This window comes from Companilactobacillus bobalius, assembly GCF_009764355.1.
In genome coordinates this window covers 1-57,671 of the sequence record NZ_LNUA01000011.1, presented here as the reverse complement: position 1 = coordinate 57,671, position 57,671 = coordinate 1, and the positions used below count along the sequence as shown (strand labels likewise).

The window sequence follows — 57,671 nt, the reverse complement described above, 5'->3', positions numbered from 1 at the left end:
TCATAATTCCAAACAATCACAGAATGGTGGCAGTGTCATTATTGAAGCCGATACTTTTGGCGAACGTGGCGTTATGATGTGGCTGTTGAGTCAGGGACAAAATGTAAAAGTTTTAGCACCAGAAAATTTAGTTACCAACATCAAAAAGGAAGCTCAATCCATACTGCAACGGTATGAATAAGCTTCTTTTTTACTTTTCAATCGGATCAACAATAGTTGAAACTACTGCTTCAATGGAAGAAACTAGTGGACTATCCTTTTGAATACCAGCTTTAACAAAGCGATCTTCCCACCATTGACTACGAATCTTTTGGACTTTTGTTACGATTTTCTTGCCCTCTTCAGTCAAATTGAGAACTTTAGTTTTACCAGCTCCATCTGATTTGGTTAAGTAATTCAATTGATTCATTTTATTGATCTCTCGAGTTGCTAACCCCTTATCAATTACTAAGGAACGGGCCACTTGGTTCTGACTGATGTTTTCATAATCACTTACAGCCAATAAAATACAAGCTGCGGTCGGATTCAAGTTGATTTGATTGAATTCATCCCTCGTATCCTTGTAATATTGACGGTGTAAGATAGAAATATCTTGTGCTAAGTATCCAATATTTTTCATTAACTTTCACTCCATGAAAAGACTCACGTGTTGACAAATCAACACAAATGCTTTATTTTTTTCCTATAAATAATTATAGAACAAATCTACACAAAAAAGAGGTTAGATACAATGACAAAAACTAATGGTGCTCAAGCTTTGATCCAATCGATGATCAATCAAGGCGCTCATTACGTCTTCGGACTCCCTGGTGCTAAGATTGATCGACTCTTTGAATCACTTGAACATAATGATGATCCAAGAACTCCTAAACTAATAATTACTCGTCACGAACAAAATGCAGCTTTCATTGCTGCAGGTATTGGTCGTCTAACTGGTAAGCCTGGTGTTGTGGCTACTACTTCAGGCCCTGGTGTCTCTAATCTAGCTACTGGTCTAATTACCGCTACTTCTGAGGGAGATCCAGTGATTGCTCTAGGTGGTCAAGTGCCTCGAAACGATATTGCCCGTTTAACTCACCAAAGTATTTCTAGCAAGGAACTCCTATCCGCCGCTACTAAGGACAGTGTTGAAGTTCAAGACGCCAACAATTTATCGGAATCATTTGCAAACGCTTACCAAAATGCTGTATCACCTAAAGCTGGGGCAACTTTCATGTCTATTCCTCAAGATGTCTTGAATGATGACGTAACTCGCCCTGTTATCAAACCACTACACAAAGTTGAACAAGGTGGCGTTGATTCAGAAACGCTTAACCAAATTATCGAAAAAATTGAAAAAGCTAAGTTACCCGTAATTTTGGCAGGTATGCGTTCTTCTACCAATGAAGTTACCGACGCTATTCACAAATTTCTGCACAAGTTCTCGATTCCAGTTGTGGAAACCTTCCAGGGTGCTGGTGTCATATCGCGTGATTTGGAAAAAAATTATTACGGTCGTGTCGGCTTGTTCCGTAACCAAATCGGTGACACTATCCTTAAGGAAAGTGATTTGATTATCGCAGTCGGTTACGATCCTATCGAATATGAGGCCCGTAATTGGAATATTGGTCGCACGGGAGAAATAATTAATCTCGATAGTATCAAGCCTGAAATTACTAATGATTATCAACCTGACTTGATTGTGAACGCTGATATTGCTAAGACTCTTAACGAAATCAGCTCTAACTTACCGGATGGTATCGACTTAGGTTCTGATATGCACAAACATCTGGCTGACCAACAAGAGAAATTTACCAAGAAAGACGCTATTCCAGCTAACCATTCCGATGAAAACGGCATCCACCCCCTTGCTATCATCCATGCTTTGCAAAATCAAGTTGATGACGACACAACTGTCACAGTTGATGTTGGTAGTCTCTACATCTGGATGGCTCGTCATTTTAGAAGTTACAAACCTCGTCACTTGTTATTCAGTAATGGTATGCAAACACTTGGTGTCGCACTTCCTTGGGCAATTGCTGCTGCGTTGGAACGTCCTGAAAAGCCAGTTGTTTCCGTTGCTGGTGATGGTGGCTTCCTCTTCTCTGGTCAAGAACTAGAAACAGCTGTCCGCTTACACCTCAATATCGTACAATTGATTTGGGACGACGGTTATTACGATATGGTTCGTTTCCAAGAAATCGCTAAATATGGTCACGATGCCGGAGTTAAATTAGGACCAGTTGACTTTGTTAAATACGCTGAAAGTTTTGGTGCTACTGGTATGCGTGTTGAGAGAGCCGAAGATCTCGAACCAATGCTAGCAAAAGCTTTTGATACTAAGGGACCAGTTATCTTGCACATCCCCGTTGATTATTCAGACAACATTCAATTAGCATCCAAGTTGGTTGACGACGTCTTGAATTAAGATAGAAAGAAGGATTTCATGTCAAACACAAATATTCTTTATCAACACGGAACATTAGCTTTATTAGTCCCAGGGTTACTCGATGGAACTATCACTATGAAGGAATTATTAAGACATGGCGATACAGGAATCGGTACTGGCGAAGGTCTTGACGGTGAGTTAGTCATTTTAGACGGCACGCCTTATCAAGTCGACAGCAACGGTAGTGTTAATATCGTAAAAGATGATTTCACTCTGCCCTTTGCTAACATTCATTTCGGCAGTTATCAGCCATTAACAAGTGTTGATGGTATCAGCCAAAAAGAACTTGAAGAGAAGATTCTATCCTTAACAAGTACCAATACTTTCTTCTCAATTGAGTTACACGGTCAATTTACAAATGTGAAAACTCGTGCGGTGAAGAAATCACACAAACCTTACGATACTCTAGCTAAGACAGCTGAAAGTCAAAGCATTTTTGAAAAAGATACCGTTACAGGTACTTTGTTGAGTTATTACTCACCTGAAATCTTTGATGGAGCTGCTGTTGGTGGTTTCCACCATCACTTCTTATCTGACAATCATGACTTCGGTGGTCACTTGTTATCACTTGGTACAGCAAGTGGAGATGTAAAACTCCAACAATTTGATACCTTGGAACAACATTTGCCCGTCAAAAATCAATCTTACATGGATTTTGATTTTTCCGGTGAAGATATTCTAGGCGATATACATAAATCAGAATAGAGAAAAACAAAAGGACGAATCCAGTTGGACTCGTCCTTTTTTATCCTACTTAAAAATGTCTAATTTGATCGTACTATCTCAAATCTTGCGTAATTTTATTTATATAGTAACAATAGTTATAACATTTTACACACGTATTAAATACGTATATTATAAAAGACGAAGGAATTTGAAATGAATCAAAAAAGATTGCTCAAATTTTTAAGTAAAAAGGGTTGGTACTTATATCGTCATGGTAATAATCATGATATTTGGACAAATGGCATTGAAAAAGAACAGATTCCTAGACATAGAGAAATCAATGAATTATTAGCAAAAAGTATAATAAAAAAACATCGTTTGGATGATGAGGGAGACTAAAAATGAAAACCGTATATCCAATTATAATTTCAAAAACAAGTGATCAAACAGTTCCCTACTTTGTCAGCATTCCTGATATTGAAGGCCTGACTCAAGGCAAAGACATTGATGACGCTATTCAAATGGCTCGTGATTACATCGGTTTGAATATTATTGATAGACAAGATAACAATTTAGACGTGCCGAATTCAAATTACACACTTCCTAGTGCAGAAAATAGCGACGTTGTTACCTTAGTTGATGTCGATATTGATGAATATCGTCGTAAAAATGACTTCAAGACTATCAAGAAGACTTTGACTATCCCCAACTATCTCAACAAGTTGGGAAAAGAGAACAATATTAACTTTTCGGAATTACTAACAACTGCTTTAAAGAAGAAATTACATGTTTAAGCGGTCAAAAAAATCCTATTTCACACGGAATAGGATTTTTTAATACTCATTTTGCAAATCTTATTGAAACCCAAACACTAGTCAAAATCAAAACCGTCCCTGCAGCAAAGCCCCAAGTTAGACCTTCTCCTAAAATTAACCAACCTAATAATGTACCAACGATTGGTTGTAACAAGTAAATCAACCCTGAAACGCTGGGACTGACCATTGTTAAACCCTTATTCCACATGACAAAAGCCATGGCTGTGGATAACGCTCCAACATAGAATAAACAGGCAATGATTTTAGGATTGAAGAAATTAACGTTTGATAATGATGCCAAATCTCCCATCACAAATGGTGTTAAACAAATCATAGCGACTATGGTTGAAACAATCGTTATTTGTAAAGCTGAATAGTCCGACAACAATTTAATCATGACGGACATAAATGACCAACTTAATGCAGCTAATATCAAGAATAAAACGCCAATTAAAATATGTTTTCCGGTCAAATGGATGCCGACTATCATTACTACCCCAAGTGTTGCCATTACCAAAGAAATGACTTTAACGCGATCTAATTTTTCCTTTAAAATTAACCAGGCAAAAATCACCATAAAAGTTGGTGTTGAAGAAGTTACCACGGCTCCTGTTTGGGCGCTGGAAAACCACGTTCCGGTTTCTTGGGCCACTAATGAAAGAGCGTACCCTGTCAAACCTGACAAGATGAACCATTTCAAACCTTTTCTTTTCAAATGCCACTTTTCTCGCTTAATCAATGAGAAACCGACTAAAAAGATTAATGCGACTAAATATCTTAGCCAAACCAATTGGAGTGGATGAATCTGCCCCACTACCATTTTCACTGCAACGAAAGTCCCACCCCAAATGCTGGCAGCGACTCCTAAAAGAATAGAACCTAATACTTTGTTAGAATTCATAATGCTTAGTCCTTTTAGCTATTGGTCTCTCCGGAACGAAATTTATAATTAAATAAATTCTTTTGAAATCTTATTTTTGTAAAAAATTATAGCATTTTCAGACTCTGTTGAAACTGAAAAAATAAAAAAAGCAAATCCATTTTGGATTTACCCCTCTAATTTATGCAATTGCGTATAATTAATTCCTTCTATTACGTAATTTTACAGTTTCATCTTCTAGCAAATGAACCTTTCTATCATCAAACAAAACTAAATCTTTCGTATCATTGTTAATCGTACTTTCATATATAATCCCATCAACATTATCCATATCTTTGATCAAATCACTCATGTACTCCGTTGGTACATAAGCGATTTCAGATCTATTTTTATTACTGATTTCCCTCATAACAATATCAATTTGTTTTAAAATATCGAAATTCATTAAATAAGTAATTTTATCCTCAAAAGAAAATATACTTAACACAGAAATTTGAGACAAATCTACTAATTTTAATTCCTCCAAGGTTTCAAACAAGACAACTGTGCAAATATCATTTAAAGAAGCCTTTATTTCACCCAGTGCCACCTTATAATCTTGACATAAATAAAGGTATCCTATTCCAGAAGCATTCAGTCTTCCTGGGGTCGACAATCCTGACGGTGCGGCTCCCATATTCTCATTAGAAATCGGCTTGCCACTGTCACTAATTCTTGCTCTATAAAATCGTTTACCTTTTCCAATATTTACAATTAAATTATTAAAAAATGCTTCTAATATCTTTTTGTTTGCCATATTAGAATGGAACCTATTAATATATTTAATTCTATTTTCAAAGGCCTTCCATCCTTTTCCACCAAAGATACCGTTATTCTTTTTCAACTTATCATCCAATAAATATTCCGGTATTACAAGACCTTCAAATAACTCATTGTTTTTGTCATAATATTCAGCTAGCAAAGCCTTTAATAATTTAGATATTTTATTTACTTCTAAATTGAAAATATTGGTATTAAAAAATAGTTGTTCACTCAACTTTCTAGCATCATCGGAATACCTTTGATAATCATTCTGTTTTCGATCATATACTGTGTAAAGATCTAATAAATCATTAAAATCTGCAATTATGTTTTTCGAATAGTCATTGTTTTTTAACGCTTTATCAATATCAAGAACGTAGACATCGTTTGATTGACAAAAATCACACTGGCCTTTTTCATTTATGGCTTTAATACGCTCTTTTATATCAACATCTTTAAAACAGTTTTCGCAACATTTCATTAATCTTTATCCAAATACCTTCCCATGATTTCAAAATGATGTTTTATAGATAATTTCTTTATATATCCCAAGCCTGAATACTTATCGATTTTATACAATTCTTCAAACTCCCTTAGAGCTTCAGAATCATTCTTTGTTTTATCAAAACTAGGATTAGAAACAAACTTAATCAATTTTTCCAGAGCTTCATGAGCTTTTAACGCTGGATTTTGTATATTATCATTAGAATCTGAAACAAAGTGATGAACACGTAATTCATCATTCTCATCAAAATACACTAAGTGAATTGCTACCGCCTTGGCTGCAAAACCAGCGCTACTGTAATCACTTCCAATTATTGAATAATCACTAAAACCATAATATCCATCTTCTTTATAGTACAAATGCTCTGTTGAGAATAATTCATCAGTCTTGGATAAATAATCTACATTCCTATCCTGCTTATTGAACTGATCATGCATTTCCACTAAAAGGTCTGTACTGTTTCTCAATTTTCTAACAGCCGATCTATTATTTGGTTCAATCACTAAATACGTATTATCATCAATCAACGATGAATCATTAAAGTCTGATTTTTCACCTACGATAGCCATTTTATTAACATTGGAATAATCAGAAAGAGATTCATTATCTGAACCCTCCAATACTAAAGCCGGAATGAAATTATCCTTTGACTTTATTTCACTTATATCAGCATCCTTGAATCCTTCGTAATCAGCGACTGACGAATTTTGGATAACGGCAATTTTTCTATTATTGTTATAAAAGGACTCCAATAATATCCTAAACGTAGATGAAGGACTTACCGGCTCTATGATTGGCAATATTTTCTTGCTTAAAACGTCGTCATTCAAGAGTTCCCTTAAAGCCAACAATTCATTTTGTTTACCCCTCAGTATAGGAAAATACATAATACACGCTTCCTCTCAATATTTAGTATTCAGGAATTCTTGCAACACATTATATTCCTTGATTTTATAGTCTGAAAAATACACCAGGGCTTTAAGTTCCTTAGGAATGTCTTTGAAGTAACTATAATTTTCTTGGTTAATTGAACTTCTCTTTTTTAACTCATCTAACATAAATTTCTGAGTTTTTTTTACTTCAATAGTCTTAAAGAGTTTAAAACACTCTTGATAATATTTTGACTGACCGACTTTTGGTAAATAACCAAAGTTCTTCTTTATAATATTCTCAAATTCACCTTTTCGAAGTATCCTAAATATTTCCCGGCTATTCAGCTTATCATTGTATTCACTTGGTGACTTCTCAACATGGAGTGTACCACGATTAGTCAAAAGTATTATTCCCGTTGGCGTATCACTAAGTAACTCCTTCAAATCATCCAGATGACTTAAATCAGTAACAACATTACAATAAGAAAATGCCATATAGTAAGCATTAAGTTGATCTTTCAATCGATTTAGATTATCAAGTCCGGTCTTTATTTCATACACCTGTCCAATACCATTTATTATCAATAAATCTAATATATTATTAGATATTGGTAATTCTCTTATAGCTGTTGAAGTTCTCACACTATGTCTACCAAGCAATATCTTATTTATTAATGTATTTTTATAAAAATATTCATTTCTATGAGACTTATACATATACTTGTACATATTCTTAATAGCATCTAAATTTGTTTTAATTTCACCATTATTTATACTTAATGAATTAATAGTTTCTTTATATAAATCACCATTTTTATTATTTACAGCTTTTCTTAAAGAATTAACTGTAAATATCTTGTTTAAAAGGACATCTGCTGTCATTTTTGCACTACCACCAATACTCAACATTAACAAAAGTATAGCATGAGTTTAATCATCATTGTTATTGCTGTATATTTAAAATTACGCATAAAAAAAGGCAAATCCATTTTGGATTTACCCTTCTAATTATTAATTACTCTCAAATTTAACTGAAATCCAGACACTGCCAACAATCAGTATTGTTCCAAGGAAGAATCCTAATGAAACTGATTCTTTCAAAAATAACCAACCTAACAGAGTTCCGACAATTGGCTGCAATAAGAAAAACAGTCCTGAAGAACTTGAATTAACTAAAGTTAATCCTCTATTCCACATAACAAAAGCCAATGCTGTCGAAATAACTCCTAAATATAATAAACTGAGAATTATTTTAGGTTCTAAGAAATCAATATTTACTAGACTTGCTGTATTCATAAAGACTACTGGAGTTAAAGAAATAACTGCGACGATTGTTGACATGATTGTAATTTGCAATGAACTGTAATGATTAACTTTTTGTATCAAGACTGACATTAATGCCCACGTTAAGGCTGCAATAATCAATGATAATACTCCTAGTAAAATATTATTACCTTCCAAATGAATTCCAACAATCATGACCACACCAATCGTTGCCATCACTAAAGATATGATTTTAACCCGCGTTATTTTTTCCTTAAAAATCAGCCAAGCAAAAATCACCATAAATGATGGTGTGGCTGAAGTAATTACTGCTCCGGTTTGAGCACTGGATAACCAGGTACCAGTTTCTTGGGCAACTATTGAGATAGTATTTCCAATCAAACCAATTATGACGATTAGCCCTATATCTCTTTTGTGAATACTCCATTTTTCTCTTTTTAAAATAGAAAATAATATTAAAAATATTATCGCTACTAAATACCTCAACCAAACTAACTGTAATGGATGAACAACACTAACTACATCCTTTACCACAACAAACATTCCACCCCAGATGCAGGCAATATTGATCCTAAAATCTTTTTTGAATTCATAATATTTCCTTCCGCTATTTAATTTCACTCGAAATTAACCAACGGAACTATCCGTTGATTAACGGATAGCTGGAACATCACATTCATTTAATGGTGAATAAATCATTTTTACACCTTCTTTTTTGCAATTCAAATATTATATCACTAAAAAAAGGTAAATCCATTTTGGATTTACCTTATTAATTATTATTCAATTTTAATTTTGCGTTCAATTTTGCAGGTCGTGTTCTCTCTAAACGAGTCTCGTTCGAGGATGAGCCATCGAACTTAACTGAGATCCAAACACTGGCTAAAATCATGGCTGAACCAATGATAAAGCCAACTGAAATCTGTTCACCGAGCAACAACCAACCTAAAAATGAACCTACAATTGGTTGAATCAAGTAGAACAAACCAGATGAACCGGCACTGACGATTTGGAGGCCACGATTCCACATTACATAAGCTACAGCTGTTGAAACCGCACCAATGTAAAGTAAACTAAGAATAATTGTTGGATCAGCAAAGTTAATACTTGTAAGTGATGACATATCACTCAAAATAAATGGTGTCAGAGCAACGACTGCTACTACGGTTGACATAATAGTAATTTGTAAAGAACTGTAAGTTTTAACTTTTTTAACTAAGACTGACATCAAGGCCCAAGCGATTGAATCAAGAACTAGGAGCAAAACTCCTAAAATAACATTAGTTCCTGACATCTTCAATCCAACAATCATTACTACTCCAAGAATAGCAATCACTACGGAAAGAACCTTAACTTTATCCAATTTTTCTTTGAGAATCAACCATCCAAAGATGATCATAAATGCAGGAATAGTTGAGGTGATAACCGAACCTGTTTGGGCATTTGATAAACCTGTACCCATTTCTTGAGCAACTAACGAAATGGTATTTCCAATGATTCCAATCCAAAAAATTAATTTTAAATCTGACCAATTGATGTGCCATTTCTCTTTTTTCATTATTGAAAATCCAATTAAGAATACTAATGCGATTAGATACTCCAACCAAACTAGTTGAATTGGATGTACCTCATTCACAATAATTTTTACAACTACAAACATTGCTCCCCAAATAATTGAAGCAATGGTTAAAAACATGGATCCGAGAACCCTTTTAGACTTCATTAGTAATATTTCCCTTCGCTTTGATTTCCTATGAATTCATTGCTACGCTACCCTCGCGAATAGCCGAAATATTACTGCTGTCAACTAACGATAAATACTCACCTTCCTTATGGTTAACACAATTCAGTATAACAACGCTAAATAATAAAACAACCAATCTAGCGTAGTAAACGTTTCCAGGGTAGAATTAACTTCAGAATGTCCGGAAAACGATTAGTATATATTTATAGGTACAGAAAGGTGACACTTAATGACTACTATTTATGACCTAGCAAAAAAGACCGGGATCTCCAAATCGACTATTTCTCGAGTCGTGAGCGGCAACGGTTACGTAAGTGAAACTAAACGCAAAATCATTCTTGATGCAATGCATGAAATGAATTACATCCCTAATCAAGTTGCCAAGAATTTACGTAAAAAACGAACAAATACGATTGGATTTCTTACTAAAGAGTATTTCCCTTTAGTTGGAGATTTTCTTAATTCATTTACCAAAATTGCTGCTGAACATGGTTATAGTGTCAATGTTTATTTCACCCAAACAGCAGATAACGAATTAAAAACTCTTAGGTTACTGACAACTCACGCTTTAGATGCTGTTTTCATTCTCACTAGAATCAATTCATGGGATACTATTAGCTCCTATGCAAAATTTGGTCCTATATCGACTTGGCATCGAGTCAATCGTCCTAATATTTATTCTAATTTTATCGATCACTATCCTATCTATTATCACGTAATGAACCACCTTTACGATAACGGTCATAAGAATATCGGACACGTCTTATCTAGCTTGAGAAATGCTAATACAAGGGCTCGGACAAGAGCTATTGATGATTTCAAAGCTTCTTACCCCGACAGTAATCAAGACTTTCAACTGTTCTACCATACTCAAACAGGGACTGGTGAAGATGCCGCTCAAAAATGGTTAGCTGCTAAAAATAAACCTTCTGCTGTTATTTTTTATGCCGATTTTGTGGCCGCAGAGTTTATTTCTACTTTGCGGAAAAATGGAAAAAAAGTCCCCGATGACTGCCTGGTAGTCGGAAGTGACAACAGTGAAATTGCCCATATGATGAACATGCCTACCATTGACCTCTGTTTTAGAAATCAAGCACATAATGCCTTTATTTACTTATATAACGAATTAAATTCTGATCGTTTGTCTTATGAAAATCAAAATCCCCATTGGGTCGATGCTAACTAATTCTTTTAAATTTGTGCTTGACCTGGGACCAATCCCACATCGTAGTATATAAATGTACTAAGGAAGAGGTCATGACAAGCCCTAGTTACTAATGATTCAGTGGAATAATCATTGTAGGCGGATGATTGTTGAAATATGACTTCCGATAGTTGCAGACAACCATAAGAATAAATACCCCTTTATTCTAAAAATTCAAAAAGTTACTAAGTAGATTAATACCATCTGCGACTACCAAATCCATTAATATATATATAAATAATCAGGCATTAATGTATACAGCCAATACATTGATGCCTGATTATTTTTGTTGAAGTTTTCTTAGTTAAAATCGTCTATTGAATATTTTATGGACTATTTTTATATAATAGAATTATTAAATTCACTGTTGGAGGTTTTTATGACTGATTTATTTGCAGATGGAACTATCTCTATCCATGGGGCTCAAGAAAACAATTTAAAGGATGTCAGTTTAGATATTCCTAAACATCGAACGACCGTTTTTGCTGGCCTTTCTGGATCTGGTAAATCCTCTTTAGTTTTTGATACATTAGCCGCTGTTTCCCGACGTGAATTGAATGAAACTTTTCCTAGTTTCACCCAACAATATTTGCCTAAATACGGTCAACCTGAAGTGAACCGAATCGACAACTTACCAGTGGCAATTGTGGTTGAACAGAAGCCTATTGGTCGTAATTCTCGATCTACTCTGGCAACCTACACCGGCATCTATTCCGTCTTACGTTTGATGTTTTCTCGAATTGGACAGCCTTGGGTTGGGTATTCTGAATGGTTTTCCTTTAACCTACCTCAGGGAATGTGTCCAAAATGCCAGGGATTAGGATTTGTTGACGACGTAGATGAACGTCAATTAATTGATCCTAATAAGTCACTCAACGAGGGTGCAATGACTTTTGCCGGCTTTCAACCTGGAACTTGGCGTTGGAAGGAATATGGTAACAGTGGCCTATTTGATTTAGATAAGAAGATCAAAGACTATACCGATGAAGAATACGATTTATTTATGCACGCTCCGCAACAAAAATTGAAAAATCCACCAGCAAATTGGGGCCGTACGGCGTTATATGAAGGACTGGTTCCACGTATGCTTCGCTCTGTTATTCATAGTGCCTCAGGTCGTCATCACGAAGCTGCTTTATCAAAGATTGTCACTCGAAAACCTTGCCCAGTATGCCATGGAACACGTCTGAACAAAAAGGCTCTAACTGGTAAAATTGCCGGCAAAAATATTGCAGAAGTCAGCGATATGGATTTAGTAAGTGTCCTAAAATTTTTGGATAATATCCCGGACCCCAAGGCTAAAACAATGGTGCGTGAACTACATAGTAAAATTCAAGCTTTGGTCGACATCGGTTTAGGTTATCTTTCCCTTGGCCGTGGAACTGATACTCTATCTGGTGGAGAAGCTCAACGAATTAAAATTGCCAAATATTTGACGAGTTCCCTATCCGATTTAGTTTACGTACTCGATGAACCAAGTGTAGGACTCCATCCTCACGATATTAAATTAATTACCCAATCCTTAAAAAAGCTCAAGGAACATGGCAATACCATTATCCTAGTTGATCACAACCCTGCCATTATTTCGACAGCAGATTATGTCGTGGAAATGGGACCACAAGCCGGCAAAAATGGTGGTCAAGTAACTTTCACTGGTACCTACGACGAACTATTACAGTCAGATACGATTACGGGTAAAATGTTGCGAGAAAAAATCACTTTCCCAAAGCCTCGTGAACCTCAATCTTGGCTAAATGTTAATCATGTAACTTCTCATAATTTAAAAGACGTATCTGCCAGAATCCCTCAAGGTGTAATGACCGTGATATCTGGACCAGCAGGTTCTGGAAAAAGTACTTTAGTCCAAGCTTTCAAACAACAAGTTTCTGATCAAGACTATATTGATTTGAGTCAGGATTCTGTAGGTTTGAATATTCGTTCTACACCTGCAACTTACTTGAACATTTTAAATCCTCTACGAAAGCTTTTCAGTAAAGCCAACAATGGCGTTTCAACACAACTATTTAGTTATAACGGTAAAGGTGCTTGTCCCCGTTGCAAAGGTAAAGGTGTGATGATCACCGAGATGGCATTCATGGATCCAATCGTTCAAGAATGCGAGTTGTGTCATGGGAAACGTTATAGTCAAGAAGCACTGCAATACACTTATCATGGCAAAGATATTTCTGAGGTTCTAAATCTTTCTATCAACGATACCTTAGAGTTTTTCAAAGATGTGCCAGATATCTACAAAAAGGTTAGTCTACTCCACCAAGTTGGACTTGGTTATTTGAATCTTAGCCAGTCGATGACCACTTTATCTGGTGGTGAAGTGCAACGTGTTAAATTAGCAATGGAATTGAATCATACCGGTCGAATCTATTTCTTAGATGAACCAACAACCGGATTGCATTTACAAGATACTCAACAATTGATTGATTTATTTGAAGGATTGGTTGATAAGGGAAATACATTAATTCTGATTGAACATAATCTAAAATTAATTTCACGAGCCGATTGGTTAGTTGATATGGGACCTGATGCTGGTAAATTCGGCGGTCAAGTTTGTTTTGAAGGCCATCCAAAAGATAGCTTAAACGACAAGAACTCTCGGACCGGTGCTGCATTAGCGGCAATAATTTCTTAGTAGATTCAAAAAGATCACCTCATTTGAAGTGATCTTTTTTATTATCCAAGAAATTTCATCATCTGAAGCCAGTTAAAGGCTAATTCAATCCATTTAGCTGTCCAAGAATTTAAATACTTCTTTTTGCCTGGTTTCTGAGTTACATAGGTTCCAAACGCCAATCCATGAATTCCTGAACCAAAAAGATGATACTCGACTGGAACGTTCAAATCATTCAATCGATCGACATACTTAATTGTATTGACAACTTTTACTAATTCATCAGTCTGCGTCTGCCAAACAAACGCCGGCTTCGATTGTGAACTCACCAGTTCTTGAGCTTTCCACAGATTCTTATCTGCTGTAATTTGATTAAGTACTTTATCATCATCTGGAAAGCTTCCCTTGACGGTCATATCGATGACTGGATAGCCTAAAATAATGGCCGCATGCTGCCCTTGATACTGATCCAAATGATACTTTTGACGCAATTTAGGATTTGTTGCAACGCCGTTATAAGTTGCTACAATGTTCCCTCCTGCTGAAAATCCAGCTAAAATTATTTTGTCTTTATCAATGTGACGTGCTTCCGCCTGCTCAGTAATCCATTCAATAGTCTTAGACATTTCTTCTAAGGCCATTGGATAAACTGGTTCATTACCAATTAATTGATATTCCAAAACTACCGCATGCATACCATACGAATTAAATCTTAGAGCTATTGGTTCTTCCTCTCTTTGAGAATGAAAGGTAAAACCACCACCTGGGCAAATAATCACTATCGGATAATCAACGTCTTGTCCAAAGTCATCAACTTGATCAAGCCAATATCCTTTAACCTTAAAATCGTGATCAGAGATAGTGAGATTGTATTGTTTCGTCTCCATATCTTCACGTTCTTCCTTAACTTATTAAGCCATTTTTACATTCAAATTCATCGGATCGGCTTTCTTTGCCAACATTTTGTCGGTAAAACCAAATAGATAAACTAATACGACTGAGATTACAAGCGTACCATAATGCGAAATCAAATATCCATAAAAATTACTACCGATACCAACACCTGGTGTGATAAAGGCCGGGAATCCGATTAAGGAGCCCGATAAGGCATAGTTATTAACTTTCAAGAATCCAGTCAAAGCGCCACCTAAGGCACTGGCGATACTTGCAACTACAAAGATTCGTTTATATTTCAAATTGACACCATATAGAGCCGGTTCAGTTACACCACAAAATGCTGATATCGCAGCAGCCAAGGAAACTTCCTTGAGTTTCTTATCCTTAGTCTTCAAGAAGACAGCTAGAACAGCTCCCCCTTGAGCAACCATTGTAATTGAAACGATGGCATTGATGTAACTGTGACCATTTGTAGCAATATCGTTGATGATAATAGGAATAAGCCCCCAATGAAGTCCAAAGATAACCATTGTTTGATAGACACCACCCAAAACCAATCCTGAAAGTGTAGGACTGAAACTGTAAATAGCCACTAGTCCATTTGAGAGACCTTTGCTCAAAACAGTGATAATTGGTCCGACACCAATGATAATTACTAAACTTAAAATTAAAGCTTCAATGATTGGAACAAAGACACTTCTAAGATAAAGTGGAATGATTTTCTTCAAAAATTTTTCTACATACTTACCTAACCAAGCAGCCACGATAATTGGGAAAACCGATGAAGTGTAAGAAACTAAGGTTGTTGGAATTCCTAAGAATGTTGTGCTGGCTGTACTGGCCTTTCCCGCCATAGTGACAAGACTAGGATAAATTATAATTCCACCGACAATGGCTAGGACAATTGGATCTGAACCTAACTTTTTAGCTGCTGTAAATCCTAAAACAACTGGCAAAAAATAAAAAGTTGCATCGCCAACTGCATTCAAAATAACATAAGTACCACTAGTCGTAGATAGCACTTTGAATCCTGTTAATGCTGCCAGAATTCCTTTTAGAATACCAGAACCTGCTAGGATTCCAATAATGGGAATCATTGATGCTGTTAAGACGCCAATGAAATTACTGATCCCACTTTTAACATTTGACCACAAATCTTTAGGCTGGTTGGCTTCTTTAGTCGTTTGGGCTACAGCTTCCGCAGTTGCTGAATTATTAGCATATTCTGATCCAATCTGTGCTATAACGGCGTCATAGACATCTGTAACGGCTTGTCCGATAACAACCTGATATTGACCACCAGCCTTAGCTACACTGATGACACCATCCATATTCTCAATCTTTTGATCATTTGCTTTAGTATCATCCTTCAAATAAAAACGTAGTCTAGTTATACAGTGGATTAAACTATTAATATTTTCCGTTCCACCAACATTTTCCACAATATCAGCTGCAAGTTGATCATATTTACCATTACCAATTTTAATTTTTTTCTTTGTAGCAACTGCCTCAATAGAAGCAACAGCTACTGTTGTACCAGATTTGACATCTTGATCGAATTTGCTGGTCATCAATTGCTTTAAAATATCATTACTATTAGTGATTGCTAAAATAACTGTTTTTTGTTTACCAGCATCTTCAATCATCTTCAAATCCATTTTAACAACAGCTTGCCCAGCCTCGATCTGGTCGCCCTGACTAATTAAAACAGAGAATGGTTCACCCTTTAGCTCTACAGTATCAATTCCCAAATGAATTAAAACGTCTACACCATCTTGGGTCTTAATACCGAAAGCATGTTTAGTTTCAGAAACAAGCGTAACTGTTCCAGTAACTGGCGAAACAATATTACCATTTACCGGTTCAATAGCGAATCCCTGTCCCATCAATCCTTGAGAAAAGACAGGATCCTTTACTTGAGAGAGCTTTATCAATCTTCCGTCAACAGGAGCTGCTAATGAAACTAATGTTTGATTATTCATAACATTCAGTCCTTCTGAAAAATAATTCCATTATTTGAGTACGCTTACATTATATAAAGCGATAATTCAATAGTCAATATTTATGCGAATAAATTTCAAAGTTAATATCGAATATATATTTAAGATTCTAATTCTATATTCCATTGGTCAATTTACATCTTTACTTGTCAGATTGAATCATATCGACATTTATTTCTTATTGGTACATCCAGCAGATAAAAAACAATAATATTATCCATGTCACACTGTATATCATAATTTCGATTTAATAATCGTAAATATTAAATCCACACGTCCCTTGGGTTTCACTACGCATGATTAGAGTAATTTATGTATGTCATTTTACATATAAAAGGCCTATTCCACGAGGTATAATTGCATAGTTTATGTCCTAAATACAGGAATAAGGAGCACTAGAATGGATTTAGCCTTTTTAGAAATGATTCTATTACGTTTTACGTTAATAACCCTAATCATTTTTATTATCATAATTGTCATTTACTATTGGAGATCTAGAAAGACGAACAACAATTATTTAGAAAATAAGGACTTCAATTTAAGATATTTTATTCAAAAACAAGTCGATCATAATGAAAGGACCATCGGTTATGAGTGTCTTTTACGTCAACAAAATTCTGACGGATCATGGACTCTTCCTAAACAATTAGATTCCTTACCTTTACAACGAATCGTTTTTCTTTTAGAGGACACTTTTAAATCTTTACCAACTGAAAAAATTCGGCTTTCAATCAATCTTGAATACAATCAGATTATTAGTTCAGATTTTCAATACTTTGTTCGTTGGGCCATTTCTAAAATTGATCCCATGCAACTTTCTATTGAATATACTTCTGCGTATGGTCCTAAATATATCAATCGTTACTTATTTGAGAGTCGTATTAAAGATGCAAAAAAATACGGTATGGAATTTAGTATCGATAATGTGGGTTCTGAAATGAAAAGCCTTCGTCAAATTGAATGGATGTTGCCTTTCGTTGATACTATAAAATGTTCCATGCGTAACTTTCGAAAAGAAGATCCTAATACTTGGTTAGATTTGAATTTACAATCATGGAATAAGATTTCTAAAGAAAATAATATTGAACTAATTTTAATGGGAATTGAAAATCAAGCTGATGAGGATCTGGCTAAATTTTTAAAAATTAAAACTCGACAAGGATACCTCTTTGGTCATCCTGAAAATCCTAAGAAATTGCGAGTAAAGACTGATGTCGAAAAAACAAGAAAATAAACAACAATTATATACTGATGAATACTTTGAAAAGGGTCATTGGTTATTAAAAATCCGTCAAACTCTAATGAGCTTAATCGGCTGGTTAGCGGTTATTATCCCAATCGTTATAACGATAACCTCCTTTTGGGCCAGTTTTAATCCCAGAGTCCCCCATATTTGGTCATATCATGAAGGTATCTTAGAGATTAAATTCATTGGCATCATTCTCCTTTTTGCTTTCGTTATGTCAGGTATCTTTTCCATCAGTATGACTATTATCCAAAATCGGAAACGTCAACGTCTTGTTCAACAATGGCCCACTTTCAATCCTATCAATCAAAAAAAGCGTGAAAACACGATTGACACTTTCATCGATAAACGTTTTGGCAATAAAGAATTTCGAGAAAATGTCCGAACATACAACGTCCAACCTGAACAGAACCTTGATACTGATGAAATACACAAATTATATGATGAATATCATATCAATGACTTAGACTAGGAGAACAGCATGCATAACATATTCATCGATCATTTATTTGAATCAACCACTTTAGGTACGATTCTCAATATTTGTCTTTTAATCCTTTGCCTCTATCCTATTACTGGTTCGTTTTTATGGTTCTTTGGAGCGATGTCCTATCGTTTTATCAAAACAGATAAGGAAGACAACACTTGGAAAGCTATTCCACCTAATAAGCAACCAATGATAACTATCATGATTCCAGCTCACAATGAAGAAGTTATGATTGAAGAGACCATTACTTACCTTTTTGAAAATTTGAATTACAGTAATTACGAAGTTTTAGTTATGAACGATGGTTCCACCGATACAACGGCAGAGATCATTCAACGTCTTCAGGAAAAGTATCCTCGTTTACGTACAATCAATATCATCAAAAACAAAGGTAAAGCGCACGCCTTCAATATCGGCATGCACTTTGCTAAGGGTGAATATATTTTAAGTAACGACGCTGACACCATTCCTGAACCAGATGCATTGATGAAATATATGAATTTTTTCATTCATGCACAAGATATGAACACCTCTGCAGTTACTGCCAATATGGACGTTCAAAATCGGTCATCTCTTTTGGGAAAATCACAGACAGTTGAATTTTCCAGTATTGTCGGCGTCATCAAAAGAAGTCAAAGTTCGATCAATGATTCCATGTACGCCTACAGTGGCGCCAATACTCTATATAAGAAGGACTTTCTAATCGATGTCGGTGGCTTCCGTCAAAATCGTGCTACTGAAGATATCAGTATTGCTTGGGATCATCAAACTATTGGTGCCGTTCCAAGATTTGCCCCTAATATTGTCTTCCATATGAACGTTCCAGAAACAATCCGTGATCTCTACAAACAACGCAAACGTTGGGCTCAAGGCGGCACAGAAGTTTGGTTAACTAATTTGAAAAAATTTATTTTCCATCCTATTAAGAGACGTTATCAAATGTCGATGTTTTTAGATTCAACCTTGTCGATTATTTGGTCATTCTTCTTCGTTATAACCTCCTTTGCGTTTATCTTCTTAATGATTTGGTTTGCCATCCACGGAAACTATGAACGAATTTTCCATGCCTTTGCAATTTCTTTCATTTTTGTCAGTTTCGAAATATTAGCTGGTCTATTACAACTCATTACTGCACTGTTACTCGACCACCATGCAGCAAAAATGAAATACGTTCTGTTTGCACCACTATATATTCTTTTCTATTGGATGGTTAATCCCATTACCGTCGTTATGACCTTCATTCCAGCTATGAAAACTATTCTAGGTTTCGGATCTGGAACCTGGGTCAGCCCTAAACGGAAAAGTTTACAAAATAAGTAACTCTTTAATACTAGAAAGGATTACTATTTAAATTAGATTTGTATATCAACGAAATAGTTATATATCTTGCCTTGTCAGGCTAGACTATTTCACCAGATTATCACTAAAAGAGGTGTTCATACTAATCGTCAAAATCCGGCTGATATGAACACCTCTTTAATTTAAAAACAGAATATTATCAAATTACTTATTTCGGATAAAATAGTCGAAACGCTATTTAGTCTGGAGTAAAAGTTGAAAATGCGGTCAGCTGTGAGATCATTGTTAGCGGCTTTGCCGGTTACAATGAGGCCGGACTTGAAGATCCATTATTTTGCACGGAGTGTGAAATAATTAGCTTCAAGCCGTGCCCACAGCGTTCCACCAGCATTTTCAACTTTTACGGAAGACGGGTTAGAAGAGCCAATATTGGACTTTTAGTCATGAAACATTTATCATAATTGAGATATTTCAATGATTCTAAAGGAGTACTTACTCAATATGAAAAGAAAATCATGGATATGGCTATTGATCTTAGCCTCAGTCGTATTAGTAATTACTAAGAATCCTAAACTGATGACACAAGTTAAAGAACAAGTACGTGAAACTAACATTAAGCTTCAACCCTACCTATATTCATTACAAGCATCTGTCAACCGCAAATTAAGCGGAAAAACTAAAACTACTGATAATAAACAAGTTGGTAAAACCACTACTCCTATGGAAAGTCCTTTAAAAAATGTGACAACTTCTGATACATATTACTTTCATTTCAAGAAGAACGTTCCTCAATCAGTCCGTGATGTCTTCACTACCGCCGTCAACGCATATAACGACACCGGTATTGTTCAACTAATTCCAGGAAGTGCTGAAACTAACAAAAACAGTATTACCTTTTTTGTTTACCATAAGAAAATAGAAAATATTGCTTCTAATACTGTTGAATTAGGAAATGGTGGTCCATCAGCATTAGTAATCAATCACTATGCAATTAATACTGGTCAAGCCGGTTTAAATCTAGATTACCCCAATCTATCTATTAAAGAGTCAGTCGCTCTGCATGAACTAGGACATGCTCTAGGTTTAGCCCACAGTTCAGATACTAATTCAGTCATGTACCCTATTGATCAAGGTGTCACAACCTTATCCAAAGGAGACATCGAAGGATTAGAAAATATTTATAATCAATAAAAAATTCCACTAATTTATTTTGAATTAGTGGAATTTTTTTATGCTCTTTTTTCTCTAATACCTTTGATCCAACGTGGTGAATAACCGAATTCTAAAGATATTTCTTGGTTCGTCATATCATCTAACTTACCTGTACGAATGGCTTCTTTTAAAGCGACCCGATCGTACATTTTCATAGGCAATTGTAACTGCGTCCCCCTAAATAGCTCATATATCTTCAATAAGTTATCTTCTCCAACTATGTCGTATAAAGCTTTATACGTTGGATGTAACATATCATAATTTAATTTGCTGCGCATTTGCACTCCCTCCACAACGATATTTTTTTCTAACATAATTAAAATATCAAAAAATGCACAGCACTAAAAATACATTGTATATGTAAGACTACATGCATAATTTACTGTGCTTTTAAAGTGAAAGTAACGTTATGTTCAACATTTTATCAAAGCTATCACGCGCCGCTACAAGCTTATCATTAAATCGATCATTTCCTATGTGAATAATTTCTCCAATAATTAAATTACGTAACATTCTAGAAATTATTAGTTGTAATTTTTGGTCCTCAATGAGAGAATCCAATAATTTATTTAATATTTTAAGAACTGCAGGTAGACCATTATTTGAAGTTTTATCATAATCCTCATTTGCAGGAATACTTAAAACTTTTTGAACTACTAAAAAATGACTCAAAGAAAATTGAACACTGACATTTGCAAAGGTCTTTATTGCTTGTTTGCCAGACAATCCTAAAAGATCTACTTCTAATCTTTGTGACAATTGATTATAAAAATCAATCGCTACAGCGGTCTTAATCGCCATTACATCGGGAAAATAATTATAGATAGCCTGCGAACGTGTTCCCAACAGCTTACTTAACCTAGTAAAAGTTAAGGATTCTTGATTATTTATAATTTGAACCGCCGCTGCAACAATCTTTTCTTTTGACAAAGTATGTACGGTCAAAATTTGCCTCCTGCTTATAATTACAATATATCTAATAATCAAATTTAATTCTAGTTAGCTTTAATAAATTCTACAATTAATAACCACTATCTTTTCAATGACAAAATTATAAAGATTACAAAAATATCTTTAACTCCAGATATCGAGTTTTTCATTCTTATAAAAATAATCGTGATCATGCTGCCCAATCGGCCTCAATACTTTGCATGGTGTCCCCACTGCTACAACATTGGCCGGCAAATCTTTCGTGACCACACTACCTGCACCAACTACGGTATTATCACCAATCGTCACACCAGGTAGGACCGTCACATTTGCACCTAACCAAGCATTCTTACCAATATAGACAGATTTATTAAATTGATAATGCTTCTCTGATCGTAAAGGTGGATAAACTGGATGCCCTGCCGTTGCAATTGTCGCATTAGGACCAAACATTGTATTATCTCCCACAAAAATATCCCCATCATCAACTAACGTCAAATTGAAATTAGCATAAACGCCATTGCCAAAGTGAACATGTTGCCCACCCCAATTAGCGTAAAATGGAATTTCAATCATACAATCTGTCCCCATTTCCGCAAACATCTCTTTTAACAACTGCGTACGACCTTTGAAATCACTTCTCTTTAAAGCATTGTAAGCATCATTTTTTTCTTGAGCAATAATTTGTTGCTGCATTAACTCTGGTTCATCTGGATTATAAACTTTCCCTCGTTGCATACGTTCTATATTTGTCATTTTATCTCCTCTTATTTGTAAGCGATTACTGTGATTATAACAAAAAAAGACTTCATATTTTATGAAGCCTTGCGATTCAAATGTTCACGTCTGAAGAGATACAACAGAATAATGATAACTAAGATAATCAAAATGAGTGCTGTTAGCATAATACTGTGAATTCCTTGAAAAAAGATTTGTCTCATTTCAGGAATCAAATGTTGTGGTAAGTATTTGGCATCAGCAGCATTACTCAACTTGTTCATCATTGCCATTGTAATACTACCGTGACTTTCTCTAACTCCACGCATCAAAGCAATATTCAAAATAACTCCATAGATTGAAGACATGAAAGTTTGGCTCAAGATTCTAACTAAATAGGCAAATGACGTTGAGATTGGTACATCTCGTGGTTCAACATCAAATTGAACAGCAATCAATAAAGCATTGAAACAAATACCTACACCAAATCCTTCAAAAACGCCCATGATCAATAGAAAAGTATAACTGGCAGTTTGTTTTGCAAAATACAATCCAGCAAACGAGATCAAGAAAGCAATTGCCCCGATACCTATGATCGAATAACGACTAATTTTTCGCTGAATCAGAGGTTCTAACTCGGAACCAATGAAGTTAGCGATTGCTCCGGGAATCTGCGTCATACCACCTATTAGAGCGCTCAAGCCCATAATTCCTTGTGCCCACATTGGAATATAGATATTGAAGGCTACGAACGATCCCCACAATAAAGCAAACAAAATCAAATCGATTACTAGTTTCTCATTTTTAAACAAGCGATTAGGTACGATAGGATCGTCAACCCGATTCTCAACTCGTGACATCCACAATATCAATAGTAGTCCCACGATGATAAACCCTAGTGTGACAAAGATTGAGGAAACACCTAACAATTGAATACCTACTAAGATTGAAGATAATCCTAAAACCATCAAGATGGCCCCATGATAATCAACTTTAGCATGATTGAGCTTCTCTTTGATTTTAAAGAAGAAAGCGATAATGATGATAGAAAGCAATGCCAAAGGTAAGTTAATATAGAACACCCAATGCCAGCTGAAGGTATCAACGATCCAACCACCAATTAAAGGACCAATAATTGATGTTCCACTGAAACCAGCCGAGGCAATTCCGATAACTTGCGAACGACGTTTAATATTCTTAAAAATTTGTGAATAGATAATGAAAGGAATCGTGTTCATCCCTCCGGCACCAATTCCCATAATACTTCTAGCGGTAATGAACCAAATAATATTAGGAGCTAATCCTTGGAATAGCGCTCCGATCATGAAGACAATCGTTGCTGTGATGTAAGCAACTTTGTTTCCACGTTTCTCACCAAATTTACTCCATAACGGTGTCGAAACGGCCATCCCCAAAAGGAAAATAGCAACGATCCAGCCCATATATTGAATACCATGCAAATCACTAATAATTGCTGGCAAGGCGGTATTAATAATAGTTGCGTCGAGTCCAGCCATCATGTTCGACAAAACTAATGCGAACGTAACCAGAATTTTTCTATTCCTACTCATATCCTTACTTCTTTCCCCTACAAATTCCATAAAAAATAAGACCCACACAGAGTGCAATGTCTTATTTCTACAGCGTATAAATATGATATTTACTGAAAATAATTATCTATCTTTCAATTATAGACTTAATCATTTAAACGTACAAATTGTAATGGTATAATTTTAAAAAGAACGTATGTTTGTACATTTTTAAAAAGGAGTTTAGCAATGACTAAAGAAAGAACTTATATGGCAATCGATTTGAAATCTTTCTATGCTTCGGTCGAATGCATCGCACATGATTTAAATCCTTTAAATGATAATCTAGTCGTTGCTGACAACTCACGAACTGACAAAACTATCTGCTTAGCAGTCTCTCCAGCACTCAAGAAGTTTGGTGTACCAGGACGTCCTAGACTATTTCAAGTTGAAAGAATCGTCTACAAGCTAAACCGGGAAAAGATGAATAGTGCTCCCCATCACCGTTTAACCAGATATTCTTCCATCGACCGCCAACACTTATTGAAATCACCAACCCTCAAAATTGGCTATAAAGTAGTTAAACCGAGAATGAACTTTTACATGTATAAAAGTGCTGAAATTTACGGTATTTATTTACGTTTTATCGAGGCCAAAAATATTCACGTCTACTCAATCGATGAAGTTCTAATGGACGTTACTGATTATTTAGAAAAACATAATATTACCGCTCACACTTTAGCCAAAACTATTATCCAGCAGATTCAAGCTGAAACTGGTATCACGGCTACAGCCGGCATCGGAACTAATCTCTATTTAGCTAAAGTAGCGATGGATATCGTTGCTAAACACATCCCTGCTGATCAAGATGGCGTCCGGATTGCACAAATGAATGAACATCAATATCGTCAATTACTTTGGGCTCATCAACCTCTAACTGATTTTTGGCGTATTGGTCGTGGCTACTCTAAGCGTCTAGAGAAACTAGGCTTGAACACAATGGGAGATATTGCCTGCTGCTCTTTAGGAAGCTTGTCCGACGATATGAATGAAGAAATTCTCTATCATGAATTTGGAAAGAACGCTGAACTATTGATTGATCATGCTTGGGGGCATGAAACGGCTACACTTGCCGATATTAAAAACTATCGGTCTGACAATCACGGACTCTATTCCAGTCAAGTTCTAATGAAACCAACCTCTTATGATGATGGCTTAAAAATTGTTCGTGGCATGAGCGATAATCTAGCTCTCGATTTGGTTCAAAAGAAGTTAGTAACTAATTGTATTGGTCTAATCGTTGACTACGATATTAAAAGTTTGCAGATCGACAACAGCTTTAATGGCGAATTAGTTGATGATTACTATGGTCGCAAAACTCCTAAACCGGATCACAATCACGTTAAAATGTCTGCCTTCACCTCTTCATCTAACGAGCTACGACAGACTTTCAAAAAACTTTATGAAGACAATATCAACAGTAAATTGTTAATTCGACGTGTCACCCTCACCGCCAATAATTTAACTGACGAAAAATTAGCCCAGCAACAAATAACTTTTAAACAGACTGATTTATTTTCCAATACATCACAGGAAATTATCCAGGATCAACATTCTCAAATTGAACGTAATCGTGATCGTAAAATTCAGGAAACTATTCTCGATTTACAAAGGAAATTTGGCAGTCGCAACATTGTCTTGAAAGCTTCCGATTTAGTAGAAGGTTCAACTACGATTGAAAGAAACAATCAGATTGGTGGTCATCACGCATAATGGACGAAAAGAAATTAATTGAACAACAAATATTTAATGACACCTCTGCATATCAAGACATTATGGACTTACCCTACACTTCTTCTAAACGTCATTTACCAATGGAACAAATCGATCGTGCTGCGCAATTCGCCCCTTTTGGAGCCTTAGAAGGTTTCAGTAGTCTCATTAAAGATAAAACTAAAGATTATACTCGAAAAAAGTATTCCACAGCGGCTGAGGAAAAATGCATTACACAACAATTAAACTATTTAGAAACACACCCTTTAAAAGTGGATGTGAATTACTTCAACGACAAGTCCGGTTATTACGAACATCTCAAAGGATATCTTAAAAAGATTGAACCACAAAAAGGACGAGTAACTTTCGATGAAACTTCTATTGTCATCGTCAATATTCGTGCCATTAAATTAGTGTAGTAAAAAGCCTCGACTATTACAATCGAGACTTTTTTTACTCTATGAATCTTGACGTGTGGCCGCAATATCGACTTCACGAATATTAACTTCTTGAGGCATATCATACATAAACTTGACCGTTTCAGCAACGCGCTTAGGATCAAGCACTACGCCGCCCATAGTTTCTTCCCAAGCAGCATAATCCCTCAATGCTGATTTACTTGTCACATGCGTTAACAATTCTGTTTCGGCAGCACCCGGAGCCACCATCATGATACGAACATTTTTAGCAGAATTTTCTTCACGAACAGTTTCAGACAATCCATGAACACCAAACTTAGAAGCCACATAAGCAGCATGATTAACAAATGTTTTCTTACCAGCAATTGATGACATATTTAAAATTGTCCCGTGTTCACGTTCACACATATCATTTAAAACAATTTGCGTACCGTTCAAAACACCCATAACATTGGTATCCAACATCGTTTGCCATTCTTGTGGATTTTGATTCTGAACATTTCCTAACAGCATAACACCGGCATTATTAACCAAAAGGTCAGTTTTACCATATTTAGTTTCAGCCTTGCGAATAGCCTTTTCAAATTGCTTATAATCAGTAACATCAACCGAATCAAGCATGACATTTTCCATACCTGTAGCTACCTCTTGAAGTTTTTCCATCCTACGTCCTAACAGTAGCAATGGAAATCCATCAGCATTAAAAATTTTAGCAATTTCAGCACCAAAACCTGAACTTGCACCTGTTATTACAACTAATTTTTTCATATTTATATCCTCAATACTTAAAAAGATTTTTTCAACGCTTTAAAGTATAATGGCAGGTATTATGAACAACAAGTACGCACTTTCAGGTTACTAGCTGTGGAAAACTAAGAGGAAAACTTATGGCAAAATATTTAAACGAGTTTGATGCCACCATGCAAATGATTCAAGGAAAATGGAAAATCATCATTCTCTATGAATTAGCCGAAACTGGTCAGGGTCGCTTTGGTGAATTACAACGACATATTCAAAATGTTTCACATAAAACATTGGCCAATCAACTACGTGAATTAGAAGCTGACGGGCTTATTATCAGACACGACTTTGAAACTGCTGAACCACATGTTGAATATCGACTAAGTGAAAATGGAAAATCTTTGATTCCTATCTTGGATGCCATCTGTACTTGGGGTGATACTCATGTTAATCACAATTTAATTGAACGTTCCCTGTGTGACGAGTAAAAAATCCTCAACCAAATCGGTTGAGGATTTTTTTATTCTTTTTTCTGTTCTGTTAAGGTACCGTCTCGCATAACAAATACCCGATCCGTCGGTGTTAACAAACGTGTATCATGGGTAATCATAATCACACCACGATGATATTCATGAGCAATTTTGGCTAATAAGCTTACCACTTGGTTGGCTCTTTCTGAATCCAAACTAGCTGTTGGTTCATCCGCTAAAATCACGTCAGGATTATTATATAAAGCTCTGGCAATTGCGGCACGTTGGCGTTCACCACCAGATAAGTTACTAGGATAATTGGTCGCTACATCAGTCAGGTCCAACATCTTCAATAGATCGGCTTGATTCATTTTTTCCTTATTATCCGGAGTAAACTTATCAACTAATTTGAATTGTTCTTTAACTGTCAAAAACGGAATCAAGTTGGATGCCTGTAAGATGAAGCCAAATTTATTAAACCGTAAATCTGTTTTTTTCTTGGCACTTAACTTAGTAACATCTTTTCCACCGACATAGATTTCACCAGAGGTTGGTGTTTGTAATAGTCCTAAAATGGTCAATAACGTCGTTTTACCTGAACCAGATGGTCCAATAATAGCGTTGAACTCACCTTCATCGAGGGTAAAATTAGTTTTATGTAATGCTTCGACTAAAGTTCGACCTGAACCGTATTGTTTAACTACATCTTTAACTTCAATTAAATGCATAAGTTTAACCCCCTTCGATAGCTGATAATGGATCGACTTTTAGAACTTTGCGCATTGATAAGGTTCCACCCAATAGCGCCATGATCATAATTGCCAAGGTCAATAAGCCATATGCCGGCCAATTACTGTAGAATGGTACTGTCTTCGGTAATCCCAATTGAGTTGCCGCAATTGCCACTAGAGCTAAGCCAGCCCCAAGTGCCGTTAAAATCAAAATCTGATAGAATAACGCCGCTATGATTCTGGCTGTTCTGATTCCTTGAGCTCTCATGACACCGTAAAGACTGATCTTTTGAATCGTTATGATGTACATGAAAATTCCAATGATCAAGAAAGTAATGATAATCATTGCTCCTATCATAAAGGCAAAGACCATGATTTGGGCCGTATACCCTGGAATATGATTGATCAAATCAGGAATCGTAATTTGTGACAATCCAGATTTTTTGATTTTAGTCTTATCACGGACAACCAAAGCACTGATATTCTTTGCTTGATCTGATCCATATTTCAAAGTCCTAAAGGTATTCATATTGGTAAAGATAATCGGTACTGTGAAGAAACTGTTATCCTCAGTCAACCCAACAACTTTGTAGAGATCCTTACTACCATTGATCTTTACCTCTGAATTGAGCTTAATATTGTCATTACCTAGTTTCGAATCAGCAATGACTTCTTTACCATTCTTCGGCATCCGACCAGCTATCAACTTAGGGCTAATAAAACTATTCCAGTTTACACCGAAAATATTGGTATTGATCTTTTTGTCTGAATTTTTGAGCTTTGTAACAACAGTCATCTGACCAAGTGGTACCACATCCTTACTCTCATATTCCTTATAAGATCCTTCAGGAATATTTGATACTGTCAAACTCTTATTAGAATAGCTGGAAACGACTACTGATTCAGCATTCCATTGATCTACTGCCGTTCTATTTCCCCTTGCCAAACCTACAGCTAAACTAGTTAGGAAAAAAACCATATAACTGATCAGAAAGACTGTGAAAACAACTAAGAAATATCTTGTTTTATTGTGAAGAATTTCCTTTATCGCTAAAAACATATTCTCACCACCATTTCACTTAATTAACGTTTGATAAACGAAATTGCAATATAAATATATCCCATCTATTTATAGAACTACGTTGAAGCAAGCCTACCACTACAAGTTTTTTAACACAATTTATTTAATTTGTAAATAAAACAACTTATTTGCCTTAAAACATGCCTCTATATTAGAATTATTAGTTAAAGCACTTCCATTAGAAAGGTAATTAGACAATGAGTAAACCAGAGAAGAAGCTTTCTGTTTCAAAATTAAGTGAACAATCACAAAAAAAGTTAGAAGAAATTCGTCAAAAACATCACCTAAAATCCTTAGATGAAGCAGTTGAATACATGTTGGATTTCACAAAGGAAAAGAAATAGACCTCACAGTTGTGAGATCTATTTTTTTAGAGCATCTATAATCAAGTTTTCCATTTTTTCAGGTTTTGTAATTGGTGCAAAACGTTTCAACAGGTTGCCCTCTTTATCAATCAAGAACTTAGTAAAGTTCCACTTAATTCGACCCTTCCCTGATTGATCTTTTAAATAAGTGAATAGTGGATCTTCATCCAGGCCATTCACAATTACTTTGCGAGTCATAGGGAAAGTCACTCCGTAATGCATCTGACAAAAATCGCTTGTCTCTTCATCACTATCAAGTTCTTGATGGAATTGATTAGAAGGCAGACCTAAAACTTCAAGACCTTGAGCTCGATACTTATTATAAAGTTTTTCAATGGATTCAAGTTGCGGTGCTAAGCCACATTTGCTTGCGGTATTAACGATTAACAGAACCTTACCTTGATAATCTCTGAAATTAATAATCCCACCATTCATCTCAGTTTCCTTAAAATTATAAATTGGTTCCATTGCCCTACCGCCTTTCTTACTCTCTATTTTCACTACATTATACTAGAAAGGAAGCTAGTGAGACAAAGTTAGCAATTGATTTATTCGAATTGTTACTTTCGAGATTCTTTTGTAATAATGATTTCTAACTTAGTTATCGGTATTTTCTTGTAACGGCGTTATGCTTATCAATTCGATGAATCATATAAACTAAAACAATTGCAATAATTAGCAATACTAATGCTGTTAAATAAGCAAAATGCATACCACTTAAAAACCAATTTGGATGAGCCGTTGGATAATAAGCTATCTGCTTATTAGCTTTCAAACTCATACCATAATAAAGGCTAGTCGTCGCCATACTGACGCCAATACCCATACCAAGATTTCTAAATAAGGCGGCTAAACTACCAGCAATTCCCTGATAAGCCTGAGGTGCATACCCCATAATCATTGGATTATTTTGAAACCCACCGTTACCAATTCCAAGAAATAGCAACATGAACGTAAAGACTATTAAGCTATCTGTTTTTGAAACCTGCATCAAAAATACAATAGGAATAGCATAGATAAACAAGTTAACAATCGAGACACTAGCGGCGTTATATTTGTCCGTAAAATAACCGGCAATTGGTGCAGCAATTACGTTAGCAAATGGTATTGCCATCATAATTAATCCAGTCAATGAAGTACTTAATGATCTAAAATTGGTTAAGTAAAACGGCATTATAACGTTGGCATAATACCCAATTGAAAAGACTATCAAGGCACTAACTAGGCTCAAAGTTAAACGAGATATCTTAAAAATCTTGAAATTGATCAACGGTGATTTAATATGCTTCTCAGCATAGAAGAAACCAATCCAGAATATCAAACTAACCATAAAGGTCAGTATAACGGCTCGATTGCCGAAACCAATATCCTGTCCCATAAAAATACTGACAAAGAAAGTGGCTATTGCAACGGCATAGGTTATTAGACCAATCCAATCGTAAGATACTTTTTTAACTCTACGATTCTCTCTAGGAAACATAAAACGACCATAGATATAAACAATAATTCCAATTGGAATATTGATAATGAAAATCCAGTGCCAAGATAAAACACTTAGTACTAATCCGCCTAAACCAGGTCCTGAGATATTTCCTAATTGGGCAATGATACTGTTGATACCATAGGCCCGGCCACGCTGACTCATTGGAAAAATCATTGCGATAATACCAATATTAGTTGCCATACTCATACTGGCTCCAAGTCCTTGAACAATTCGCCCAAATAACAATATGTATAACGATGGACTCATCGCACATATTAATGAACCAATCGTGAAGAAAATAGTCCCCGTTTGAAAAATTTTAATGTATCCGATTTGATCAGCCATTCTTCCCCAGAACAACAATAGCATACAAATCATAATCAGATAGACTGACACAATCCATTCGGCCCGATTCATTGGTACATGCAAATCTTTAGTTAAACTAGGTATCGCTACATTAACGATACTGGCATCAAGCAATTGCATGAACGACATAAAACTGGTCGCAAACAGTGTCAAAATATTATGTTTGCTTTTCATAATTAAGCCTCTCTCACTAAAAATACACTATTAATAGTAGACTTTTTTTAATGTCGTTGGCAACCAAAGCATTAACGTTGACGTAATTGATTCAATTCCCGTGCCATCTTTTCATTTTGATATTTTCTATAAAAATAAAAGAATATTACATGAAGAAGTATCGTTACACATAGAATTACCAACCAATATGGCAACGTTAGATGAAAAAGAATTTTTGAATAAAGATATAAAACAAAATAACCCGTCAAAAAATTTATTACCGAAGACAGAATAATACTTATTGGCGCAATCCAAGTACTGTAATTCCAAATATACGGATAAATAACACCAAATATCAAACTCAAACTAACCGAAATAAGCAAAATGTTCCAAAAAAAAGTTACCTCCATTGTTTGCCTTGTAAATCCAGTTAGAAAAACAATCCAAATAATTGTCAGTAGAGTTCCTTGAATAAAGCGATTCTTATATTGTTTAATCATCTTAAATACTCCCGAATTTTTTTACTAAAGTGTCGACTGACAACAAAACTCTCTCCATTGTCAGTGTAAACTTCTAAGCGCGCGTACTTTCCATTTTTAAAACTAACAATTTTATCTAAATTGATCATAACTGAATTGCTTATTCTCAAAATTCCATATTTTGTTAAATATTCTAAATCCTTCAATCTACCTTTCAAATAAAAAACGTCTTTGTCAGTGGTATAAAGTTTGGACAAATTATCCATGGCCTCAATGATAAGAACATCTTCAATTCTCAATTTTGACTGTCGACTATTTTGGGGATCAATTACTTCTAAATGTTTCGTCTCTAAATTCTTTTCAATAGTTGAAATCAGTTCATGATTATTAGGATGCATGCGAATCCCAATTTCATCAGTGGCATAATCATCGATTAGCTGATAATTAATTTTCATAGGCTCCTCCTCTGTTTAAAAAAATACCATCCAAATCTAGATTCGTCAGCACTTTTTTAACTTGTTACACTAATTTAAATTTCGATACAAAAATAAGGCTATGTAATGACTCTTTCCATGAAAAGTTCATTACATAACCTTATTTAGATATCGGTAACCTTAATACCAGCCTGCTTCAAAATTTTGCTCTCAATTCCATGTTCGAGCTCCTTATCATGATGTATCGGCACTGGTAGCGTCACATTGGTATCGGGATTATACATTTTTAAGTGCGATCCATTCTGCGACTTTTTAACAAAACCATGTTGTCGTAGTATTTTCACGATTTTCTGGGGTTTCATTGCCATATTATTACCCCCTCTCATATATCATTGTACACAATATCAGTCCAGTTCAAAAATAATAGACTCGACAACGCAAAAAAACACAAAGCCATCAACTAGACTTTGTGTCTTTTATATTAACTATTTTTATTGATTCTCTCTTTTCTTAAATACTTTTTTGAACATAACTACAATCAATGCTAATAATGCACCTCCAATTGAAATAATACCTGCAGTTTTTTCACCAGCTTTCGGTAACATTCCAGTTTTATTAGATTTTTCAGCCACATTTTGACCATCAGCATTGTTAGATTTCACAATACTTCCGTTACCAATTACTTGACCACTGGATGATAGACCGTTTCTATTTGAAAGACTTTCATTTTGTAATCCTCCACTCGAATTAATACCACCAGATACAACTGAACTTTCAAACTCACTATTACCAGATTGTCCACTACTATTGTTACCAGCATTACCATCCGTGTTGCCGCCGTTATTGTTATTTCCGTCGCCACCACCTGTATTGCCGCCGTTATTGTTATTTCCGTCGCCGCCACCTGTATTGCCGCCGTTGTTGTTGTTTCCGTCACCGCCACCTGTATTGCCGCCGTTGTTGTTGTTTCCGTCGCCGCCACCTGTGTTGCCGCCAGTATCATTAGCACCAACGTTTATTTGAACAATATTACTATTCTTAGAGTACTGACCATTCTTAGCCACCACTTTAACTCTTACTTGATCATCTTTGTTTAATTTACCAGTTTCTACAGTAAATTTACCGTCTGAACCAATTGCACCGGTTCTCTCAGATCCATCAGACAAGATGACAACTACTTCAAAATCTGTTCCTTCCGGAACTGGTTGATTAAATTCAACCGAGCCTGTCACTTGTGTGTCACCATCAATAATCGAATCAACGGATGGTGCTCTAACTTCATAATCATTCAGAGGGTTATCGATTGATGGCAGTCCAGAATCAACGAGTACTGAAACTTTCTGACTAGATTTTTCAAAGTTTGTATTTCTCGCAATTATTTGTACGTCTACATATTCTCCGCTGTTCCATTTTTCAGTGTCAATTGAGAATCGTCCATTTTCATCAATACTTCCCGTATGTGGATTGCTATTCGAAAATGGTTGTACGTCTGCCAACATAAAGCTTCTTTGCATTCCATTAGACAAAGTTACAACTACTTCAAATATTGTTCCCTCTGGAATTGGTTGATTCAAGACAACTGAACCATTTACTTTCATATCACCATCTGTAATCTTATCAACCACTGGTGTTGCTACTTCATAGTCTTCTAATGGGTTGATTTCTTCTTTTTCACCTACGGTTACTGAGATTGATGCACTGTCCTTAAAATAGCCATCGTTTTGCGCCGTAATTCTAATTGAAATAATCTCCCCAGTATTAAGGGCAATCGTTTCAATACTAAAATCACCATTTTCATCAACCCGTCCTTTCACTTCTGTGCCATCAGCAAGAGTTGCCACAGCTTCAAAAGTTGTTCCCTCTGGAATTGGTTGGGTTAAATTCACTGAACCATTAATTGTGGTTGCACCTTCTAATACTTCATCAACTATTGGTGCATTAACAATATAATTTGCTAATGGATTAGTGTCAGGGATTTTTGATCCTACTGTCACTGAAATTGGGCTACTTTCTTTTTGGTCATTACCGTTATGAGCGACGACTTTAACCGAAACAGTATCTCCTTCTTTCAATTCACCAGTTTCAACAGTAAATTTACCATTCTCATCAATCTGTCCCTTCACTTCCGTACCATCTGGTAAAGTAACTATCACTTCAAAACTAGTTCCCTCTGGAATTGGCTTTGTCACTTCCACTGAACCACTAACAGAAGTATCTCCAGATACAATTGGATTAACTGTCGGTGAAGCTACATTATAGTTTTCCAATGGATTGGTTACTTCACTTGTAGGCTCGACAGTTACCGAAATTGAAGCTCCATCCTTTGTATATTCGCCATTCTCGGCTGTAATCTTAACTGATAGAATATCACCTTCGTTTAACGAACCTGTCTCTACAGTGAAACTTCCATTCGCGGAAACTACGCCTACCTTCTGGCTACCATCTGTTAGTGTCACTACTGCCTTGAATGAAGTTCCTTCTGGAATTGGTTGTACTAGTTCTACCGATCCATTGATAGAGGTAGAATCCGCCTTGACTGGAGTAACTACGGGCTGTGATACGTCATAGTCTGCCAATGGATTCCCCGCTTCAATTGCTGGACCAACGATTACTAATACTGGACTACTGTCCTTCTGATTATTGCCATTATGAGCAACAATTTTAACTGAAACAGTATCTCCTTCCTTCAATTCACCAGTACTAATATCAAAGTTACCAGTTTCATCAATTTGACCTTTTAGCTCACTACCATCTGGAAGTGTAACTATAGCTTCAAATGTTGTGCCTTCCGGAATTGGTTGTGACAAGTTTACTGATCCAGTAACCGATGTATCTCCCGATATAATTGGATTAACTACTGGTGAAACTACATTGTAATTTTCCAGAGGATTGGTTGCTTCTGATGGCCGCACGTTTACCGAAATAGAAGCACTATCTTTAGAGTAATCTCCGTTCTTAGCTGTCACTTTAACGGAAAGAATTTCATCCTTTTTCAAAGCACCAGTTTCAACTGTGAATTGACCATTTTCATCAACCGTACCCATCTTTTCAGTTCCATCAACCAACGTTACAACTGTCTCGAAACTCGTACCCTCCGGAATTGGCTGGACTAGATCAACTGATCCTTTAACCTGCATATCTCCTTCGGTAACTGTATCAACTGAAGGTACTGAAACTTCATAGTTGCTCAAAGGATTAGTCTCAGTAATTTCTGGTTGTACAGATATCATCACAGGTGAGCTTTCTTTTGTATTCTCACCATTAATTGCTACAACCTTAACTGAAATAACATCTCCTTCTTTTAGCTCCCCTGTTTCAACCGTGAAATTACCATCAACATCAACTATAGCTTTTTTCTCATTTCCATCTGGCATCGTTATAACGGTTTCAAACGTTGTACCTTCTGGAATTGGTCGTTCCAGTGTAACCGAACCACCAACTGACGTATCACCCGATGTAACAGGATTAACTACTGGCGAAATCACATTATAATTTTCTAATGGATTTGTTACCTTGGCTGGCTGCACCACTACTGAAACAGAAATACTATCTTTCACGTTATTGTCATTATGAGCTCTGATCTTTACAGATAGGATTGCATCTTTTTCCAAAATTCCGGTTTCAATTGTAAAATCACCATTTGCAGCAACAGAACCTGTTTTCTCAGTTCCATCAGCTAAAATTGCTACTGCTTCAAATGTTGTATTCTCCGGAACAGGTTGTACTAAATCAACTGATCCTTTAATCTGTTTATCTCCTTCAGTCAGAACATCGACATCCGGTTTCGAAACTTCATAATCATTTAATGGATTCGTCACTTCAATCCCTGGTTGAACAACTATTGATACTGGAGAACTTTCTTTCGTATTCTCACCATTAGTTGCTACCACCTTAACTGTAATAGCATCTCCTTCTTTTAACTCTCCTGTTTCAACCGTGAATTTTCCATCTGCATCAACTGCGGCTTTTTTCTCACTTCCATCCGGCATCGTTATAACAGCTTCAAAAATTGTACCTTCTGGAATTGGTTGTTCAAGTTCAACTGAACCTTCAACTGATGTATCACCATCCACAGCAGGGTTAATAGCTGGTGAAGACACATTATAGTTTTCCAACGGATTAGTAATTTCAAGTGGCTGAACTGTTACTGCCGTTGAAGCACTATCCTTAGAATAGACATCATTTTTAGCTCTAATCTTTACAGATAAATTATCCTTCTCCTTTAATTCACCGGTATTAATTACAAACTTGCCATCTTCTGCTACTATTCCTGTGGCTTCAGTTCCATCGGATTGAATAACCACAGCTTCAAAAGTTGTGCCCTCAGGGATTGGTTGATTTAAAGCTACTGTACCTTTTATAGAAGTATCTCCTGCATAGGCTGAATCAACCGTTGGTGTAGCGACGTCATAATCAGCTAACGGATTTTCAGTTCCTATTGTTGCTTGGACAGTTACCGATACTGATGAACTTTCTTTAGTGTATTCTCCATTCGTTGCCACTATTTTGACTGATAAAATATCACCTTCGTTCAACATTCCTGTATCTAAAGTAAAATTACCATTTTCATCAATCTCTCCACTTACTTCTGTACCATCTTTAAGAGTAGCAGTTGCATTAAATGTTGTACCATCTGGAATTGGTTGATTTAAGGTTACCGAACCTTTTATAGAAGTATCTCCTGCATAAGATAGCGATACTGTAGGAACACTTACCGAATAGTTTTCTAATGGATTCTCACTTGTCTGACCTGCTTGAACGGTTAAGGATGCAGCTTCACTATCTTTAGTATAAGCACCATTCGTAGCCTTAATTTTTACGCTAATGATCTGATCTTTTTGTAAGACTCCAGTTTCAATTACAAAACTTCCACTAGCATCAACATTACCGCTGATTTCAGTCCCATCGTCTAATGTTGCAATTGCAGCAAAAGTTGTTCCCTCCGGAATCGGTTCATTGAGCGCTACCGACCCGCTAATTGTTGTTTCTCCCTCAGTAGCCGGATCAAGACTTGGTAAAGCCACTTCATAATCAACTAATGGATCAACCGCATCGTTAGGGAAATTCAAAGTTACTGGTTGTCCTTCTTGATCTATCAGTGAAATGATATCGGCTGATAAAACAGCATTACTAATAACTGATGCCCTCACTGTTGTTGTAGCTGTATTAGGGTCACTAACTGTCGTTGTCAAAGTACCACTAGTTTGACCCAGAATATTTGCATTTAAAGCAGAACTTAAAATTGTTGAACTTCCATTGGCAATCTCATCAATTAAATCAAAGAGCGGTGTCGTACTACGTTTAAGCACTGTTAAGGCCGTATTAACAACTGGATTACTTGAACTAATACCATTGACCGCATCTTCTAAACCATTAAAAAGTGATGAGTATGCCTGATTAACATAATTACCTAATCCTTGTGTGAAATCGACTGAAATAGTTTTACCATCGGCTGAAACTATACCTGGCAAGGTATCATGATAGCTTCCTAATTCCTTTAATCCTTTTAAATCATCAATTGCATCTTGCAAACCACTAACATCCACGCCCAATAATTTAACTGCCCCGGCAAAAACATCAACAGCTGCCTCTACCGCTGCAAATAAAAGATCCACTCCAGGAACATCCGCAGGTACAATTGGCAATAACTGAGCATCAATTTGAACTGTCGCTCCTCCCACAACCTTTCCTTGTAATTCAGGTGGCAAAGAATAAACTAATACCTTTTTATCAGCCACTCCAACACTTGCTAACCCCATCCCTGAATATTTCAAGGATAGATCATAGTTTCCCTGTGAATTAGGTGTCATGGTATTTCCAGTTGTAGAAACCAAGCTGGCATTACCTAAAACTGAAATATCGGCTAAACCAGCCGTCGGCATGATAGTACTTTCTTGAGCTTGTTTATGATTGCTTTCTACTGCTGCACTCACCACTCCTGAGCTAGCGTTCATTAATAATAGAACTCCACTCGAAGTATATAGTGTTACATTCAATGCTTTTTGTTTTTTAATAGCCATACTCTCACCTCTAATATATTTGTGATTTATTTAACAATTACTAGGTTAGCATTTATAAACATCCCTGTAAACAAATATCATATTATTTTTATAATATTTTTCTTATATTTAAATCAAAACATCATTTAATTTAATGAACTTTTAAAGTCATATTTTGCCCACAAAACAATCTTTTGTTAATATTCATATTGAAGTTTCGGCCTACTAATCCCATCAAATTACCATAACCTGAAACTAATCATTCTTTTAATCTAATGGTCAATTTGCAACATTATTTCTCAATTTATTAGACTAATTTTTTGAGAGATCACTATACGACATAAAAATAAAAAGGCCATATTTTCATATGACCATCAAGAAATATTAGTTCTTTGGATAACAAATTAATTCATAATTAATGTATATTACATTTGGAGGATATTTTGAAAAGACTATATAATTTCAACAATCGAATTAATATTTTACTTAAGCTTAAAATTTTGAAATTTTTATTGATAAAAAACGAATCATTAATAATTTAGGATATTTCTTTTTCAAAATACTTTCCACAGTACTTCATAGAAAATGCTTGAATTCATAACGATGTTTTTAGTTTATCTATCCACCTGCATTGATACCAGACATTAAAAACATCAATGATGTTGTGAAAAAGTACCCTTGGATCAATCTAAGGATACTTTTTATTATCATTAATAATATCTTTTATATGCTTAATTAATTGTTCTATTAATGTAACTTATAATACTTTATATATATAAAATTAATTCTTTTTGTGTTTTTTAACATTATATGAAATATAATTATTAATAACTTAAGCGTTTTAATTTTGGAGGGAAATATTTATGAAATTGAATAAGTCACTAATAGCTACTATTGGTATTTCATTCTTTTCGACAATAGTACTTGGCAATTTAAATATTCAGCAGGTCAAAGCTGATGCAAACAATCCATCAATAACCAGTACTTCTAAGGATAACTCCTCTACAAGTTCTTCTAGTACTTCCAATCCTACCGATTTTGCTAGTTCTAACAGTCCCTCTAATTCAAAAAATAATTCCAATTCCACTGATTCTTCAACTCCCTCTACCCTCACTAGTTCCCCTGATCCTACAGCTAATTTAAATTCCATTGGATCAAATTCTGAAGATACTTCTAACACCGTCGACAACGTTAGTTCTAATAATGCTTCAGATTCCACATCTACTAACAGTAATGAGTTGCAACAATCCAACATTACCCTCACTGATTCAAATGGGAACAAAGTAATTAATAGTAAAAACCAGGAGTTTTCCCTTTCTGACAAATATAAAGTTGGAACCGATATTACCAGTTTATTACCAGACGATTTAAAAAAAGCCTATAAAATAGATGCTGGTCAAAACACAACTATTACCGCAGGAACTACTGATTATAATCTAAAAGTTACCGCTAACAAAACCAACCTGATTATGAAAGTCTATGGCAAGAATAGCGATGGAGCGGGTTCCGGTAATACAACTTACAATGTTCCATATGGAACCCCCGTTACTTTAGCGTATAGTAACGGTTTGGGTAGTGTAGACAAATATGTCTTCAAAGGCTATGCGTTTACAAAGTTGGTTGATAGAAATGGCAATGATCTTCCCACTGCTAATGGCAGCACAATAACTTTTACTTATGATATGCCTGCAATAAGTGATACTGACTCTTCAAATGTATATATTATTTATGCCATTTATGATATTCCAACTAACCAGTCTTTAAATGTCAACTATTTAGATGACCAGGGTAAACAACTATTTACTGACTCTTCAAAGAAATATAATGATGGAACCGATATTTTAACTGGTGATTCAATTAGTAATTTCTCTAATTTTTTAAACATCGATAATAAAAAATATACCTATTGGAAAATGGATCCTACTTTGCCTTATACCGTAACTGATAATAATTCGTTAACAGTTTATCTATTAGAAAATGATCTCAACTATACTACCGTTAACTATACAGACGAGAACGGTAATACAATTTATACCGACAAATTGCGTGGTGAAGTCGGTCAGACTGTAACTCCTAAAGATATTGCGACTATAAATCCTTCGTACCATATGGTAGATTCCATTAAAGATCATACGGTTACAGAAAAGAACACAACTCTAAACCTTCACGTTTCAGATGTACTTACTCTTCATCTTGTTCAAAAGGTCAATGGAGATATTGTCTTTGACTCTCAGACTACTAACAAAGCTTTTACGAAAATATTGCTTAAAAATGACGTTAAAGATATTGATTCAATCAGTTACGGTATAGACGATGCAGTCCAAGCCACATTCACTTCAGATCAGTTAACCGAATTTGACACAATAAGTACCCTTCTAAATATGTTTCCCTCTGCGGGTCTCAACTATGCTGTCATAAACTACAAAACAAGCGATGCCCCAACTGTTTCATACCAAGATGAAACTGGTAAAGAAGTATCCAATTTCACTCTAACTACTACTTCCAACGCTATCCAAAGTATTAAAGACAATGTTCCACCTTATTACTCTCTTCTTGATGAAGACAATCCCTATACTGTTAATAAAGATGGCAAAATAATATCCACAATTAAAAATAATTCTGCTTCAAGCATTTCAGGTAAAAATATTACATTATCTAACGGACAAAATTGGAATCCTGACGATACTATTTCTTCAGTTACCCTAGCTGATGGTACAAACATGACCGCCGAAGAGATAGCCGCTGCCATTAAGGACGGAAGTATTACAACAACTATTACTAACTCCGACGGCAACACTATTGATTCTCTAGATACCACTAAAACCGGTAAATATTCAGTCACCTATTCTTATAAAGATGTCACTGGAAAGACGGTTTCATCACAACCAATTACTCTAACTATTGAGGCTAAAGATTTTAGTGGTATCGTTGCTAAAGACTCAACCATTAAGAATGGTGCTTCTTGGCAACCTAGTGACAATATTTCTTCTGTAACTAAATCTGATGGTTCAGATATGACCGATGAGGAAATAGCCGCTGCTATCGAGAATAAAGACATCACTACAAGCATTGTTGATGCTGATGGCAGTACAATTGATTCATTAGATACTACCAAAGCTGGTAAATATACTGTTACTTATTCTTATAAAGATGATACCGGCTACACTGTTTCATCTCAACCGATCACTCTAACAATTAACGATAAAGATAAAGGTGCCATTACTACTAAAGATTCCACAATTGAAAATGGTGCTTCTTGGCAATCTAGTGACAACATTTCTACTGTAACTAAATCTGACGGTTCAGATATGACTGACAATGAAACAACTACTGCCATTAAAGATGGAACTATTACAACAACTATCACTGATTCAAGCGGTAATACAGTTGATTCTCTAGATACCACTAAGGCTGGAACTTATAAGATTACTTATAACTATAAAGATGAAGGCGAAAATACCATTAGTGCATCATCCACATTAACTATTAATGTTAGAGACCAAAGCAGTATCACTGCTAAAGATTCCACAATTAAAAATGGTGCCTCTTGGCAACCTAGTGACAATATTTCCTCTGTAACTAAATTTGATGGTTCAAATATGACTACCGATGAAATAGTCATTGCTATTAAAGATGGAACTATCACTACAGCTATTACTGATTCTGATGGTAATACGGTAAACTCTCCAGATACTACTAAAGCTGGTAAATATACAATTACCTATACTTACACAATTAATGGAAAAATTGTTTCGTCTCAACCAGTTATTCTAACCGTTAACGCTAAAGATCAAAGCAGTATTACAGCTAAAGATTCTACAATTAAGAATGGTGCCTCTTGGCAGCCTAGCGACAATATTTCTTTCGTAACTAAAACTGATGGTTCGGATATGACTACCAACGAAATCAACGATGCCATTAACAATGGTTCAATTAAGGTAACCATCACCGACCCAAGCGGAAATACCGTTACCTCAATCGATACGACTAATGTCGGAGATTACAAGGTTACTTATACTTATACGGATGATAAGGGTAATTCAACTACCATCAACCCACCAATCACCGTAACAGTAAGTAATCCTGTAGTTAATAACAGTGCTTTATCAACCAAAGATAGTACATTGAAAACCGGTAACACTTGGAATCCTGTAGATAATGTAAAGACTATAGTCGATTATTCTGGTAATAGTTTAACAGCTAGTCAGGCTTTAACTGATAAGACTCTTACCTATACCATCCAAGATAGTACAGGTTCTACAGTAGATTCAGTTGACACAACCAAGGTCGGATCTTATAAAATAACTTATTCATATACTGATACTACCGGAAAAGTTTTAACGTCCACAGCTACCATAACAGTTACTAAAGATCCGGCTGACAACAATGGCTCCAACAGTAGTGGTACAGGCAATTCCAATAACAATTCCACTGATCAACCCGACAGCAATAACTCTGACGATACTGAAATTTTTAATGGAACTATTACCATTTCAACAATAGATGCCAAAATATATGATGACAAAGGTAATTTTACAAACTGGACACTTACTTTGGACTCCAATTGGTTAACCGATAGAAAAATGAGTTTAAACGGTCAGACCTATTACCGTGTTGCCACTAACCAATGGGTTAAAGTTAGTGATACCTATGTTTATTATAATAATACAGGCTACATCAAAACTTACTCTGGCAACTATCCCTTAGTCGATTCACAGGGTAAAATTATCGCGAATGCAAGTCTAAATGCTAACAGCAATTGGCGCTTTGATAGATACGCTTATTTCAATAATCAGAAGTATTATCGTGTCGCTACGAATAAATGGATCAATGCTGAAAATGTTTTTGAATACCAACCAATCAGTAAAATTCTTAATACAAAAATTCATGTAAAAATATTTGATAGTGACGAAAATGTGGTAAGAACCATTTCATCATTGAGTCTTAAGACTGATCAAGCAGCAACAATCAATGGCACTAAGATGTATCGTGTTGCTACAAATGAATGGATCAAAGCTACTGATGTGAAAAATTTATATTAGTTCAAAAAAAATAATACCGACCGGATAGCATTTTAAGTGGCTATCAGGTCGGTATTTTTGATTAAATACAGCTATCATCTTTAAATATAGTTTTGTTGAGTTTTTTAAATGAATCAATTCTATTTTAATTTATTAATAGATATTTTGATTGGTTTGACATATTTGAATTCATATTTATCATCTGGAATATTTTCATTGGAATATTTTCTATTCTTTTTCATTTTCTTCCAGTATTTCCAATCAAAAATTTTACCTACCAATGCCAAATTTTTTTGCTCTATCCTCTTTAATTTAATTGATTTAACATCATGTTGTATTAGTGGAGTTGCACTAGCACTGTTGATAATATAATGTTTATTCATTTTCGGTTGAACAATACATAACCAGTGCGAGTTCGTAAAGTGAGTATGTTTTTCAATTATTTGTATTAAAATAAATTCATTATTTTTTAAATCATTAACATTTTTAACAAGATCATCATCCAAAATTTTCATATTTACACTATATTCAGATGCTAAAAGTGACTTTTCATTATTACTTTTAAGATAATAATCATCTAAAGCCTTTACGGCTACGTTACTATCGAAAAATTCACCGACATATGAACACTTCTTCTCTTTTGTAAAAAAGTTCAGCATATTTTTAGCTAACTGGGATAATTCTTTATTCTCATCTCTGCTACCTGACACGTATTTTAAACCATTAACGAATTCATAAATTAAACAGGTCGGTCCGTCTTGTTTTATTCGTCTAAAAATTTTATTATCTCCTTTATTCACCATTTATACAAAAAAACGCCCACACAGATTTACTCTGTATATAGGCGTTTTTTATTAAAAATAAACTAATCAAAAATTAGTTAAGCTTCTTCTTACTTACAACGTTCAACTTGTCATCCAAGTCATAAACAACTGGTTCACCAGTTGTCATTTCAACATCCATGATGTCAGCATCAGAGATATTTTCGATGTACTTAGTCAAAGCACGTAGTGAGTTACCATGGGCAGCGATGATTACGTTCTTGCCGTCTAATAGCTTAGGAGCAATTTCATCTTCCCAGAATGGAATTACACGTTCCAAAGTAACTTTAAGGTTTTCACCACCTGGAACAATTCTTGGGTCCAAGTTTGCGTAACGACGATCGTTAGCTGCTGAACCTTCGTCAGTAGCTTTCAATAGTGGAGGTAATGTATCGTATGAACGTCTCCAGATATGAACTTGTTCATCACCGTATTTTTCAGCTGTTTCAGCTTTGTTAAGACCTTGAAGTGCACCGTAGTGACGTTCGTTAAGTCTCCATGTCTTTGTTTCAGGAATCCATAATTGGTCACAGCCTTCAAGAGCGTAGTGCAATGTCTTGATAGCACGTGTCAATACTGATGTATAAGCTTGGTCAAATTGGATGCCAGATTCTTTAAGAAGTTTACCAGCGTTTTGAGCTTGCTTTACACCTTCTTCACTTAAGTCAACATCAACCCAACCAGTAAATTGGTTTGATAAATTCCATTCACTTTGTCCGTGACGAATGAAAACTAATTTTGCCATTTATATGATCCTCTTTTCATTTCTTTAACAATCTACATTTTACACGATATTGCCAATAAAAAAAAGAGAGTGACACCTAATTTAGCCTAAAAGACTAATTTTTGGCATCATTCTCATGAAAAAAATATTTTTAATGAAAATTTATTTTTGTTCTTTATAAATTGGTGTCTCGATTTCCTTTAAAGTTGTGATATCCATCTTGTTCTTGGCATTCTTATTCAAGTAAGTATTTACTTGATCAGTTCCAGCAATCACTGCAGAAACTTTATCTGTACCATCAATCAAACTGGAAATTCTATCAGCGTTTTCACTTTGTTTCATTACAATTGGAATCACTTCAATCCCATTATCACGTAGTGACAAGAGCTTCTTATAGAAGTCTGAACCAATCGAAACGAAGATAGTCGATGTACTTTGTTTCAAGGCCTGATTCTTAAGCCACCAGATAATTAAATCTTCATCACTGTCAAATGTACTCATCAAGACGTTACCTTCACTGAAGAGTTGAATATAAGGCTCGTCACCTGTATAACTCTTGATCAAGACAAGTGTTCCATCTTGGCGATAAAAGTTCTCGCGAACCACTTTGTTGGCATTACGATGATCGTAAAATTGTGTGGCAGAGATAACTCCGTTAACGTCAAAAATATCACGACTTAATACTTGTTCATCTTTATAGTGACGAATAATTTGTAGTTGATGATTGGAATCACGAGAAACTTCCATAACTAATTTATCGTTAGCATCCAAAATTTTATCAACTTTATCAGTCACATGTTGAACACGATAATCAGCATCAAATGGTATCTCAGCAGGCGTGATAGGTACATTCAAGTCACGACCTTGCAACTCATTGTACATATTCAATAAGTAAGCATTCCCATCAACGAAACCGGCATTTTGATAATTCATCCAAGTTGCGTCAATTTGGTCATTATAAGTAACAGAGATTGCATTAGCCAATAATCCCCGATCAGCTAAAGTCATTGTCATCTGTTGCCACATTGATGTGACATCACTATCTGGATTGGCAGGCAAATCATCAGTAAAGACAAAATAGCTTGTATTAGGATCCAAATAGATCTCATTAGCCATTTCATCAGTTCCAAACCATTCTTTCAATGAATCATTGATATCATTGATACGGTCAGTTGCCTGTCTTCTCTCATCAATTTGGTCACTACCAACCGTTCTCAAAAGATGATTGCAATAGCTACGGTCAGCTAATAATTGACTACGTAATTGTGACTTAAGGTCAGCACTTTGATCCAAAGTATTTTGTAAACTTTGTTCAGTGTATTCCCAATCCTCATTGCCAGGTTGTCCCGGTTGAACCGGTGCTTGTGCTTGAGGTTGAGGCTCTTGTGGCCCAAAGTAGTAATTATTGTTGCTACTATTAAAATCTTGATTGTTAGGTGTAAATTGAGTCCCCATCCCCATATTAGGGTCATTATTGAATTGGCCTTGACTAGGATCAAAATTATTTTGGTCTGGTTGTTGAGGTGTCTGATAAGAAGAATTATTCGGATCAGAATAATTATCATCGTTGTCTTTCTTTTTTCTATCAAAAAATGACATAACTTAATCTCCTATCTACGTCAGTTAGTTATCTCCATTATATATGACAAGTTTTCTTTAAAGTTAATTATAACATTTTCTTTAATTTTATTCTCTTCTTTTTGGAGTTCTTAGTAATCGAATGAACGCCTAATATATCAAGGAAGAAAACAAAGATTGGTATACCAATAATCAATCCCCATGTACCAAGCAATTCCTCTGATACGATCAATACAACAAATGTAAAGAAAATTGGCAAATGTGTCATGCTGGACATGAATTGTGGATTCAGGAAATACGTTTCAATCATATGAATAATCACGATCATGATAATGATATAAATAACGTATCTGATACCGCCAACCGTATAAGCAATGAAACTCAGTGGGATCATCGAAATAATAACTCCAGCTACCGGAATCAGTGACAAGATGAAGACCATCACTGCCAAAGCAATAATCCCTGGCATCTGCATGAACAACAAAGTAATTGTCGTCAAGGCTGTATTAACAACGGCAATCATCAATTGTGCTTCCAGAACAACACCGAAAGTATTGACAAACTTTTGTCCAAAATACTTTAAGTCAGAGAATACCCAACCATAATTGCTGTCCAAGAATTGTCTTCCGAAGGAATTCATTTGTTCTACCTGACTAGCATAGAAGAAACTCAATAAGAATGAGACAACAATATTGAATCCGACTGCACCAACACTGCTGATGTAGTTTACAACTTGCGTGATGGCTCCCTTAATTTGATTATCCAAATTAATTTGTTGCAAATAATTATAAATAACATTCAAATAAGGATTCGAACGTACTTCTTTACTTTCATAAAACTTCTGTAACGATGAGAACATTTTTGCTGTTTGCGTGATCAGTTGCGGCACATAGTTAGCAATGACAAAAACTAATAACGCAATAATTATCAAATAAACTGGTGCTATTACCCAAATCGGTTTAATTCTGGGAAACTTTCTTTGAATTACTCGAACTAATTGAACTGACAAGAAGGTAAAAGTAAAAGTTAGTAGAAATAGACTCATCATCCCTCGAAAAAGATAGATCAGCAATATGACTAAAGCTAATAACGTGAATCTTCTCAATCGTTTGTTATCAACGAACTTATCGTACAAACTCATATAAAACTCCTCACATACACATACTTAGTGAAAATACCAAATCCATTCCTAATAACGTCAACAATGAATAACGATGATACCAAACAATCGCCGTAAACTCACGAAACATTGCTGGCCACTTCAACATTCTAACAGTACAAGCGGCCGCAAATTGAACTTTTAAGCCCAATCTTTTGGCGTGCCATTTAGTTCTAGGAATATGATAATCACTCGTTACTATAATAACCCTTGGCCGTGTTTTTTTCTGCCATGCTTGATGAATTTCGATCGCCGAATACTCTAAATTCTGTACTGTATTGATCGATTCATCCTCTTTAATAATAACCGATTCCGAAATATTTCTATCTATTAAGTACTTGCGCATCATCTCAGCTTCGGTTCCATATGATGATTCTGAACTTTTAGCACCACTAACAATAATCTTCGGTTTATATTCAAAACGATTGTATAGTTGTATTGCCTTATCCAAACGTTCACTCAATATTGGTGGTACTCGTGATCCCATACATTTATTACCCAAAACAACTAAGAAATCTGGTTGTTTGGCGGCCGGTAACTCGCGCAAATCACGTTTCATTTGATACATATAAACCAACATGATCACTAACAAAATCAAATCCACCGTTGCAAAATTGAACGCATAGGCACGTAAATACTTATCTACTGAAACAATCGAAATGAAGTATAACGCCGCTATGGTTATGACAGCAACTCCTATGGCAAAAATCGGTAAGCGACTATAGGCATACCTTATTTTATAAATAATCATTACCTCAATCATTGATACAGCAAATATTAATAAATAAGTCATATTCCCCTCCATGGCTTAATCTAAACTGAATTTTAATTTTGGAACCTTCAATGGAAAGTCCTTAACTAAAGTCCAGGTTACTGTTGTTGAATCTTTATCTGGTTGTTTCAAAAGAAATAATCGATTGTCCAATGAACCATAAACTAAAAATTTACCCTTAGTAGTTGTAACAGCCGGTCCATTCTGTGAATAAGCTGAAGGTGATACTAAAAACATATATTGCATCAATGGTTGTTTACTACCGTTGACACTAATCCCTTGATAGTCAGTCGGTTGTAAATTAGTTCCATATTGACCACCAAAATTAACCCCTAAATTGCCAATTTTTTTATCATTATTATCCGAAATAGCTCCTGCCAATTGCATTAAATCAGCATTCGATGATAAAGGATTTTCTTTATATTTATCGTAGTAATCTTGAGTCTGTGAAATGGCTGCTTTCAAATCAGTTTGAGCAGTATCCGATTTAGTCAATAAATTACCATTCTTATTGCTCTGACCATCCTGAACTCGGACCGTGTAGTCACCTGAATACAAGTACAACTGATTAGAATCCGTTTCAATTCTAATGTTAGCTCGCTTGATTTGATTCCCCGTAGCTTTTGAATTAACCTTCAAATTAACACTCTTAGGCAAAAGTCGATCCGTGTTCTGTCCATGATAATAGTAATTAATCGTCAACAGGTTCTTCGGGGTTAAATAGTACTTACCATATAAACTCTGTACCTGACCACTTTCAATTAACGTTTCCATGACAACTTTGCTATCGGTATCATCATTTAACTTCTGGGCTGAATGTTCCGTTAAAGTCAGCTGATAAGTCCCATTCTGATTAATCGTTAGATTCCCATCAGTTCGACGATAGTCAATAATTGTTTTGAAGTTATAATTACCAATCATCACATTATTAGCCGTTAACGGTTTAGCATTACTGTTAACATCGATGATATGATCTGGCATTTGTTTAGAAGAAATACTTTGAGACAAATCTTTTTTCGTGTTATTAGCAGCAGTAGACGGTTTGTCTACTTTAGTAATATAGGCAAATTTATACGTGTCACCACCAGAAGACACCGAATAACCCTTCATATGTTTACCATAGACATTTTCATGATAAGTTTTTTCAATTTTTAAAACTAAATCTTTTTTAGCCGTCTTAAAGGTAATCGTTCTACCATCACGATTTAAAACGTATTTTGGATTGTTAAATTGATTATCAAATCGGTTAATGCCGACTTTACCATTAATAGTAGAAACATCTTTTATTTCTGCTCGTTGGTTCTTTAAAAACTTAATTGAAACAGTATCGTTTTCTCCCTGATCTTGATACAAATACCAAGTTTTGTTACTGGAAACTACCTCATCAGTTTCCTTTGGCTTGCATCCTAAGATTGTTAGGAATAAACAAAGAATTCCAAGAACCGCTAAGAATTTTTTAACCATATTGTTCACTCAATGCCTTTCTGAAGACAATTATACAACTTCAAGATTAACCCCTATTATGAAATAATGATAGCAAAAAAAGACCTGCTTTTCAGCGGGTCTTTTGTAATAATTTGTTATCAAAGAATATTTCATTCTATATTGAAATTATGCTAGTGGTTTAATAATTTGTCCAACTGAACTTTCTGGAACCCACTCATTAGTAGCAACACGATAATACTTAATACCATTAACTACTTTAACTTGATCCATTTGCCAATCAGTCCCTGTACCTAAAGCACGGTTTGTAATTCTAGACATAGTATCATTATTCAATGAGTATAGAGAAATATATTCTTTCGAACCATCTTTAACTCTAAGAATTCCAATGTTACTTGCCTGGTTACCATTATTAGTATTAGCATTTCCACCGTTGTTAGTGTTGCTGCCCTTTAATTGGTTATAATACTTACCAACTAAATCATAGAACTGATCCATGCTGTAACCCCATTGAGCAAAGTAGCCAACTGGATCAGTATGATTTGTTTCTTTGTACATTCTTGAAACATCGTTATGTGAAAGAACTGTCTTACCAGGTGTAAATGGTAATCCATATTGAACTAATCTAAAGGCTGCGTAGTAAGCTTGGTTAGCAACGGATCTAGCAAATTGATCTGTTGTATTTACACGACACAACTCAACTTGAATGTATTTGTTATTAGCAGTTTGACCTGCTCCCCAAACACCATAGTCAGCACTATGGATATTTATAATTTCTTTATCATCGACAAAAGCATGAACATAAGTGTATGTTGTTGGCCATGACCAATTAAAGTATGAAACTTCATTTTCGGCTGTAGCACCAGGTGTTGCAGTTTCGTGGATAACGACCCCTTCTGGCTTACCAACACCGTTCTCGTAACCGAACATCTTGTTAAATGTTCCTGCACGATATTGAATTGAAACTGGTTTAATGTTGTTATTATTAATGTAATCGTTGATTGCTGAAGTTGCAGCTTGTGTTGTTTGAACTTGTGAACCTAGTTGTGGAACCACTTGTCCAACAGTTGCAAAACCGACACTTGCAAGTGCAGCTGAAGTAGCTAAACTTGTAATAAATTTCTTCGAGACCATAATATATATTTCCTTCCCAATGTTAATTTCCTTAACCCATAAATTATAACAATTTTCAAAGCATTTTTGAGAAAAGTAACAAATATGTAAACAGATAGTAAAATTTACTTTTGATTCATTGCTCTTAATTTGGTTAAAAGCCTATTTCGCTGGTATCTAAGGTTACGGGGCGTCTGTTGATGATGTTGAGCAATTGTTGTGAGTGAAATCCCATTCATGAAATGTTCCTGCAATATTTCTTTTTCCAATTCAGATAATTTTTGCCAATCAACGAAATTAATTTGAGTAATTTCTGTCTCCGGTACTCTTTGAAAATCAAACTCTTCTAAACTATGAAAATCGAAGTATTGTTTCTCTTGTCGCAACATATCGGTTAACCGCCAAACCAATTTTTGAAACACATATGGTTTGAACTTAGTCATATTTTGATCTCTTTGACAGTATTTTAAATAAGTTTGTGCATAAATAATTACTGCTTCTTGAAAGTAATCTTCATAATCACAACGAGTCACATAAATATGAACTCGTTTCAAAGCTCCATGAATTAATTGTTGATTCTCTAATGCTTGCTGAAATCCTAATTCTAGATTCATTGTGAGCATCTCCTAGTTTTACTCACAAGCGCTTGTGGTAAAACTAGGATAACTAATTTAGACTAGAAAAATTAGTTGCCAAAACAGTCTAAGAATAAGGCTTTAATTCGATCGATTAAAAAAGAACACCCACAAACAGTGTTCTTTTTTGGTTTTGGCGATTAATATAATTTTTTAATTCTGGTTAAATTTTGATGGTAATACTTTTTCGTCTCGAGTTTACCTAATCCTTCAATACCTTGATTTATCAAAATAAACTCAATCAAATGCCAGTAAAATATCGGCAAACTGTTCAATAGGCAAATTTTTGAATGCAAATCACAACGACATCTATCATACGTAGAAAATAATTTATTACACTTATACTTTAAATGACAACTACCAACATTAACCATCATTTCAAATACGTTTAATGAACACTTCATTAAAAAGTAAATATCATGCAATCTTTTTTCCAAATCTCCCCTTGGAAAATCTAATTGAATCTTATGGCTGCTCTCGGTGACAAAATAGGCTTTCTTTTCAATTTGTTCATAGCATTCTAAGAAGTGAACAGCAATCCAATCGGCATTTCTTCGACTGGCCCCAGTCATTGGCATATAGGCAATATCTTCATGAATAAACGGCGTATAGTGAGTCATCCCATACAAATCAGCTAAAAACTTGGCCATGGCAAATCCTATTCCATTAATCAAATACATCTCATTCATAATCTTCCTGGTCGTTCTTGAGTCAATAAAGATTCCTTGTTCAGCATGAACAACAATCGTATTTCCCAAATTAGTGATATCTGAAATATCCAACAAGGCTTCAATTTTATAATCAACTTTAAAATTTTTACAAACATTGAGAGAACTAAAGATTCTTTTAGATATTACATCCTTAATGGATTTAAAATTTGATATCATCATTTATTTTCCCTAAAATATTTATTTACTCACTTTTCATGAGTATGTCAACAATATAACAAGAATATATGTTCTGAAGATACCAAAATATATAATTTATTCAAAATAATTTCACGTAATTTGTACAAAAAAAGAAGCCCCTAAGGACTTCCTAATCTGCATTGAAAATACAGTATTTTCCGTTGACCCAACCGGCATTTACTTTATACCAAGTTTGACCATCGACAATTTGTTTTGAGGTTACACGCCAAGTCGTACCATCGGCTAGACGAGTTCCTGTAAATTTATTATTGGCAGCAGGACTGTTATAAACGTTGACACCATATCCAGGAATATAGTTAATCTTTGCCATACCACTAACACTTGTTACATAGTTAGATCCTTTAACTTGAACATCGTTAGCACTGACCCATTGATTAGTAGCTACACGATACCAAATGGAACCATCTGAATGAGTAGACTTCTGATCAATCTTCCAATCAGTTCTGTTTGAAAGACTAACTGCCAAAAGATTATGTTTATCATCATAAACTTTGGCTCCTGGATTAGCAGTGATGTTAACGATATCGGGATAAGATACTACTTTATCCTTAGTATAGTCACCATGTGATTGTGTTGATTTCAAGGAAACATCAGTTGCCTTGATATAACAGTCGTTACCTACAAAGTAGAATTTATTACCAGAATTATCCAACACATACTTAGTTGTAATCCAAGAAGATTGATATGGCAAAACTCGATTCGTAGCCGTATTCAAATTAGGCAAACGATAAACTACGGAACCACTCTTATTAATAATAATTGCTGTATCAGCAATATTAACTGGTGGGTTAGTCTTTTCAGATTCCAATTGAACATCTGAAGCCTTTACGTATTCGTTTGTCGAGACTTGATAATAAGTCGTACCGTCAGATTTAACGACCTTAGATGTAACTTTCCATCTAGTTCCGTTAGCTAAAGTACGGTTAGCAGCTATTTTATCAGCGTTTATATAAACATGTGCTGAATTTTTATTAGTTATTGTTACAACATCGTTTAATTTTGTTTGTGTACCTTCAATTGCATTTTCATTACCAGTACCATTTGTACTGGCTTTTCCATCATATTGTGTCAAATTAGAGCTCTCAATTATATTATTTAATACAGCTGCATAGGTTGGTGAAGTGGCATAACGTCCTTGCAACCAAGCTGTAGCATCTTTATAAGAAGAGGTATTCTCTCTCCATGTACCTTTATAGAAAGCACTATTTCCTTGAATACCATTACGTAACTTATCGCCATTATCAGCAAAAGATGCGTAAACACTAGGGTACTTTCTAAAGTTAGCATAAATAGTGTAGTAGCCCTTATCGGCACTCCACTCTTGAGTTGGTAGTGAGACATATGAACCTTGATAGTCCCCTTTAATACCAAAGTAATTATTATACTGTGATGATAATACTGAAGTACCCCAACTACTTTCCAAAATAGATTGTGCCATCATTACTGAAGCATACAAATTGTATTTTGATGCAACCTGTTGTGCCTGTGGAGCAACCTTAGCCAAGTAGGCTTGTTGTTGAGCAGTTGATGCTCCCTTAGTTGTTCCAGCTTGTGTCAAAGCGGCAACCGCATTAGCTGGCAAAACACTACTTCTACCAGATTTTTGATTAGCTTCAATAGCGTCAGCTGCATCCTCATTGATTGGTGCACCACTCTTGTCCATTACACTAGCAACAGTAGTATCCTTAGTCTCAGATGTATTTTGATTTTGGTCGTCAGTTTGATTACCCTCGTCATCAGAAACAGCAGCCTTAACTGGAGAAGTATTAGAAGAAATACCAACAGCGGCTAAAAAACTTGCTAATGCCGTTGAGGCAACCCATTTTTTATTCATAATTTGTCTCCTCCCAAATTCTTGTATATCTAATGCTTAGACTACTATTTAATTTGGAATTCGACAATAAAACCTTAAGAAATTTGGATATTTTTAAACTTTTTTAATGATTTAAAATCACTAACCTTCAGTAGGAATGAATTCAACATATTCAGCTTCGATCCATTCACCATCTTCAGCGATACGATAGAATTCTTTTCCGTCTTCACCTGTACCCTTGGCATCAGTATACCAAGCAGTTTGACCTTTAACGTATTTGTCTTGAAGCATTTTACGGTTAACTTCATAATTATCAAATAAGAAAACAACGTAGCGATCGTCTTGAGTTACTTTAACGATTCCTTGTACTTTTTCAAGCATTGCAATACCACCTTTAAAGTTAATATTAGTTACATTATACATTAATAGATAAAGAAATGACCTGCAATGATGAGTAAAAATAATAGCACCTATTCAGATTCCTCATTTTCCCTAATTATTACGGAAATTGAAATTCTGAATAGATGCCATTTTAATTTTTCTAAGTGAACAATCTTTTTACAACTGGTATCTTGCTTAAAATCAAAATTACTAATAGTGATAAGACAGTTGCTAAAACGAATACGTATAAGAAGTTAGCATTCACATAATACTTCATCACAAACTGTATTGATAATCCGTGAACTAGATAAACTCCATAAGTCAATGGTGCTATCAATTCAATCACTCGTGCAAATCCTTTACCATAACTTGTTTCAAAGCGTTTGAAGAGCATGAAGACCAATGCTGCAATGATTGGCGTATTGATGTTAGCAATGGCATTCAAGAATTGTAGGTTTGGTTTCAAACTGATAAAACTGATTAGAATATTGATTGCCATTAACACGGCCGCTATCAGGATATTCATATTGAGTTTTAACGAATGTTTGTCAATCTTAGAAATTCGATAACCAATAAAGAAGTAACCAATATCTTTGGAAACAACCACTCGGCCTAAATCAAAGGAATTGAAGTAAACTCCAATATTCTTAGGTGTAGTAGTTGTTAACGTTGGCAATGCAATATCAATGATGACCCAAAGAATTAACAAATACATCAACATCTTATCGTCAATCTTATCAGCAATAGCTTTCAAAAATGGTGACAATAAATACAAAGCAATCAATGGATACATAAACCAATATGCTATTAATACTGGTTTATGATACATCATTAACAATGTATTGCTGAAATCCTTCATATCAACTGGACCTGACATGGCACGAGCCAAATAAGCTGACACAACTGACCAAAGTAAGAATGGTACAACGACTCTGACCAATCGATGCTTGAATAAGTACTTTAAATCATAAGTTTTTTTACTGTTTAAAACCATGGCACCACTGATCATGAAAAAAAGTGGCACTGCGATTTCTGTCACTATAACGATGGAATTTACGACACCCCATTTTAACGTTGGTTGATAGTTAGCCAAATCATCAGCACAAGAATGCGCCAAAACCACCAATAACATCGCAAAAACTCTAATCGTATCGACATAGATTAGTCTTTTGTTCTTCAAGATATTTCCCTCAAATCAATTAAATAATAAGAACATTTTACCATTATTATCTGAGCAAGAAAAAAAGTTCATCATCAGATGAACTTTTTTTGATTACTTAACTTGTCTAAGCTTCATATTGGCTTTTTTATAATTGATTTTACCTTTGTATAACTTTTGTTGCTTAGCATACTTGAAGGCTTTCTTAAAATCAGATTTCTTAACCTTATGCATTGTCTTAAACTTAACATTCATGTTGTTCAACTTAGCAACAGCTTTATCGCTAGTTCCATAGTTAGAGAATGTCTTGTTAAGCATGATGTACATGTTACCCTTATTGATTTTCTTAACTTCTTGCTTCATAACATTGCATAGAATATTAGTATTAGAAACATTCTTCTTAGCATAATCGTTATTAACAATCAAAACATTACCATTATCAGCACTAATCTTATCTCTATTTAGAACCTTAGCACCATTAACTTTAGCTTCAGTCATTGATGGATCTTGTAAGACAGCAGCATCAACGTCGCCACTCTTCAACTGACTGACACGATCTGCCTCAGAATCAACTTGCTTCAATTTAACGCTAGATAACTTTAATCTGCTCTTCTTCAAAGCTTTCTTTAGATAGAACATTGAGTAGTCAGTTTTATCAACTGCAATTGTCTTACCTTTTAATTTCTTAACACTCTTGTACTTCTTGTTAGCAACTAAACCGCTATAACCAGGCATAGTACCAGCAATCTTCCAATTTGAATGTTTCTTAGAAATAGCTGCATAATTTACTAAATCAGTCACAGCCGCATTAACCGTTCCATCGGCAATAGCACTATTCAATTCTTTAGTAGAATCATATGCTTTCAGATCAACATTTAAATTGTTGTTCGTATAAGCATTTAAATCCTTACCCATTTGGGCAACAGCGGAAGGAATATTTTTAGTTGTTCCAATCGTGTATTGTGCTTGATCTGTGTCAGCAGCTTGAACGTTCTTTATCCCGACAAATGAGAATGAACTAAGCACTAAAAGACAAGCTACTAAAAAGATACTTATTTTCTTTAAGCTCTTCAATGTAAAAACTCCCTTTTCATTATTCAAGTTTCATCATAACGTAAAGGGAGCTGTTTTTTCTACTATAACTGTACTTATTTTATGTTTTTTCTACCTCAAAATTATCAACACTAAAAAATATCCGTATTAACCAATATACATTGGCTCTACGGACATTTCTTTCGAATTAAAATTAATTTTTATGATGAAAAATAATAGACTAATTTATTCATCTCAAGCTAAACAATCAAAGTGAGATTCAGTCTGGAGCAAAATTTGGGAATGCGTTCAGCTATGAGATCATTGTTACCGGCTTTACCGGTTACAGTGAGGCCGACTTTGGAAATCCATTATTTTGCACAAAGTGTAAAATAATTAGTTTCAAATCGTACCCATAACGTTCCAACAGCATTCCCAATTTTTGTGGAAGACGG

The 57,671-nt window shown here is 35.2% G+C and carries 51 protein-coding genes (1 of these 51 running past the window's edge); 16 read left to right on the top strand and 35 right to left on the bottom strand.

Features of this window, described 5'->3' with window-relative positions; all coding sequences use genetic code 11:
- A protein-coding gene (locus ATN92_RS02115; RefSeq protein WP_082604555.1) for a helix-turn-helix transcriptional regulator crosses the window boundary here: on the top strand, positions 1-181 show its 3' portion. It extends 812 nt beyond the left edge of the window; only the last 181 of its 993 coding nucleotides appear in the window; its start codon lies off the left edge, out of view; it ends in the stop codon at positions 179-181.
- Positions 182-190: 9 nt separating this feature from the next.
- Here the strand turns inward: ATN92_RS02115 and ATN92_RS02110 are convergent, their stop codons facing one another.
- A complete protein-coding gene (locus ATN92_RS02110) occupies positions 191-619 on the bottom strand; it encodes a MarR family winged helix-turn-helix transcriptional regulator (RefSeq protein WP_056953484.1) in 429 nt (142 codons plus the stop codon).
- Positions 620-730: 111 nt separating this feature from the next.
- Between ATN92_RS02110 and alsS the strand changes: the two genes are divergently transcribed.
- The 4 genes from alsS (at position 731) to ATN92_RS02090 (ending at position 3,888) form a co-directional block, all read left to right on the top strand.
- Positions 731-2,407 carry an acetolactate synthase AlsS gene (alsS, locus tag ATN92_RS02105; RefSeq protein ID WP_056953482.1) on the top strand — a complete coding sequence of 559 codons (1,677 nt, stop codon included), beginning with the start codon at positions 731-733 and terminating at the stop codon, positions 2,405-2,407.
- 18 nt (positions 2,408-2,425) lie between these two features.
- Complete coding sequence (budA, locus tag ATN92_RS02100) at positions 2,426-3,133, top strand: acetolactate decarboxylase (RefSeq protein ID WP_056953480.1); 708 nt, start codon at positions 2,426-2,428, stop codon at positions 3,131-3,133.
- Positions 3,134-3,307: 174 nt separating this feature from the next.
- A complete protein-coding gene (locus ATN92_RS02095) occupies positions 3,308-3,493 on the top strand; it encodes a type II toxin-antitoxin system HicA family toxin (RefSeq protein WP_056953478.1) in 186 nt (61 codons plus the stop codon).
- Between the two features lie 2 nt (positions 3,494-3,495).
- Positions 3,496-3,888: a type II toxin-antitoxin system HicB family antitoxin gene (locus ATN92_RS02090; protein ID WP_056953476.1), complete on the top strand. Its 393-nt coding sequence runs from the start codon at positions 3,496-3,498 to the stop codon at positions 3,886-3,888.
- A 46-nt stretch (positions 3,889-3,934) separates the two neighbouring features.
- Here the strand turns inward: ATN92_RS02090 and ATN92_RS02085 are convergent, their stop codons facing one another.
- The 6 genes from ATN92_RS02085 to ATN92_RS02060 all read right to left on the bottom strand — a co-directional run bounded on the left by ATN92_RS02085 (position 3,935) and on the right by ATN92_RS02060 (position 9,974).
- A complete protein-coding gene (locus ATN92_RS02085; protein ID WP_056953474.1) occupies positions 3,935-4,810 on the bottom strand; it encodes a DMT family transporter in 876 nt (291 codons plus the stop codon).
- A 178-nt stretch (positions 4,811-4,988) separates the two neighbouring features.
- Positions 4,989-6,071, bottom strand: coding sequence for an RES family NAD+ phosphorylase (locus ATN92_RS02080; protein ID WP_056953471.1), 1,083 nt, complete (start codon positions 6,069-6,071; stop codon positions 4,989-4,991).
- Positions 6,071-6,982 carry a sce7725 family protein gene (locus ATN92_RS02075; RefSeq protein WP_056953469.1) on the bottom strand — a complete coding sequence of 304 codons (912 nt, stop codon included), beginning with the start codon at positions 6,980-6,982 and terminating at the stop codon, positions 6,071-6,073. The genes ATN92_RS02080 and ATN92_RS02075 overlap by 1 nt, the downstream gene beginning before the upstream one ends.
- 15 nt (positions 6,983-6,997) lie before the next feature.
- Positions 6,998-7,849, bottom strand: a complete 852-nt coding sequence (locus tag ATN92_RS02070; protein ID WP_056953467.1) for a sce7726 family protein — start codon at positions 7,847-7,849, stop codon at positions 6,998-7,000.
- A 129-nt stretch (positions 7,850-7,978) separates the two neighbouring features.
- On the bottom strand, positions 7,979-8,794 hold the full coding sequence (locus ATN92_RS02065) for a DMT family transporter (RefSeq protein WP_056953465.1): 816 nt from the start codon (positions 8,792-8,794) through the stop codon (positions 7,979-7,981).
- A 229-nt stretch (positions 8,795-9,023) separates the two neighbouring features.
- Positions 9,024-9,974, bottom strand: a complete 951-nt coding sequence (locus ATN92_RS02060) for a DMT family transporter (protein ID WP_056953463.1) — start codon at positions 9,972-9,974, stop codon at positions 9,024-9,026.
- A 250-nt stretch (positions 9,975-10,224) separates the two neighbouring features.
- On the opposite strand from ATN92_RS02060, the gene ATN92_RS02055 reads away from it, so the two are divergent.
- Positions 10,225-11,181 (top strand): LacI family DNA-binding transcriptional regulator, encoded by a 957-nt coding sequence (locus ATN92_RS02055; RefSeq protein WP_056953461.1) that lies wholly within the window; start codon positions 10,225-10,227, stop codon positions 11,179-11,181.
- Positions 11,182-11,578: 397 nt separating this feature from the next.
- Positions 11,579-13,846, top strand: a complete 2,268-nt coding sequence (locus ATN92_RS02050) for an ATP-binding cassette domain-containing protein (protein WP_056953460.1) — start codon at positions 11,579-11,581, stop codon at positions 13,844-13,846.
- A 41-nt stretch (positions 13,847-13,887) separates the two neighbouring features.
- Here the strand turns inward: ATN92_RS02050 and ATN92_RS02045 are convergent, their stop codons facing one another.
- Both ATN92_RS02045 and ATN92_RS02040 read right to left on the bottom strand, forming a co-directional pair.
- Entirely contained in the window at positions 13,888-14,712 is an 825-nt protein-coding gene (locus ATN92_RS02045) for an alpha/beta hydrolase (protein WP_056953458.1), read from the bottom strand.
- 24 nt (positions 14,713-14,736) lie between these two features.
- Positions 14,737-16,704, bottom strand: coding sequence for a PTS sugar transporter subunit IIABC (locus ATN92_RS02040; RefSeq protein ID WP_056953456.1), 1,968 nt, complete (start codon positions 16,702-16,704; stop codon positions 14,737-14,739).
- A 418-nt stretch (positions 16,705-17,122) separates the two neighbouring features.
- Here ATN92_RS02040 and ATN92_RS02035 point away from each other — a divergent pair, with 418 nt between their 5' ends.
- The 4 genes from ATN92_RS02035 to ATN92_RS02020 all read left to right on the top strand — a co-directional run bounded on the left by ATN92_RS02035 (position 17,123) and on the right by ATN92_RS02020 (position 20,945).
- A complete protein-coding gene (locus ATN92_RS02035; RefSeq protein WP_056953454.1) occupies positions 17,123-17,956 on the top strand; it encodes an EAL domain-containing protein in 834 nt (277 codons plus the stop codon).
- The gene (locus ATN92_RS02030; RefSeq protein ID WP_056953451.1) at positions 17,934-18,440 is read left to right on the top strand and encodes a hypothetical protein; all 507 of its coding nucleotides are present in this window, start codon (positions 17,934-17,936) and stop codon (positions 18,438-18,440) included. Before ATN92_RS02035 ends, ATN92_RS02030 begins: the two co-directional genes overlap by 23 nt.
- A 9-nt stretch (positions 18,441-18,449) precedes the next feature.
- Positions 18,450-19,775, top strand: a complete 1,326-nt coding sequence (locus tag ATN92_RS02025; protein ID WP_056953450.1) for a glycosyltransferase family 2 protein — start codon at positions 18,450-18,452, stop codon at positions 19,773-19,775.
- A 480-nt stretch (positions 19,776-20,255) separates the two neighbouring features.
- Positions 20,256-20,945, top strand: coding sequence for a M57 family metalloprotease (locus ATN92_RS02020; protein WP_056953448.1), 690 nt, complete (start codon positions 20,256-20,258; stop codon positions 20,943-20,945).
- Between the two features lie 38 nt (positions 20,946-20,983).
- Here the strand turns inward: ATN92_RS02020 and ATN92_RS02015 are convergent, their stop codons facing one another.
- From ATN92_RS02015 to ATN92_RS02000, 4 genes are all read right to left on the bottom strand, one after another.
- Positions 20,984-21,244 (bottom strand): hypothetical protein, encoded by a 261-nt coding sequence (locus tag ATN92_RS02015; RefSeq protein ID WP_056953446.1) that lies wholly within the window; start codon positions 21,242-21,244, stop codon positions 20,984-20,986.
- Between the two features lie 112 nt (positions 21,245-21,356).
- A complete protein-coding gene (locus ATN92_RS02010; RefSeq protein WP_056953444.1) occupies positions 21,357-21,911 on the bottom strand; it encodes a TetR/AcrR family transcriptional regulator in 555 nt (184 codons plus the stop codon).
- 129 nt (positions 21,912-22,040) lie between these two features.
- Positions 22,041-22,652, bottom strand: coding sequence for a sugar O-acetyltransferase (locus tag ATN92_RS02005; RefSeq protein ID WP_056953442.1), 612 nt, complete (start codon positions 22,650-22,652; stop codon positions 22,041-22,043).
- Between the two features lie 59 nt (positions 22,653-22,711).
- The gene (locus ATN92_RS02000) at positions 22,712-24,184 is read right to left on the bottom strand and encodes an MFS transporter (protein WP_056953439.1); all 1,473 of its coding nucleotides are present in this window, start codon (positions 24,182-24,184) and stop codon (positions 22,712-22,714) included.
- Between the two features lie 207 nt (positions 24,185-24,391).
- Between ATN92_RS02000 and ATN92_RS01995 the strand changes: the two genes are divergently transcribed.
- Both ATN92_RS01995 and ATN92_RS01990 read left to right on the top strand, forming a co-directional pair.
- The gene (locus ATN92_RS01995; protein ID WP_056953437.1) at positions 24,392-25,915 is read left to right on the top strand and encodes a Y-family DNA polymerase; all 1,524 of its coding nucleotides are present in this window, start codon (positions 24,392-24,394) and stop codon (positions 25,913-25,915) included.
- Positions 25,915-26,334: a hypothetical protein gene (locus ATN92_RS01990; RefSeq protein WP_056953435.1), complete on the top strand. Its 420-nt coding sequence runs from the start codon at positions 25,915-25,917 to the stop codon at positions 26,332-26,334. The genes ATN92_RS01995 and ATN92_RS01990 overlap by 1 nt, the downstream gene beginning before the upstream one ends.
- 39 nt (positions 26,335-26,373) lie before the next feature.
- On the opposite strand, the gene ATN92_RS01985 is transcribed toward ATN92_RS01990, so the two are convergent.
- On the bottom strand, positions 26,374-27,102 hold the full coding sequence (locus ATN92_RS01985) for an SDR family oxidoreductase (RefSeq protein ID WP_056953433.1): 729 nt from the start codon (positions 27,100-27,102) through the stop codon (positions 26,374-26,376).
- Between the two features lie 119 nt (positions 27,103-27,221).
- Here ATN92_RS01985 and ATN92_RS01980 point away from each other — a divergent pair, with 119 nt between their 5' ends.
- On the top strand, positions 27,222-27,563 hold the full coding sequence (locus tag ATN92_RS01980) for a winged helix-turn-helix transcriptional regulator (RefSeq protein WP_056953432.1): 342 nt from the start codon (positions 27,222-27,224) through the stop codon (positions 27,561-27,563).
- Between the two features lie 32 nt (positions 27,564-27,595).
- Here ATN92_RS01980 and ATN92_RS01975 read toward each other — a convergent pair whose 3' ends face one another.
- Positions 27,596-28,273, bottom strand: coding sequence for an ABC transporter ATP-binding protein (locus ATN92_RS01975; protein ID WP_056953430.1), 678 nt, complete (start codon positions 28,271-28,273; stop codon positions 27,596-27,598).
- A 4-nt stretch (positions 28,274-28,277) separates the two neighbouring features.
- Positions 28,278-29,336 carry an FtsX-like permease family protein gene (locus ATN92_RS01970; protein ID WP_056953428.1) on the bottom strand — a complete coding sequence of 353 codons (1,059 nt, stop codon included), beginning with the start codon at positions 29,334-29,336 and terminating at the stop codon, positions 28,278-28,280.
- A 218-nt stretch (positions 29,337-29,554) separates the two neighbouring features.
- On the opposite strand from ATN92_RS01970, the gene ATN92_RS01965 reads away from it, so the two are divergent.
- Positions 29,555-29,701: a hypothetical protein gene (locus ATN92_RS01965; protein WP_156638764.1), complete on the top strand. Its 147-nt coding sequence runs from the start codon at positions 29,555-29,557 to the stop codon at positions 29,699-29,701.
- 18 nt (positions 29,702-29,719) lie between these two features.
- On the opposite strand, the gene ATN92_RS01960 is transcribed toward ATN92_RS01965, so the two are convergent.
- From ATN92_RS01960 to ATN92_RS01935, 6 genes are all read right to left on the bottom strand, one after another.
- Positions 29,720-30,190: a glutathione peroxidase gene (locus ATN92_RS01960; RefSeq protein ID WP_056953426.1), complete on the bottom strand. Its 471-nt coding sequence runs from the start codon at positions 30,188-30,190 to the stop codon at positions 29,720-29,722.
- Positions 30,191-30,323: 133 nt separating this feature from the next.
- Positions 30,324-31,745: an MFS transporter gene (locus ATN92_RS01955; RefSeq protein ID WP_056953424.1), complete on the bottom strand. Its 1,422-nt coding sequence runs from the start codon at positions 31,743-31,745 to the stop codon at positions 30,324-30,326.
- 71 nt (positions 31,746-31,816) lie between these two features.
- Positions 31,817-32,224, bottom strand: coding sequence for a hypothetical protein (locus tag ATN92_RS01950; protein WP_056953422.1), 408 nt, complete (start codon positions 32,222-32,224; stop codon positions 31,817-31,819).
- Positions 32,221-32,658 carry a LytTR family DNA-binding domain-containing protein gene (locus ATN92_RS01945; protein ID WP_056953420.1) on the bottom strand — a complete coding sequence of 146 codons (438 nt, stop codon included), beginning with the start codon at positions 32,656-32,658 and terminating at the stop codon, positions 32,221-32,223. Before ATN92_RS01945 ends, ATN92_RS01950 begins: the two co-directional genes overlap by 4 nt.
- A gap of 143 nt (positions 32,659-32,801) precedes the next feature.
- Positions 32,802-33,005: a type II toxin-antitoxin system HicA family toxin gene (locus tag ATN92_RS01940; protein WP_025086359.1), complete on the bottom strand. Its 204-nt coding sequence runs from the start codon at positions 33,003-33,005 to the stop codon at positions 32,802-32,804.
- A gap of 123 nt (positions 33,006-33,128) precedes the next feature.
- Positions 33,129-38,657, bottom strand: a complete 5,529-nt coding sequence (locus ATN92_RS01935; RefSeq protein ID WP_087721291.1) for an adhesive domain-containing protein — start codon at positions 38,655-38,657, stop codon at positions 33,129-33,131.
- A gap of 842 nt (positions 38,658-39,499) precedes the next feature.
- Here ATN92_RS01935 and ATN92_RS01930 point away from each other — a divergent pair.
- Complete coding sequence (locus tag ATN92_RS01930) at positions 39,500-43,678, top strand: beta strand repeat-containing protein (RefSeq protein ID WP_056953416.1); 4,179 nt, start codon at positions 39,500-39,502, stop codon at positions 43,676-43,678.
- 119 nt (positions 43,679-43,797) lie between these two features.
- Here ATN92_RS01930 and ATN92_RS01925 read toward each other — a convergent pair whose 3' ends face one another.
- From ATN92_RS01925 to ATN92_RS01865, 13 genes are all read right to left on the bottom strand, one after another.
- Complete coding sequence (locus ATN92_RS01925; RefSeq protein ID WP_056953414.1) at positions 43,798-44,460, bottom strand: hypothetical protein; 663 nt, start codon at positions 44,458-44,460, stop codon at positions 43,798-43,800.
- 73 nt (positions 44,461-44,533) lie between these two features.
- On the bottom strand, positions 44,534-45,223 hold the full coding sequence (locus tag ATN92_RS01920; protein WP_056953412.1) for a 2,3-diphosphoglycerate-dependent phosphoglycerate mutase: 690 nt from the start codon (positions 45,221-45,223) through the stop codon (positions 44,534-44,536).
- A gap of 141 nt (positions 45,224-45,364) precedes the next feature.
- Positions 45,365-46,801 (bottom strand): Rossmann-fold NAD(P)-binding domain-containing protein, encoded by a 1,437-nt coding sequence (locus ATN92_RS01915; protein ID WP_056953410.1) that lies wholly within the window; start codon positions 46,799-46,801, stop codon positions 45,365-45,367.
- 67 nt (positions 46,802-46,868) lie between these two features.
- Positions 46,869-47,921, bottom strand: a complete 1,053-nt coding sequence (locus ATN92_RS01910) for an AI-2E family transporter (protein ID WP_056953407.1) — start codon at positions 47,919-47,921, stop codon at positions 46,869-46,871.
- Between the two features lie 10 nt (positions 47,922-47,931).
- Complete coding sequence (locus ATN92_RS01905) at positions 47,932-48,732, bottom strand: YdcF family protein (RefSeq protein ID WP_056953405.1); 801 nt, start codon at positions 48,730-48,732, stop codon at positions 47,932-47,934.
- 15 nt (positions 48,733-48,747) lie between these two features.
- On the bottom strand, positions 48,748-50,175 hold the full coding sequence (locus ATN92_RS01900; RefSeq protein WP_056953403.1) for a hypothetical protein: 1,428 nt from the start codon (positions 50,173-50,175) through the stop codon (positions 48,748-48,750).
- A gap of 147 nt (positions 50,176-50,322) precedes the next feature.
- Positions 50,323-51,288, bottom strand: a complete 966-nt coding sequence (locus ATN92_RS01895) for a peptidoglycan recognition protein family protein (RefSeq protein WP_056953401.1) — start codon at positions 51,286-51,288, stop codon at positions 50,323-50,325.
- A 104-nt stretch (positions 51,289-51,392) separates the two neighbouring features.
- Positions 51,393-51,881, bottom strand: coding sequence for a sigma-70 family RNA polymerase sigma factor (locus ATN92_RS01890; RefSeq protein ID WP_056953400.1), 489 nt, complete (start codon positions 51,879-51,881; stop codon positions 51,393-51,395).
- Positions 51,882-52,042: 161 nt separating this feature from the next.
- On the bottom strand, positions 52,043-52,792 hold the full coding sequence (locus ATN92_RS01885) for a hypothetical protein (protein WP_056953398.1): 750 nt from the start codon (positions 52,790-52,792) through the stop codon (positions 52,043-52,045).
- Between the two features lie 148 nt (positions 52,793-52,940).
- The gene (locus tag ATN92_RS01880; protein WP_056953396.1) at positions 52,941-54,665 is read right to left on the bottom strand and encodes a glucosaminidase domain-containing protein; all 1,725 of its coding nucleotides are present in this window, start codon (positions 54,663-54,665) and stop codon (positions 52,941-52,943) included.
- Between the two features lie 120 nt (positions 54,666-54,785).
- A complete protein-coding gene (locus ATN92_RS01875) occupies positions 54,786-55,025 on the bottom strand; it encodes a hypothetical protein (RefSeq protein ID WP_056953394.1) in 240 nt (79 codons plus the stop codon).
- A gap of 160 nt (positions 55,026-55,185) precedes the next feature.
- Positions 55,186-56,205, bottom strand: a complete 1,020-nt coding sequence (locus ATN92_RS01870) for an acyltransferase (RefSeq protein WP_056953393.1) — start codon at positions 56,203-56,205, stop codon at positions 55,186-55,188.
- A gap of 93 nt (positions 56,206-56,298) precedes the next feature.
- Positions 56,299-57,258 carry an ABC transporter substrate-binding protein gene (locus ATN92_RS01865; RefSeq protein ID WP_056953390.1) on the bottom strand — a complete coding sequence of 320 codons (960 nt, stop codon included), beginning with the start codon at positions 57,256-57,258 and terminating at the stop codon, positions 56,299-56,301.
- Between the last annotated feature and the right edge of the window lie 413 nt (positions 57,259-57,671).

What these genes read in the sequence shown, in the direction of transcription:
- ATN92_RS02110 (WP_056953484.1), bottom strand. Translation starts at nt 619, where the DNA reads ATGAAAAATATTGGATACTTAGCACAAGATATTTCTATCTTACACCGT.
- alsS (WP_056953482.1), top strand. Translation starts at nt 731, where the DNA reads ATGACAAAAACTAATGGTGCTCAAGCTTTGATCCAATCGATGATCAAT.
- budA (WP_056953480.1), top strand. Translation starts at nt 2,426, where the DNA reads ATGTCAAACACAAATATTCTTTATCAACACGGAACATTAGCTTTATTA.
- ATN92_RS02095 (WP_056953478.1), top strand. Translation starts at nt 3,308, where the DNA reads ATGAATCAAAAAAGATTGCTCAAATTTTTAAGTAAAAAGGGTTGGTAC.
- ATN92_RS02090 (WP_056953476.1), top strand. Translation starts at nt 3,496, where the DNA reads ATGAAAACCGTATATCCAATTATAATTTCAAAAACAAGTGATCAAACA.
- ATN92_RS02085 (WP_056953474.1), bottom strand. Translation starts at nt 4,810, where the DNA reads ATGAATTCTAACAAAGTATTAGGTTCTATTCTTTTAGGAGTCGCTGCC.
- ATN92_RS02080 (WP_056953471.1), bottom strand. Translation starts at nt 6,071, where the DNA reads ATGAAATGTTGCGAAAACTGTTTTAAAGATGTTGATATAAAAGAGCGT.
- ATN92_RS02075 (WP_056953469.1), bottom strand. Translation starts at nt 6,982, where the DNA reads ATGTATTTTCCTATACTGAGGGGTAAACAAAATGAATTGTTGGCTTTA.
- ATN92_RS02070 (WP_056953467.1), bottom strand. Translation starts at nt 7,849, where the DNA reads ATGACAGCAGATGTCCTTTTAAACAAGATATTTACAGTTAATTCTTTA.
- ATN92_RS02065 (WP_056953465.1), bottom strand. Translation starts at nt 8,794, where the DNA reads ATGTTTGTTGTGGTAAAGGATGTAGTTAGTGTTGTTCATCCATTACAG.
- ATN92_RS02060 (WP_056953463.1), bottom strand. Translation starts at nt 9,974, where the DNA reads ATGAAGTCTAAAAGGGTTCTCGGATCCATGTTTTTAACCATTGCTTCA.
- ATN92_RS02055 (WP_056953461.1), top strand. Translation starts at nt 10,225, where the DNA reads ATGACTACTATTTATGACCTAGCAAAAAAGACCGGGATCTCCAAATCG.
- ATN92_RS02050 (WP_056953460.1), top strand. Translation starts at nt 11,579, where the DNA reads ATGACTGATTTATTTGCAGATGGAACTATCTCTATCCATGGGGCTCAA.
- ATN92_RS02045 (WP_056953458.1), bottom strand. Translation starts at nt 14,712, where the DNA reads ATGGAGACGAAACAATACAATCTCACTATCTCTGATCACGATTTTAAG.
- ATN92_RS02040 (WP_056953456.1), bottom strand. Translation starts at nt 16,704, where the DNA reads ATGAATAATCAAACATTAGTTTCATTAGCAGCTCCTGTTGACGGAAGA.
- ATN92_RS02035 (WP_056953454.1), top strand. Translation starts at nt 17,123, where the DNA reads ATGGATTTAGCCTTTTTAGAAATGATTCTATTACGTTTTACGTTAATA.
- ATN92_RS02030 (WP_056953451.1), top strand. Translation starts at nt 17,934, where the DNA reads ATGTCGAAAAAACAAGAAAATAAACAACAATTATATACTGATGAATAC.
- ATN92_RS02025 (WP_056953450.1), top strand. Translation starts at nt 18,450, where the DNA reads ATGCATAACATATTCATCGATCATTTATTTGAATCAACCACTTTAGGT.
- ATN92_RS02020 (WP_056953448.1), top strand. Translation starts at nt 20,256, where the DNA reads ATGAAAAGAAAATCATGGATATGGCTATTGATCTTAGCCTCAGTCGTA.
- ATN92_RS02015 (WP_056953446.1), bottom strand. Translation starts at nt 21,244, where the DNA reads ATGCGCAGCAAATTAAATTATGATATGTTACATCCAACGTATAAAGCT.
- ATN92_RS02005 (WP_056953442.1), bottom strand. Translation starts at nt 22,652, where the DNA reads ATGACAAATATAGAACGTATGCAACGAGGGAAAGTTTATAATCCAGAT.
- ATN92_RS02000 (WP_056953439.1), bottom strand. Translation starts at nt 24,184, where the DNA reads ATGAGTAGGAATAGAAAAATTCTGGTTACGTTCGCATTAGTTTTGTCG.
- ATN92_RS01995 (WP_056953437.1), top strand. Translation starts at nt 24,392, where the DNA reads ATGACTAAAGAAAGAACTTATATGGCAATCGATTTGAAATCTTTCTAT.
- ATN92_RS01990 (WP_056953435.1), top strand. Translation starts at nt 25,915, where the DNA reads ATGGACGAAAAGAAATTAATTGAACAACAAATATTTAATGACACCTCT.
- ATN92_RS01985 (WP_056953433.1), bottom strand. Translation starts at nt 27,102, where the DNA reads ATGAAAAAATTAGTTGTAATAACAGGTGCAAGTTCAGGTTTTGGTGCT.
- ATN92_RS01980 (WP_056953432.1), top strand. Translation starts at nt 27,222, where the DNA reads ATGGCAAAATATTTAAACGAGTTTGATGCCACCATGCAAATGATTCAA.
- ATN92_RS01975 (WP_056953430.1), bottom strand. Translation starts at nt 28,273, where the DNA reads ATGCATTTAATTGAAGTTAAAGATGTAGTTAAACAATACGGTTCAGGT.
- ATN92_RS01970 (WP_056953428.1), bottom strand. Translation starts at nt 29,336, where the DNA reads ATGTTTTTAGCGATAAAGGAAATTCTTCACAATAAAACAAGATATTTC.
- ATN92_RS01965 (WP_156638764.1), top strand. Translation starts at nt 29,555, where the DNA reads ATGAGTAAACCAGAGAAGAAGCTTTCTGTTTCAAAATTAAGTGAACAA.
- ATN92_RS01960 (WP_056953426.1), bottom strand. Translation starts at nt 30,190, where the DNA reads ATGGAACCAATTTATAATTTTAAGGAAACTGAGATGAATGGTGGGATT.
- ATN92_RS01955 (WP_056953424.1), bottom strand. Translation starts at nt 31,745, where the DNA reads ATGAAAAGCAAACATAATATTTTGACACTGTTTGCGACCAGTTTTATG.
- ATN92_RS01950 (WP_056953422.1), bottom strand. Translation starts at nt 32,224, where the DNA reads ATGATTAAACAATATAAGAATCGCTTTATTCAAGGAACTCTACTGACA.
- ATN92_RS01945 (WP_056953420.1), bottom strand. Translation starts at nt 32,658, where the DNA reads ATGAAAATTAATTATCAGCTAATCGATGATTATGCCACTGATGAAATT.
- ATN92_RS01940 (WP_025086359.1), bottom strand. Translation starts at nt 33,005, where the DNA reads ATGGCAATGAAACCCCAGAAAATCGTGAAAATACTACGACAACATGGT.
- ATN92_RS01935 (WP_087721291.1), bottom strand. Translation starts at nt 38,657, where the DNA reads ATGGCTATTAAAAAACAAAAAGCATTGAATGTAACACTATATACTTCG.
- ATN92_RS01930 (WP_056953416.1), top strand. Translation starts at nt 39,500, where the DNA reads ATGAAATTGAATAAGTCACTAATAGCTACTATTGGTATTTCATTCTTT.
- ATN92_RS01925 (WP_056953414.1), bottom strand. Translation starts at nt 44,460, where the DNA reads ATGGTGAATAAAGGAGATAATAAAATTTTTAGACGAATAAAACAAGAC.
- ATN92_RS01920 (WP_056953412.1), bottom strand. Translation starts at nt 45,223, where the DNA reads ATGGCAAAATTAGTTTTCATTCGTCACGGACAAAGTGAATGGAATTTA.
- ATN92_RS01915 (WP_056953410.1), bottom strand. Translation starts at nt 46,801, where the DNA reads ATGTCATTTTTTGATAGAAAAAAGAAAGACAACGATGATAATTATTCT.
- ATN92_RS01910 (WP_056953407.1), bottom strand. Translation starts at nt 47,921, where the DNA reads ATGAGTTTGTACGATAAGTTCGTTGATAACAAACGATTGAGAAGATTC.
- ATN92_RS01905 (WP_056953405.1), bottom strand. Translation starts at nt 48,732, where the DNA reads ATGACTTATTTATTAATATTTGCTGTATCAATGATTGAGGTAATGATT.
- ATN92_RS01900 (WP_056953403.1), bottom strand. Translation starts at nt 50,175, where the DNA reads ATGGTTAAAAAATTCTTAGCGGTTCTTGGAATTCTTTGTTTATTCCTA.
- ATN92_RS01895 (WP_056953401.1), bottom strand. Translation starts at nt 51,288, where the DNA reads ATGGTCTCGAAGAAATTTATTACAAGTTTAGCTACTTCAGCTGCACTT.
- ATN92_RS01890 (WP_056953400.1), bottom strand. Translation starts at nt 51,881, where the DNA reads ATGAATCTAGAATTAGGATTTCAGCAAGCATTAGAGAATCAACAATTA.
- ATN92_RS01885 (WP_056953398.1), bottom strand. Translation starts at nt 52,792, where the DNA reads ATGATGATATCAAATTTTAAATCCATTAAGGATGTAATATCTAAAAGA.
- ATN92_RS01880 (WP_056953396.1), bottom strand. Translation starts at nt 54,665, where the DNA reads ATGAATAAAAAATGGGTTGCCTCAACGGCATTAGCAAGTTTTTTAGCC.
- ATN92_RS01875 (WP_056953394.1), bottom strand. Translation starts at nt 55,025, where the DNA reads ATGCTTGAAAAAGTACAAGGAATCGTTAAAGTAACTCAAGACGATCGC.